This is a genomic window from Streptomyces sp. C36, from assembly GCF_040932295.1.
Lineage (GTDB): Bacteria > Actinomycetota > Actinomycetes > Streptomycetales > Streptomycetaceae > Streptomyces > Streptomyces triculaminicus.
Window position 1 is genome coordinate 56,805 of sequence record NZ_JBFQGI010000010.1, and the last position, 54,667, is coordinate 111,471.

The 54,667-nt window shown below is 66.9% G+C and carries 59 protein-coding genes, 4 pseudogenes and 1 CRISPR repeat array (1 of these 64 running past the window's edge); of the genes and pseudogenes, 27 read left to right on the forward strand and 36 right to left on the reverse strand.

Annotated elements, in window-relative coordinates:
- Nucleotides 1-71: 71 nt before the first annotated feature.
- Together AB4K12_RS27480 and AB4K12_RS27485 are read right to left on the reverse strand one after the other, a co-directional pair.
- A complete protein-coding gene (locus AB4K12_RS27480) occupies nucleotides 72-374 on the reverse strand; it encodes a hypothetical protein (protein ID WP_368437049.1) in 303 nt (100 codons plus the stop codon).
- A gap of 285 nt (nucleotides 375-659) precedes the next feature.
- Complete coding sequence (locus AB4K12_RS27485) at nucleotides 660-875, reverse strand: hypothetical protein (protein ID WP_368437051.1); 216 nt, start codon at nucleotides 873-875, stop codon at nucleotides 660-662.
- 326 nt (nucleotides 876-1,201) lie between these two features.
- Here AB4K12_RS27485 and AB4K12_RS27490 point away from each other — a divergent pair, with 326 nt between their 5' ends.
- Nucleotides 1,202-1,462: a GntR family transcriptional regulator gene (locus tag AB4K12_RS27490; RefSeq protein ID WP_368437053.1), complete on the forward strand. Its 261-nt coding sequence runs from the start codon at nucleotides 1,202-1,204 to the stop codon at nucleotides 1,460-1,462.
- Between the two features lie 324 nt (nucleotides 1,463-1,786).
- On the opposite strand, the gene AB4K12_RS27495 is transcribed toward AB4K12_RS27490, so the two are convergent.
- The 6 genes from AB4K12_RS27495 to AB4K12_RS27520 form a co-directional block, all read right to left on the reverse strand.
- Nucleotides 1,787-2,614 (reverse strand): hypothetical protein, encoded by an 828-nt coding sequence (locus tag AB4K12_RS27495; protein ID WP_368437055.1) that lies wholly within the window; start codon nucleotides 2,612-2,614, stop codon nucleotides 1,787-1,789.
- Between the two features lie 16 nt (nucleotides 2,615-2,630).
- Entirely contained in the window at nucleotides 2,631-3,530 is a 900-nt protein-coding gene (locus AB4K12_RS27500; RefSeq protein WP_368437057.1) for an aldo/keto reductase, read from the reverse strand.
- Nucleotides 3,527-4,708: a cupin domain-containing protein gene (locus tag AB4K12_RS27505; protein WP_368437058.1), complete on the reverse strand. Its 1,182-nt coding sequence runs from the start codon at nucleotides 4,706-4,708 to the stop codon at nucleotides 3,527-3,529. Before AB4K12_RS27505 ends, AB4K12_RS27500 begins: the two co-directional genes overlap by 4 nt.
- A 10-nt stretch (nucleotides 4,709-4,718) precedes the next feature.
- A complete protein-coding gene (locus tag AB4K12_RS27510; protein ID WP_368437060.1) occupies nucleotides 4,719-4,865 on the reverse strand; it encodes a hypothetical protein in 147 nt (48 codons plus the stop codon).
- A 113-nt stretch (nucleotides 4,866-4,978) separates the two neighbouring features.
- Nucleotides 4,979-5,188, reverse strand: coding sequence for a hypothetical protein (locus AB4K12_RS27515; RefSeq protein WP_368437062.1), 210 nt, complete (start codon nucleotides 5,186-5,188; stop codon nucleotides 4,979-4,981).
- Entirely contained in the window at nucleotides 5,185-5,436 is a 252-nt protein-coding gene (locus tag AB4K12_RS27520; protein ID WP_368437064.1) for a hypothetical protein, read from the reverse strand. Before AB4K12_RS27520 ends, AB4K12_RS27515 begins: the two co-directional genes overlap by 4 nt.
- A gap of 421 nt (nucleotides 5,437-5,857) precedes the next feature.
- Between AB4K12_RS27520 and AB4K12_RS27525 the strand changes: the two genes are divergently transcribed.
- From AB4K12_RS27525 to AB4K12_RS27535, 3 genes are all read left to right on the forward strand, one after another.
- A complete protein-coding gene (locus AB4K12_RS27525) occupies nucleotides 5,858-6,730 on the forward strand; it encodes a helix-turn-helix domain-containing protein (RefSeq protein WP_368437065.1) in 873 nt (290 codons plus the stop codon).
- A 22-nt stretch (nucleotides 6,731-6,752) separates the two neighbouring features.
- On the forward strand, nucleotides 6,753-6,938 hold the full coding sequence (locus AB4K12_RS27530; protein ID WP_368437067.1) for a DUF397 domain-containing protein: 186 nt from the start codon (nucleotides 6,753-6,755) through the stop codon (nucleotides 6,936-6,938).
- 116 nt (nucleotides 6,939-7,054) lie between these two features.
- Nucleotides 7,055-7,291 (forward strand): hypothetical protein, encoded by a 237-nt coding sequence (locus AB4K12_RS27535; RefSeq protein WP_368437069.1) that lies wholly within the window; start codon nucleotides 7,055-7,057, stop codon nucleotides 7,289-7,291.
- Nucleotides 7,292-7,579: 288 nt separating this feature from the next.
- On the opposite strand, the gene AB4K12_RS27540 is transcribed toward AB4K12_RS27535, so the two are convergent.
- Genes AB4K12_RS27540 through AB4K12_RS27550 form a run of 3 tightly spaced genes read right to left on the reverse strand, consistent with a single transcriptional unit; the run spans nucleotide 7,580 to nucleotide 9,725 of the window.
- Complete coding sequence (locus tag AB4K12_RS27540) at nucleotides 7,580-8,167, reverse strand: hypothetical protein (RefSeq protein ID WP_368437070.1); 588 nt, start codon at nucleotides 8,165-8,167, stop codon at nucleotides 7,580-7,582.
- A 13-nt stretch (nucleotides 8,168-8,180) separates the two neighbouring features.
- Complete coding sequence (locus AB4K12_RS27545; RefSeq protein WP_368437072.1) at nucleotides 8,181-9,254, reverse strand: NlpC/P60 family protein; 1,074 nt, start codon at nucleotides 9,252-9,254, stop codon at nucleotides 8,181-8,183.
- 42 nt (nucleotides 9,255-9,296) lie between these two features.
- Nucleotides 9,297-9,725 (reverse strand): helix-turn-helix domain-containing protein, encoded by a 429-nt coding sequence (locus tag AB4K12_RS27550; protein WP_368437074.1) that lies wholly within the window; start codon nucleotides 9,723-9,725, stop codon nucleotides 9,297-9,299.
- A gap of 320 nt (nucleotides 9,726-10,045) precedes the next feature.
- On the opposite strand from AB4K12_RS27550, the gene AB4K12_RS27555 reads away from it, so the two are divergent.
- The 12 genes from AB4K12_RS27555 (at nucleotide 10,046) to AB4K12_RS27610 (ending at nucleotide 22,897) form a co-directional block, all read left to right on the forward strand.
- Nucleotides 10,046-10,663: a hypothetical protein gene (locus AB4K12_RS27555; RefSeq protein WP_368437075.1), complete on the forward strand. Its 618-nt coding sequence runs from the start codon at nucleotides 10,046-10,048 to the stop codon at nucleotides 10,661-10,663.
- Nucleotides 10,623-10,940, forward strand: coding sequence for a hypothetical protein (locus AB4K12_RS27560; RefSeq protein WP_368437077.1), 318 nt, complete (start codon nucleotides 10,623-10,625; stop codon nucleotides 10,938-10,940). Before AB4K12_RS27555 ends, AB4K12_RS27560 begins: the two co-directional genes overlap by 41 nt.
- Nucleotides 10,941-10,943: 3 nt before the next feature.
- Nucleotides 10,944-11,675: a hypothetical protein gene (locus AB4K12_RS27565; protein ID WP_368437078.1), complete on the forward strand. Its 732-nt coding sequence runs from the start codon at nucleotides 10,944-10,946 to the stop codon at nucleotides 11,673-11,675.
- A 256-nt stretch (nucleotides 11,676-11,931) separates the two neighbouring features.
- Nucleotides 11,932-13,476 (forward strand): hypothetical protein, encoded by a 1,545-nt coding sequence (locus AB4K12_RS27570; protein ID WP_368437080.1) that lies wholly within the window; start codon nucleotides 11,932-11,934, stop codon nucleotides 13,474-13,476.
- Nucleotides 13,473-15,002: an SCO6880 family protein gene (locus tag AB4K12_RS27575; protein ID WP_368437082.1), complete on the forward strand. Its 1,530-nt coding sequence runs from the start codon at nucleotides 13,473-13,475 to the stop codon at nucleotides 15,000-15,002. Before AB4K12_RS27570 ends, AB4K12_RS27575 begins: the two co-directional genes overlap by 4 nt.
- Entirely contained in the window at nucleotides 15,002-16,525 is a 1,524-nt protein-coding gene (locus AB4K12_RS27580; protein ID WP_368437084.1) for a type VI secretion protein, read from the forward strand. The genes AB4K12_RS27575 and AB4K12_RS27580 overlap by 1 nt, the downstream gene beginning before the upstream one ends.
- Before the next feature lie 68 nt (nucleotides 16,526-16,593).
- Nucleotides 16,594-18,234: a type IV secretory system conjugative DNA transfer family protein gene (locus tag AB4K12_RS27585; RefSeq protein WP_368437318.1), complete on the forward strand. Its 1,641-nt coding sequence runs from the start codon at nucleotides 16,594-16,596 to the stop codon at nucleotides 18,232-18,234.
- A 97-nt stretch (nucleotides 18,235-18,331) separates the two neighbouring features.
- Nucleotides 18,332-18,751: a hypothetical protein gene (locus AB4K12_RS27590; protein ID WP_368437086.1), complete on the forward strand. Its 420-nt coding sequence runs from the start codon at nucleotides 18,332-18,334 to the stop codon at nucleotides 18,749-18,751.
- A 271-nt stretch (nucleotides 18,752-19,022) separates the two neighbouring features.
- Entirely contained in the window at nucleotides 19,023-20,486 is a 1,464-nt protein-coding gene (locus AB4K12_RS27595) for a hypothetical protein (RefSeq protein WP_368437088.1), read from the forward strand.
- Between the two features lie 285 nt (nucleotides 20,487-20,771).
- Complete coding sequence (locus AB4K12_RS27600; protein ID WP_368437089.1) at nucleotides 20,772-21,383, forward strand: hypothetical protein; 612 nt, start codon at nucleotides 20,772-20,774, stop codon at nucleotides 21,381-21,383.
- A gap of 218 nt (nucleotides 21,384-21,601) precedes the next feature.
- A complete protein-coding gene (locus tag AB4K12_RS27605; protein WP_368437091.1) occupies nucleotides 21,602-22,141 on the forward strand; it encodes a hypothetical protein in 540 nt (179 codons plus the stop codon).
- 195 nt (nucleotides 22,142-22,336) lie between these two features.
- On the forward strand, nucleotides 22,337-22,897 hold the full coding sequence (locus AB4K12_RS27610; RefSeq protein ID WP_368437093.1) for an XRE family transcriptional regulator: 561 nt from the start codon (nucleotides 22,337-22,339) through the stop codon (nucleotides 22,895-22,897).
- A 306-nt stretch (nucleotides 22,898-23,203) separates the two neighbouring features.
- Here the strand turns inward: AB4K12_RS27610 and AB4K12_RS27615 are convergent, their stop codons facing one another.
- From AB4K12_RS27615 to AB4K12_RS27650, 8 genes are all read right to left on the reverse strand, one after another.
- Entirely contained in the window at nucleotides 23,204-24,610 is a 1,407-nt protein-coding gene (locus tag AB4K12_RS27615; RefSeq protein WP_368437095.1) for a zeta toxin family protein, read from the reverse strand.
- The gene (locus AB4K12_RS27620; RefSeq protein WP_207248806.1) at nucleotides 24,603-24,827 is read right to left on the reverse strand and encodes a hypothetical protein; all 225 of its coding nucleotides are present in this window, start codon (nucleotides 24,825-24,827) and stop codon (nucleotides 24,603-24,605) included. Before AB4K12_RS27620 ends, AB4K12_RS27615 begins: the two co-directional genes overlap by 8 nt.
- A 338-nt stretch (nucleotides 24,828-25,165) precedes the next feature.
- Entirely contained in the window at nucleotides 25,166-25,450 is a 285-nt protein-coding gene (locus tag AB4K12_RS27625; RefSeq protein ID WP_368437098.1) for a hypothetical protein, read from the reverse strand.
- A 417-nt stretch (nucleotides 25,451-25,867) separates the two neighbouring features.
- The gene (locus tag AB4K12_RS27630) at nucleotides 25,868-26,083 is read right to left on the reverse strand and encodes a hypothetical protein (protein ID WP_368437100.1); all 216 of its coding nucleotides are present in this window, start codon (nucleotides 26,081-26,083) and stop codon (nucleotides 25,868-25,870) included.
- On the reverse strand, nucleotides 26,080-26,502 hold the full coding sequence (locus tag AB4K12_RS27635; protein ID WP_368437102.1) for a hypothetical protein: 423 nt from the start codon (nucleotides 26,500-26,502) through the stop codon (nucleotides 26,080-26,082). The genes AB4K12_RS27630 and AB4K12_RS27635 overlap by 4 nt, the downstream gene beginning before the upstream one ends.
- Nucleotides 26,503-26,781: 279 nt before the next feature.
- Complete coding sequence (locus AB4K12_RS27640) at nucleotides 26,782-27,024, reverse strand: peptide deformylase (RefSeq protein WP_368437104.1); 243 nt, start codon at nucleotides 27,022-27,024, stop codon at nucleotides 26,782-26,784.
- Nucleotides 27,025-27,967: 943 nt separating this feature from the next.
- On the reverse strand, nucleotides 27,968-28,129 hold the full coding sequence (locus AB4K12_RS27645; RefSeq protein ID WP_368437106.1) for a hypothetical protein: 162 nt from the start codon (nucleotides 28,127-28,129) through the stop codon (nucleotides 27,968-27,970).
- 312 nt (nucleotides 28,130-28,441) lie between these two features.
- A CRISPR array of direct repeats spans nucleotides 28,442-29,324; the repeat unit is 29 nt; unit sequence CGGCTCACCTCCGCTCGCGCGGAGCTCAC.
- Between the two features lie 361 nt (nucleotides 29,325-29,685).
- The gene (locus AB4K12_RS27650; protein ID WP_368437108.1) at nucleotides 29,686-32,943 is read right to left on the reverse strand and encodes a hypothetical protein; all 3,258 of its coding nucleotides are present in this window, start codon (nucleotides 32,941-32,943) and stop codon (nucleotides 29,686-29,688) included.
- A gap of 44 nt (nucleotides 32,944-32,987) precedes the next feature.
- On the opposite strand from AB4K12_RS27650, the gene AB4K12_RS27655 reads away from it, so the two are divergent.
- Nucleotides 32,988-33,542, forward strand: coding sequence for a hypothetical protein (locus AB4K12_RS27655; RefSeq protein ID WP_368437110.1), 555 nt, complete (start codon nucleotides 32,988-32,990; stop codon nucleotides 33,540-33,542).
- Nucleotides 33,543-33,593: 51 nt separating this feature from the next.
- Here AB4K12_RS27655 and AB4K12_RS27660 read toward each other — a convergent pair.
- Nucleotides 33,594-33,987: pseudogene (locus AB4K12_RS27660) on the reverse strand (NUDIX domain-containing protein); the annotation flags it as partial.
- Nucleotides 33,988-34,353: 366 nt separating this feature from the next.
- A complete protein-coding gene (locus AB4K12_RS27665; protein WP_368437112.1) occupies nucleotides 34,354-34,563 on the reverse strand; it encodes a hypothetical protein in 210 nt (69 codons plus the stop codon).
- 194 nt (nucleotides 34,564-34,757) lie between these two features.
- On the opposite strand from AB4K12_RS27665, the gene AB4K12_RS27670 reads away from it, so the two are divergent.
- The 5 genes from AB4K12_RS27670 to AB4K12_RS27690 all read left to right on the forward strand — a co-directional run bounded on the left by AB4K12_RS27670 (nucleotide 34,758) and on the right by AB4K12_RS27690 (nucleotide 38,375).
- On the forward strand, nucleotides 34,758-35,306 hold the full coding sequence (locus AB4K12_RS27670; RefSeq protein WP_368437114.1) for a hypothetical protein: 549 nt from the start codon (nucleotides 34,758-34,760) through the stop codon (nucleotides 35,304-35,306).
- A 145-nt stretch (nucleotides 35,307-35,451) separates the two neighbouring features.
- Nucleotides 35,452-35,772 (forward strand): hypothetical protein, encoded by a 321-nt coding sequence (locus AB4K12_RS27675; protein ID WP_368437116.1) that lies wholly within the window; start codon nucleotides 35,452-35,454, stop codon nucleotides 35,770-35,772.
- A gap of 100 nt (nucleotides 35,773-35,872) precedes the next feature.
- Nucleotides 35,873-36,502 carry a hypothetical protein gene (locus AB4K12_RS27680; protein WP_368437118.1) on the forward strand — a complete coding sequence of 210 codons (630 nt, stop codon included), beginning with the start codon at nucleotides 35,873-35,875 and terminating at the stop codon, nucleotides 36,500-36,502.
- A gap of 119 nt (nucleotides 36,503-36,621) precedes the next feature.
- Nucleotides 36,622-36,930, forward strand: a complete 309-nt coding sequence (locus AB4K12_RS27685; RefSeq protein ID WP_368437120.1) for a hypothetical protein — start codon at nucleotides 36,622-36,624, stop codon at nucleotides 36,928-36,930.
- Entirely contained in the window at nucleotides 36,927-38,375 is a 1,449-nt protein-coding gene (locus AB4K12_RS27690) for a zeta toxin family protein (RefSeq protein ID WP_368437122.1), read from the forward strand. Before AB4K12_RS27685 ends, AB4K12_RS27690 begins: the two co-directional genes overlap by 4 nt.
- On the opposite strand, the gene AB4K12_RS27695 is transcribed toward AB4K12_RS27690, so the two are convergent.
- Nucleotides 38,367-38,879, reverse strand: coding sequence for a hypothetical protein (locus AB4K12_RS27695; RefSeq protein ID WP_368437124.1), 513 nt, complete (start codon nucleotides 38,877-38,879; stop codon nucleotides 38,367-38,369). The genes AB4K12_RS27690 and AB4K12_RS27695 overlap by 9 nt on opposite strands.
- A 212-nt stretch (nucleotides 38,880-39,091) precedes the next feature.
- Between AB4K12_RS27695 and AB4K12_RS27700 the strand changes: the two genes are divergently transcribed.
- On the forward strand, nucleotides 39,092-39,646 hold the full coding sequence (locus AB4K12_RS27700) for a hypothetical protein (protein ID WP_368437126.1): 555 nt from the start codon (nucleotides 39,092-39,094) through the stop codon (nucleotides 39,644-39,646).
- A 44-nt stretch (nucleotides 39,647-39,690) separates the two neighbouring features.
- Here AB4K12_RS27700 and AB4K12_RS27705 read toward each other — a convergent pair whose 3' ends face one another.
- From AB4K12_RS27705 to AB4K12_RS27740, 8 genes and pseudogenes are all read right to left on the reverse strand, one after another.
- A complete protein-coding gene (locus AB4K12_RS27705) occupies nucleotides 39,691-40,221 on the reverse strand; it encodes an NUDIX hydrolase (RefSeq protein WP_368437128.1) in 531 nt (176 codons plus the stop codon).
- Nucleotides 40,222-40,604: 383 nt separating this feature from the next.
- Nucleotides 40,605-40,991: a fic family toxin-antitoxin system, toxin component gene (locus AB4K12_RS27710; RefSeq protein WP_368437130.1), complete on the reverse strand. Its 387-nt coding sequence runs from the start codon at nucleotides 40,989-40,991 to the stop codon at nucleotides 40,605-40,607.
- Complete coding sequence (locus tag AB4K12_RS27715) at nucleotides 40,988-41,284, reverse strand: DUF1778 domain-containing protein (protein WP_368437132.1); 297 nt, start codon at nucleotides 41,282-41,284, stop codon at nucleotides 40,988-40,990. The genes AB4K12_RS27710 and AB4K12_RS27715 overlap by 4 nt, the downstream gene beginning before the upstream one ends.
- Nucleotides 41,285-41,536: 252 nt before the next feature.
- Complete coding sequence (locus AB4K12_RS27720) at nucleotides 41,537-42,850, reverse strand: hypothetical protein (RefSeq protein WP_368437134.1); 1,314 nt, start codon at nucleotides 42,848-42,850, stop codon at nucleotides 41,537-41,539.
- Between the two features lie 248 nt (nucleotides 42,851-43,098).
- Complete coding sequence (locus AB4K12_RS27725) at nucleotides 43,099-43,557, reverse strand: FAD-dependent oxidoreductase (protein WP_368437136.1); 459 nt, start codon at nucleotides 43,555-43,557, stop codon at nucleotides 43,099-43,101.
- Nucleotides 43,558-43,937: 380 nt separating this feature from the next.
- On the reverse strand, nucleotides 43,938-44,705 hold the full coding sequence (locus AB4K12_RS27730) for a hypothetical protein (RefSeq protein ID WP_368437138.1): 768 nt from the start codon (nucleotides 44,703-44,705) through the stop codon (nucleotides 43,938-43,940).
- Nucleotides 44,702-45,193: a hypothetical protein gene (locus tag AB4K12_RS27735; RefSeq protein ID WP_368437140.1), complete on the reverse strand. Its 492-nt coding sequence runs from the start codon at nucleotides 45,191-45,193 to the stop codon at nucleotides 44,702-44,704. Before AB4K12_RS27735 ends, AB4K12_RS27730 begins: the two co-directional genes overlap by 4 nt.
- Nucleotides 45,194-45,202: 9 nt before the next feature.
- Nucleotides 45,203-47,274 (reverse strand): annotated as a pseudogene (locus tag AB4K12_RS27740) (glycoside hydrolase domain-containing protein); the annotation flags it as partial.
- Between the two features lie 698 nt (nucleotides 47,275-47,972).
- Here AB4K12_RS27740 and AB4K12_RS27745 point away from each other — a divergent pair.
- The 3 genes and pseudogenes from AB4K12_RS27745 to AB4K12_RS27755 form a co-directional block, all read left to right on the forward strand.
- Nucleotides 47,973-48,279 (forward strand): annotated as a pseudogene (locus AB4K12_RS27745) (transposase); the annotation flags it as partial.
- Nucleotides 48,280-48,667: 388 nt separating this feature from the next.
- Nucleotides 48,668-48,841 carry a hypothetical protein gene (locus AB4K12_RS27750; protein WP_368437142.1) on the forward strand — a complete coding sequence of 58 codons (174 nt, stop codon included), beginning with the start codon at nucleotides 48,668-48,670 and terminating at the stop codon, nucleotides 48,839-48,841.
- 516 nt (nucleotides 48,842-49,357) lie between these two features.
- A complete protein-coding gene (locus AB4K12_RS27755; protein ID WP_368437143.1) occupies nucleotides 49,358-49,525 on the forward strand; it encodes a hypothetical protein in 168 nt (55 codons plus the stop codon).
- Between the two features lie 114 nt (nucleotides 49,526-49,639).
- Here AB4K12_RS27755 and AB4K12_RS27760 read toward each other — a convergent pair whose 3' ends face one another.
- Both AB4K12_RS27760 and AB4K12_RS27765 read right to left on the reverse strand, forming a co-directional pair.
- On the reverse strand, nucleotides 49,640-50,158 hold the full coding sequence (locus AB4K12_RS27760) for a hypothetical protein (protein ID WP_368437320.1): 519 nt from the start codon (nucleotides 50,156-50,158) through the stop codon (nucleotides 49,640-49,642).
- A 99-nt stretch (nucleotides 50,159-50,257) separates the two neighbouring features.
- Nucleotides 50,258-50,412: pseudogene (locus AB4K12_RS27765) on the reverse strand (transposase); the annotation flags it as partial.
- A 281-nt stretch (nucleotides 50,413-50,693) separates the two neighbouring features.
- Here AB4K12_RS27765 and AB4K12_RS27770 point away from each other — a divergent pair.
- Nucleotides 50,694-51,383 (forward strand): SMI1/KNR4 family protein, encoded by a 690-nt coding sequence (locus AB4K12_RS27770; protein WP_368437145.1) that lies wholly within the window; start codon nucleotides 50,694-50,696, stop codon nucleotides 51,381-51,383.
- A gap of 126 nt (nucleotides 51,384-51,509) precedes the next feature.
- Here AB4K12_RS27770 and AB4K12_RS27775 read toward each other — a convergent pair whose 3' ends face one another.
- The 4 genes from AB4K12_RS27775 to AB4K12_RS27790 form a co-directional block, all read right to left on the reverse strand.
- A complete protein-coding gene (locus AB4K12_RS27775) occupies nucleotides 51,510-52,022 on the reverse strand; it encodes an SDR family NAD(P)-dependent oxidoreductase (RefSeq protein WP_368437147.1) in 513 nt (170 codons plus the stop codon).
- Between the two features lie 283 nt (nucleotides 52,023-52,305).
- Nucleotides 52,306-52,476 (reverse strand): hypothetical protein, encoded by a 171-nt coding sequence (locus AB4K12_RS27780; protein ID WP_368437149.1) that lies wholly within the window; start codon nucleotides 52,474-52,476, stop codon nucleotides 52,306-52,308.
- Nucleotides 52,477-52,491: 15 nt separating this feature from the next.
- A complete protein-coding gene (locus AB4K12_RS27785) occupies nucleotides 52,492-52,884 on the reverse strand; it encodes a hypothetical protein (RefSeq protein WP_368437151.1) in 393 nt (130 codons plus the stop codon).
- A gap of 964 nt (nucleotides 52,885-53,848) precedes the next feature.
- On the reverse strand, nucleotides 53,849-54,667 hold the 3' portion of the coding sequence (locus AB4K12_RS27790) for a hypothetical protein (protein ID WP_368437153.1). It continues 84 nt past the right edge of the window; only the last 819 of its 903 coding nucleotides appear in the window; the start codon falls outside the window, past its right edge; it ends in the stop codon at nucleotides 53,849-53,851.

The window sequence follows — 54,667 nt, forward strand, 5'->3', positions numbered from 1 at the left end:
GGTTGCCGTGGCTTGCGTCGCTGGCCCTAGGGACTGCCCGATGGGTCCGGCTACAACCCACCAGGAAGGCTTTAGCCGGGGGTGTCTTGGCCGATCGCTCGGATGACGTCGGCAAGCCACACCAAGTGGTAGCCCAGGGCCCGGTCCTGGTGAGCGAGCAGGTCCTCAATGCGCTGCCATGACTCTGAGAGCTGCCCGATCGTGAGTGTCTTCGGCTCGTTGAGGACGTCGTAGAGCTCATCGCCCGGGATGGACCAGAAGTACTCCTCATTGAGCGTCACGGTGAGGCCAGCTGACGCTTCCACCTGCCGAAGTACCACATCGAAGGCGTGGCGAAGTTGATCAAGTGGGATCTGCAGGGGTTCGCTGGTCATGAGCGAGATTGTCACAGCCGCCCTGAGGTCCGACTCACCGGACAGACCCTAGCCCTGTCACCCATGGCGGTGCAGGCACTGAGCAACCTGCGGTACGGGCAGCGGGAGGCATGAGAAGAGCCCCCGTCCAGGTGACGGGACGGGGGCTTCGAGGTATTGCTGCTCAGGCCTGTGGAGAACCCGTAATCGGGGGACGCGAGCAGTCATGGCGCACCTTGATCACGATGCCAGGGCCGCTGGAACGTTCGATGTACCTTTCTAGCGCCGCACCACAGCGGGGGCACTTCATACCCGCTCCGCTACTGTCCACGCCCGAGCGGGCGTGATCTTCGTGTCTGGGCTGAGATACAGCACGTCTGGATAGTCACGGCCTTCCTCGGCGGCGAGCAGCGCGGCATTCCGGTGAGCCCTCAGCAGCTTTTCCGCCTCACGCTCCTCCTCCTGGGCGACCACGAAGGCGCGCACCAGCGGCTCGTCGAGCCAGAAGACTTCGTCTTCCACGGGTGTGACGTCCGAGCAGTCCTGTTGTTGGGGCAGTCGCTGAGCCTCTGTGGCTCGGTACTGCTGGGCTTTGGTCGTGGACCGGGCGGCGTGGCGGCCTTGGGGCGCTAACAGGCAGCGGATCCAAGCGAAGACTTGCGCGATACAGTCACGCATGCGTCTCACAGCTCCTACATAGCTGGTGGCGTGTGACCCCGATGGCCGGTCCTACGCGGCTGTCGGGGTCTTTTGCGTCTGTGACGCTACGCCGCTTAGTCAGCCATGTCTATCCTTAGTCAGTCTTAGTCAGATGGGCACGGCGGCGGTCCGTTGTCTACGCTCTGCGCATGGCCGTGACCAAGATCGATCACAAGTCCCCGACTCCGCCTTACAGGCAGATTGCGGCGGACATCATCCGAGACATCGAGGCCGGGGAGATCGAAGTCGACCGCCCTATCCCGTCACAGCCTGCGCTGGTCGAGCGCTACGGCGTCGCTCTGGGTACGGTGCGCAACGCAATCGCCTACCTGGTGGAACAGGGGTACGTGTACACGGTTCCGAAGCGAGGGACGTACGTAAGTAAGCGCGGCCAAACTGCCGGCGAGTAGAAGGACCACTGCCCTTAAATGAGATCAGTAGGGTAGGTGATGGTGTTGGACGCCGGGGTGCAGGCGGCATGGCACACGGAAGCCTGACCATCGGCCAGGAGTAAGCGATTCAACTTGATCGTGCCTTGGTGCACGCCCACTTCACCTAGGTATCCGGGCAGAACCCGCCCGTGCCAGCCTCGGAAGAAGCAAGCCCGTACGGGCGGACCCTGCGTCCCTCACCGCCTTGGGTGGCACCCCGGAGGGGCGGACGGAAGGAGCCTCAGCAGGCCTACCTGCTGCGCTACACGCCGGGGGACTGCTCATCTGCCGCTCGGCATCACCTCAGGGAGCCGGAGGCAGATCTGGGGAGGGGCCCCCGGGCGGCCGTGTTCCAGTGAGCTCCTCGGCACGGTCGGCGAGCGCGTCGGCCAGGTGGAGGTAGAAGCCTCGGGCGACGGCTTGCAGCATCTCAGCCAGCGCGCAGAGCTCTCCGGCCTGTCCGGCGTCGGTGCCGAGGACGTCGGAGAAGACGTCACGAATCTTCGCAGCCACGGCGGGGACACCGAGACTGGCCGCGTGCAGAGTCCCAGCGTCGAAGCCGACAGGAACCCGCCCCCAGCGTTCCCAGTCGAGGATCGACAGCGGGTGACGGGTGAGGTTGGCCCATTGCAGGTCACCGTGGCCGGTCGTGCGCTCGAGCGTCTCCGGAGCAGGGACACCGAGGAAATGCGGGAAGGCCATTGCTGCCCAGCGGTCGCGGACTGTCGTCCGCTCTCCGGGGGCCTTGGTGAGCACGTCGAACGCGCGCCGGAGGTCCGCCCACCACTGTTCGGGAAGCTGGGGGTCCTCAGCGATGTCGCAGCGGTGTGGGGAGACCACAGGCGTGGTGATGCAGTCGGTCAGTTCGGCTTCGTACACGTGGCCGTCGGCTGCCCACCCCTGGACGCCGTGCAGGTGCGGACGCGGTACGTCGGCGGGCACCAGTTTCTCGGCACCCGCCGTTCCTTCGCCCTGCCTTCGCCGCGGTGGCCTGGTGCCCGTGCCCGATGCGATCCGCAGCCACTGGTTCCCGGCACGGCGGCCGAGGGTGCAGCCCTGCCACCCCCAGGCCATCGGCCCGTCAGAGGTGATCGCGAAGCGCCGGGCGGCCTCAGCCAGCGCGGCCTCCATACGGGCTCGTGTGGCCTCATCCGGCGGCGCATACATCGGTGACCTCCGTCAGTTGTCGGGCATCCAACGGTAGGGCGAGTGCAGCGGCGGCCTCAGCCCAATGTCCGGAACCGCTGGCCGAGAGGAGGACAACGTCCAGGCTTGGAGTTGACGCGGCCACCAGCAGGCACGCGGCAGCCGGCGAAAGGCCGGGACGGATGAAGTCCACCAGCTCGGGCGTCACCAGGTCGATCAGCTCGCCGCCGTACAGCGGTGACGAGGCGAACGTGGTCAGCCCGGCGGCGCGGGCTTGGACGAGCGGCCCTCGGCCGCCGAGGGACTGGCGGATCGGGCGGTCCATGACCAAGCTGACCGGCTGCTGCACCGCCACCATGTGATGGGCCTGGCCCCCGGCAGCCTGCCGGGCAAGCCCGACGAGCCCAGGCACGGTGAATATGTCGGACTCGAATCCGGTCCAGGTGGCGACGCCGTAGCCGCCGATCCGGCCCGCACAGGCGAACTCCTCCAGGACCTCGAATACCTTCCGCAGGTGGGCATGCACCTGCAGGCGGTGCCGGGCGGACCGCTCAGGGTTGTGTACGAACACCACATCAGCTCGCCCGAGCTCGTGCAGCGACTGCTCGGTCTGCCAACGGACGAAGGCAGGGGCCAGACTGTGTCCGGTCCTGGCCTGATTCTCTTCGAGGACGCCAGCTGCCACAGCGGCCAGCTTATGGGTCGGGGTGAGGAACCCGGTCTTCGTGGCCACCTTCACCTGCGGGTGCTCGGTAAGCACGGGTGCGAGGAGCTGGTGGGTTTCACCGTCGCCGTAGTTGGGGGCCGTGTCCACCCATGCTGCCCCGGCTTCGCAGGCGGTGCACGCCGCCTCAGCGGCGGCGTGCACCTTGTACGTGCCCAGGCCCAGGATCGCGCTCACCGGATGGTCCCGACGATTGCGGCGGCCTGGTCGTTGACGAGGACCGACAGCAGTTCGGCCACAGCCTCCACACTGAGCCTGGACCGCTCGGCCAGGACCCCCAGCGTGACCGGTTCACCAGTGACTAGGAGCTCAAGGACGGGGCAGGCAGGTGCGGCGAAGTCGTGCTCGGCGCCAGCCGCTGCCAGCGTCACCGTCCCTTCGCTCAGGCTGAGGCGGGCTCGGGGACAGGTCAGCCGGACTGTGATCCGCGGCTCCGGTGGTATGGCGCCGACGTACGGCAGCGACAGGCCAGCATACCCGGGGTGGATGGTATCCATCGACTGTGCCCATTGGGTGAGGATGTCGGGCCGGTCGAATTCGGTCAGCAGCACCTTCAGCAAGGCCTCGACATAGGCAGCCTGATCGGCGATGGGCGCGAAGCGAGGTGCGTCCTGACGGACGGCCAGGTGCCCGCGGAGCCGGTCGACAACCCAGCCGAGGAAGTCCGCCCCAGTGGAAGGCAGGAGACCGAAGGAAAGGTGGAGCGAGGGCTGGCCCTGGTCGGCGGTGACCGCATGCCACCAGCCACGGGGCACGTACAGGATGTCGCCCTCGTGCAGCACGATCTCGGCGACTGGCTCGTCCTGAGGCTCCTCCGGGAACTCCACATCCCGCCACGCCGGGGCCTGCCGGGTCGCCCCGTACAGCCGCCACCTCTTGGCCCCCCGGACCTGCACGACGACGACCGCGTGGTCGTCCCAGTGGGTACCGAAGCCTTCCTCAGCGGTCCAGGAAGCGTACGCATTGACCTGGACTGGGGTGCAGACAAAGCGTTCGAGGGCCTCGGCGGCTGCCGCGATGGGCGGGTGCATCTCCTCGATTGAGTCCAGGACCAGGGAGGCCCCGTCGGCGAGCTGGTTGTGGACGGCAGTCGGTTGAAGGCGGTGCCAGGTGCTGCCCCGCCGGTTCGTGATGGTGGTGGCGTACTTGCTGACGTCGATGTGTTCGCCGCCCCGGGCCAGCCGCAGACGGGGCGGGGACAGCCGTTGGGTGGCCAGGAGTGTGTTGAGGTCGTCCCAGGTCAGCAGGGCATCAACAGTGCCGGGGCCCGGGGAGTGGTGGTGGGAGCGGGTGAACGTCTGGGCGAGGAAGGTTTCCCCGCCCAGACGCGCCGCCCACGAAGCGGCATCGATCATCGGGTGATCCTTAGTTGCTGCCGGTGTCGTTCGAGTCGGACTTGCCGCCGGTGTTGTCCGACGGCTGGTCGGCACGAGTGCGGGCGGCGGCGATCCGGCGGGCGGCGAGCACGAGTCCCGATCCGGAACCGTTGGTGGGTGCGGCGTTCTCGGGCATGGGTTTTTCTCCTGTCAGGTGCGGGAGCGGGCCGGTTGCCCGCGCCCTGGGGGTGATGACCCGCACCGCTATGGGGCGGGAGTTGGTGAACCGGCGCCGCGAGCTCTCGTTCTTCACTGGTGCTCGGTGAGGGGGAAGTCGGCAGCAGTGGCCGGCGCTGGGTGCGGCGGCAACGGGGCGGTGGTCTGTACGGTCTCGTGGTGCACGATCTGTCCGAGTACCACGAGGGTTGCGACGATGCCGAGTCCGTACGTCCACTTGCAGACGTCACCTACGGGGTCGTACCAGACGATGCGGCGCCGGGGCCGGGCCTGCCCAGTCACTGAGCGGCGGCCTGGCGGCGCTGCTCGTCACCCGGCTCGGTCAGGGCAAGGCCGAGCAGGCCGTTGTAGACGCGAGCGACCTCCTGGGCGCAGACACAGCGCGCACTTAGGTGAGGGGGCTCGTGGGCGAGCTTGTCGCGAACCACCTCGATCATCAGGGTGACCATGCCGTTCTGTCGGTGCTGACCCCAGTCCTTGCCTTCGACAACGGGCAACAGGTCGTCGATGTGGCTCTTGAGAAGGTCCACAGCTTCTCCATGGTGTTGGGGCTTGGCAGGGCGGCCAGGGTGCGGCTGATGGTTCCGGTGATCTCCTCGGCGGGGAACGGCGGGGCGGTGGCGCGGGCATGGGTGGTCAACGCAAGCTCCGGGCGTGATGGGGAAGGAGCCGCCGCGGCCGGGGAACCGGCGGCCAGGCTTAATCGGCGCCTAGAAGCCGGGCGGCTCCTTCTGGCACCAACTACCGTGCCGCACCTCAGATTTAAGGTGCAAGGCAATCTGCACCCTAAGGAGGGCTCGGAGGTGAATTGGCATATGCCAGTTCAGGTGACAACGCTTGCGCGAGGGGGTACAGACGGTGGAACACTCCCCACAGGGACGCGACCACGGGCAACAGGGGCGTGTCGACCAGGCACAGGGGCACGTCAAAGACCTACAGAGAGGTGCAGGGGTGGCGGCGCGAAGGGGACCGACGTTTCGTCGGAGAGAGCTGGGCAAGCAACTGCGACTGCTACGCGAGAAGGCCGGCATCACGATCGAGGAGGCCGCTGCCGCGCTGTCCTTCTCCGAGACGAAGCTGACCCGCGTGGAGACCGCACATAACAGCCTGCCCAGGGTCGGAGACCTGGAGAAGCTGCTGGATCTGTACGGTGTCGAGAACCCCGACAGTCGCGAAGCGCTACTCGTCCTGCACCGAGACTCACTCAGTCGTGAGTGGTGGACGCCGTACCGGAACACCATGTGGAACGGGATGGACACATTTCTCGGGCTGGAGAGAGACGCACGTACTCTGCGCTCCTGGCAACCCGACGTCGTCCCTGGCCTGTTGCAGTGCGAAAGCTACGCCAGGGCGCTGTTCCTGTCTGAGAAGCAGGTAGAGGAGACGACCACTCCCTTCGTGGACGACAACGTTCGGCTCCGCATGGAGCGGAAGACCATCCTCACCCGCCCTGACGGCCCTGTTGAACTGAACGTCGTAGTGAACGAGGCCGCCTTGCGGCAGTGGATTGGCAGCAAGGACGTGATGTTGGAGCAGTACGAGGAGATAGAGCGCCTCGCCCAGCTCGACAACGTCACGGTGCAGATCCTTCCAATGATGCTCGCCAACTACCGAACGTGTCTCAACTTTATGATTCTCGACTTCGACGAGGGCCTTGAACCGGTCGTGCAGACCGATCTACAGGAGACGATCACTGTCACGGACAAGCCGCTTGTGGTGGGCAGATACGGACGCCGGTTCGATTCGCTGCAGCGTGGTGCCCTTGCCCCATCCGTAACGCCAGAGTTTTTGCATCGCCTAGCACGAGAGATTGATAGCCATTAACACCTACCTGACGGCCCTTGACGTGGCCGAAGAGACGTCCTGGTACAAGTCCTCCCACAGCAACGGCGGGGGCAACTGCGTTGAGGTTGCGAACCTCGCCGGTGGCATCGGGGTCCGCGACTCCAAGATCAAAGCTGGACCCGCGGTCCTGCTGACACCCTCAGCATGGTCGTCGTTCATTGCCGAGATCCATGCCGACCGATGCTGATCACCCGCTTGACTGGCTCGAGGTTTCACGCTGCCGAGATTCGTTCTCGTAGCCCTATCCAGGTAGACCACAGCACCGCGAGCACCGGCCTGCAGACCGAAGAGACAAGGACAACCATGGCAACGTCACTGCGCGCGTACTTCGAGGACTACGCGGCCGGCCGGATCGCGCATGAGGAGATGCTGACCACCGTGGCCGCATGGCCGCTCGAGGAACGCGAATGGGACCTCGCCCACACCCTGCCCGACCATCAGGACAACATCGCAGAGGTCATCTCCGGTGCCGTCCTGCTCAACCGGATCACCGAAGACGACTACCGCGAAATCTGGCGCCGCCGCGGCCAGATAGTTTGACTCGCTGGAAACGATCTTCAGTCGGAGGGTGGGGCAACAGGTGGACGTGCTGCGCGAGGAATACCCCTCCAACGGCTGGCGCTCTCCGCGCAGGCGGAGGTGAGCCGGCCGACATGAAACGGCGCGGGATCAGCGTGTGGGAGCTCCGCGCAGGCGGAGGTGAGCCAGGCCACCGTGCTGGAAACCACCGCCGTGCAGCGTGCTCTCCGTGCAGGCGGAGGTGAGCAGCGAGCGCCGCGGCAGCGAATCGTTGTAGAGGCCGCGACCGTTCCCACTGGGAGCCGGGGTCTAGCCATCAGCTCTAGGGGCGGCGATCTTCCGTACGGTTCGGTACACCTCGCTGTTGTCGCCGGTGATGGTGGCGAGCATGGGCAGCAGCTCGGTGGCAAGTGAACGCCGCTCAACCGAGTCGGTGACGCCCCTCCAGTGTTGCACCGCCCGATCCGCCGAGTCCCGGGTGAACGCGTGCGCGACGCCCCACACCTGCATCTGCAAGCCGGTGGTGTGCAGATACCAGCGGGCGGCTACTGCTGGCTGGTTCATCAGGTGAGCGATCCACCCGCGCAGCTCCCGCACCTGGATCGTGTAGGAGTGCGAGGCGCCGTACGAGGCAGTGAACTCCTCATCCAGCTTCTCCGCCTCGAGGTTCGCCGAGGCGAGGCGCTGCGCGTCGACGGGCGGCGCGAATGCGTCGGTGACCGCCGCGATGCGCGGCTGGTACTCCGCCGGCGGCGCCGGAATCTCCGCCTGCGCTTTTGCCCCTGGTGCCGGTGTTACGGCAGCCGGTGCTGCCAGCCCGGTCGTTGCGTCGGCCTCTCGCCAGAAGTGGGGCGTCACGACGCCCCACGGGGCGTACAGAGTGTGGTCAGTGCTCATGATGCTCCGGGCCTTACTGGGGAACGATGCGGCGGACGGCGACGACGCGGGTGATCTGGCTGCTGCTGTTGCGCCAGCTGCTGTACGGGATGATGCGGGTTTGCACGCCCGTGCGGGGTGCCTCGATGACCAGGCCGCTGCCGATGTACATGCCGACGTGACCGGGGGAAGAGGCGGAGCCGTCCGAGCCGGGCGTGAAGACGAGGTCGCCGGCCATCGGCGCATCCATGCTCACGGCCTGGCCTTCGTTGACCTGGGTGTAGGTGGTGCGGCTGATGGTCACCCCGGCGGCTCGGTAAGCCTGTTCCATGAGGCTGGAGCAGTCGCACCAGTGGGCGGGGTTCGAGCCGAGCGCGTTGGTGCAGTCGCCTCCGAGGTGGTACCAGCCGCCCTTTTGGTAGAGGGCCCAGGCGACGGCTTTGCGGACGGTGTCCGGGGCGTTGGCCGGGATGGAGAAGTCTTTCGGCAGGTCCACCGGCCCGCTGGGGGCGGTAGGTGCGGTGTACTTTTTTGCACTGGCCATGATCGCGCGGACGTAGTCGTAGGTCTGGCCCCCGGCGAAGGACGGCGGGGGGACGCCGCGGTATTTCATCACCGCTCCCCAGCCCGCGTTGTAGCCGGCCAGGGCCAGCTTGATCGGGTCGTCCTGGTAGCCGGACTTCTTGGCGTCCTTGAGCAGGTCACACATGTATGCGCCCTGCGCCATGATCGCGTCCGGCGGGTCGTAGGGGTCGGCGGTGCCGTTGCCGTTGGCGTCGACGGCGTAGCTCTGCCAGGTGCTCGGGATGAACTGGGCGATGCCATGGGCGTCGGAGTCCGAGCGCGCGTTGGGGTTGAAGTTGCTCTCGGCCTCGAGCTGGGCGGCGAGGACCGGAGCGGGCAGTCCCGGACAGGCACCGGCGGCCTTCTCTATCCACGGTGCGTACTGGGGCGGGACCGAGCCCGCCTTCAGACCACCCCCGATAGCCCCGGTGTTGGGACTCGCAGAGGCCTCGCCCGAGGTGGTGGTCTGGATGGTCACCCCGGCTATGAGCACGAAGAGCGAAGCGCAACCCGCGCCCGCGACGATCAGCAGCTTCTTGGCCACTCAGTCCCCCTGATGCTGTGCTTCCTCCTCCGCGTTGCCTGGCTACTGATGTGCGACGTCGACCCCCATGGCCTGCTCGAGCGCCCGCCGGTGATACCGCCACGTACGTCCTGCCTTGAGCGACGGCAGGAGGCCTGCGCGGGTCATCCGCATCACGAGCTGGTAGTCCAGCCGTAAATACTCCGCGGTCTCTTTGGCGGTGAGAACTTCCGGCCAAGCCTGCAATGAGCCTGCAGTGTCCGACCGCTCGGTCTCCTCTTGGAGGGTCCTGCCGTCGTCGGGGCCAGTAGGTGCCACCAGTGACCTCCCGTCCGTTCGTGTCGCTCCGTGACTGATCACGAACCGTAGCAAGTCATTGGTGAAACCACAGCAGTCGCCAGCGATCAGCAACGGACATGGACAGACCCCCAGGCCTCTTGCTAAACATGCCCTTTGATCAACGTGCAGTGAGTGCGCGACGACAAGGCGCACTGGGGGGCGGGTCTTAGATGGCCAAGGCGGTATCTCGGCTCGAGGAACTCATACCGCACTCCCGGTTTCTGATGCCCGTTATGGGGGCAATCGGTGGTAGTGGTCGCTCCGTAGTCGCCGGGCTGCTCGCAGACGCCTTCGCCGCCAGCGGCGAAACGGTCCTCCTCGACCTCGCCCCCCGCTTGACGTCCCCCTGGCCCAGGTGGACGCCGGGTACGACTGGAGGCCTCGCTGCCCTCCCGCCCGACCAGCCCGCCAGCCGAAGCCAGGCGCGCGCCGCCGCCGCGACAGCCGCCTCCTCCGGCCCAGCCGCATGGCAGGTGCTGACCGATCACCTGCCATGGCACGCACCGCCGCTGGCACTGCCCGATGAACCTGAAGCCTGGGAGCAGCTCGCCGCCATCGGCGGCTGGCAGGCCGTCGTCATCGACACCTCACACCCGTTCACCCATGACGTCATGACCGCCCACCACACCGGAAACGCCGGGCTCAGTGCCCGCTGGTGCTCCCTGCCCTGCGCGGTCCCTGTGTTGTGCGCCGCTGCCACCGGCGACGGGATCGCTGAGTTGCAGACCGCCGTGCTGGCGGCCGAGGCCGCGGGCCTGCCGCTGGCACGCATGGTCATCGCTCTCGTGGTCGTCGGTGATGGACGCCTGCCCGCTCCGGTCAAGGCCGGCGCCACCATGCTCCAGCCCAAGGTCGGCGCGATCATCCACGTGCCGTACGACGAGCGAATCCGCTCACACGGCCTCAGCAACGCAGCTCGCCTTAAGCCCCGAACTCTGGCGGCCGGGCGTGAGCTGGCGGAGGCCGCCCTGTCATCGGCGCATGCGTCCTGGGGCCAGACGCTCCCGCATGCCGCTGTCCCCGCCGCCTACACGGAAGGAACCACGCACCGTGGCCACACCCCTCAAGCCGCTGATCGCGCTCGCCGCTGACGACGGCCCGCTGAAGCCCAAGGAACCCAAGCCGCTACCGGGAAACTTGGGCACCAGCACCGACAACCTCATCGGCTGGTCGCTGACAGGCGCTCTCGTTGCTGCCGTGCTTGGCTTCGTCTTCGGCTGTGCGCTGCTGGCAGTGGGGTACAACTCCGAGCGTCCCGACATGGCCGCACGGGGTAAGAAGTCCATCCTCTGGTCGCTCATCGCCGCCGCGGGGGTTGGAACGGTCTTTGGCATGGTCAAGGCATTCTTCAACCTTGGGCAGGGCTGAGCATTGTCCTTCGTCGCCCTCGACGAAGGCCGTCGCTCGGCCCGCCGCCGTCTGGCACTTCTCATCGCCGGAGCCCTTGTAGTCGGCGGCGCCACGACGTTCCTCGTCCTCAGTCCCGATGATTCGCGCAAAACAGACAAGCCCACTGCTGGCCCGACCGCTTCGGCTTCTACCCAGGCACAGGCTGGGGGATCGAACGTCCCGACGGTGCTACCCAAGCCCAAGGACGTGAAAGACGGTGTACCGGTCGGCTACCCCCACACGCTGGAAGGGGCCATCTCGGCTGCCGCTCACTACGGCGATGTCCTGGACCTCTTCAATCCCAAGGCTGCAGAGCAACAAGCCAGAGTTATGGCAGCTCCCAATCACCGGATGATGCTGGAAACGTACATGGCCCAGTCAGCGCAGACAGCAAGGACTAATGAGGGGCTTCCAGCGGACGGGGAATCCGATAACGCCAACTTCATCACCACACAGTCACGGGCCTACCACGTCGCCAACTCCACCGCAGACAGCGTCACTGTATGGATTCTGATGGATTGCCAGACATCAGTGCGAGGAGTCAGAAGGGATGCCACGCAGGTGCGCGGCGTGGTCCTGGTATGGACGGATGGCGACTGGAAGATGAGCCTGCGCACTTTGGACGGCCTGCCAGACAACGCTCCCAAAAATGTCACCCCGAATAGCCAGAACGCGGCACAGGAAGGGTGGCGAAGCCTTGCCTACGAGAAATAGATTCCTTGCCCTAGTCGTCGCGTTCTTCTTGAGCCTGCCTCTGTCCCTCATTCCGGCTTCTTCGGCAGCAGCCGCCCCTAGCCCCCCGTCCCCCTCGGCATCAGCTAGCCCCAGCCCCCTGAAGACACTCAAAGACTGTGCCGTCGGGGACAGGTATAAGCAAAAAGTCTGCCAGGATTTCGTTGATGAACAGTGCCAGGCTGATCACCCGAAGGCTGGCGAGAAGGCTTGTAAGGACTACCTCGCATGGTTGAAGATGAAATGGGCCGAGAGCTGCGGCACTGGACCCTACGCCAAAGTCTGCAAGGAAGCAGACAAGGTCTCCGACGGGGTTAACAAGGCCGCGGAGGTCGCCAAAGACCCCGCTGGAACTTTGGCGACCGCCGCATTTGACGCTGTAGCAGGTAGGTTCGGGAAGGCCGCAACGGGCATTCTTCACGACCTCACTGATGCCTTCCTGGTGGTGTCAACGGTCGATCTCAGAAAGAGTGAATACCTGCTCGACGTCTACAGCATCACCTGGGCGATTTCCTCGCTGGTGGCCCTGTTCCTGCTGATCGGGCAGTTCGCAAAAGTCGGCCTGAGCGGGGAGGGGCGCGCAGCGGCCACGGCTATCACGGGCCTGGCCAAGTGGGCTGTTGTCACCCTGGCTTCTCTGGCGGTTACGCAGGCCGCGCTCGGGGCGACGAATGCGGCCAGTAAGTGGATGATCGACCAGTACCGGAACGGAGGCGGCGAGAAGGCGTTCAAGGAAACCATGGACAAGGCTTTCCTCTTCGATTCGTCGACGAACTCCGCGCTCGTGCTGCTGCTCGGAATCCTTGCAGCTTTGGTGACGCTAGTGCTGTGGGGCGAGATGCTGCTGCGAGCGGCGGCGATCCAGGTACTGGTGGCCTGCATGCCGATTGTCTCGGCGGGCGGCATCATGGAGGCGACCAAGGAGTGGTGGCCCAAGGCCCGGAACGCCTTGATCGCACTGATCGTGATGAAACCGGTGATCGTGCTGATCTTCCTGGTCGGGTTCAGCGCGACCGGCAGTTCCAAGAACTTGAACGACTTCCTGACCGGGTTGCTGACGCTTTTCCTGGCCGCCGTGGCGTGGCCGTCGATCGCCAAATTCATGACGTTCACCAGCGTGGGTTCCGGGGGAAGCCTGGCCTCCGGCCTGTTGAGCGCGGCGGGAGGCACCGCCGCATCCATGTTCGGTTCAGGGGGAGGCTCTCCGGCCGGAGCCGGTGCCATCGGCGGCGGCAGGGACTTTACGCGTGCGGTGGAGGCGGAGAACGACGGCGCTGTCGCGCAAAGCGGAGCCGCAGGCCGGGCCCAGGGCGGCAGAGCCGCATCGATGGGTGTGCTGGGGGCGGCTGGCATGGCGTTGCAGGTCGCCAAGGCCGGCAAGGAGCTCGCTGAGGGAGGCATGGAGGCCATGGCTGCTCACGCCGATCTCGGTCCCGGCAAGGACATGGGCGGACAGATCGCCCTTCCACCCGGCACGGGCGGATCAGGCGCGGGGTCTCCGCATGGCGACGACGGCGGTGCCGGGGCTTCCCCTCCGCCTCCGGCGCCGCCCGCCGCCACCGGCGGTGCTGCCGCTGGACTGCCGCCGTCGGGGGCTGCGCCGCAAGACGGTTCGGGATCGGCTCCGCCCATGACGGTTCCGCCGGAGCGTGGGGATGCGCCGACCACGGTGGCCTCAAGTGGCGAGCCGTCGGCCACGTCAAAGGTCACCGCGACCCGTGCGCCGCTGATGCTGCCGCCGGCCCCCGCGCAGGGTTCTGATCAGGTTGGGGGGACACAGTGAGCCAGGACCGACCGCTGGTGTATGCGGGGTGGCAGTCCGAGCGGCACGGTTTCATGGGCTCGATGTCGCTGACCGGCTGCCTTCTGGTTGCCGCAGCTGCTTTTTGCGTCCTGATCCCCATCTACGCCCAGGACCTGTCCGGCGAGCTGATTGCACTGCCGGTCGCGGCCGTGCTGTTCGCGCTGGCCACCGTTCGCATCTACGGGATGACCGCCGATGAGTGGGCCACCTTGGCGATCCGTCACCAGATCAATGTCGCAGGAGGCAAGGACGTGTTCCTCTCCGGGGTGTTCGCCCCGCGTCGCCGTTCGGACGACCAGCAGCCCATGGACCTACCCGGCGTCCTGGCCCGGCTGCGGATCCTGTCCGCCCCCACCGGCGGCCAGGAAGAACTTGCCGTGGTCTACGACCCGCTCGAGAACACCTACAGCGCGGTCATGGAGATCCGCTACCCCGGCCTGGCACTGGAAGACACCGACCAGATCAATCGCCGGGTTAGCGCATGGGGCACCTTCCTGCGCACCCAATGCGTGGAGGACGGCCCCATTGTGCGGGTCGCCGTGCACGAGCGATCGCTGCCCGACGACGGCACCGCCCTGCAATCCTGGACAGCCGCGCACACCGACCCGGCGGCGCCCCCGGCCGCAGTGGCCGTAGTCAGGGAACTGGCCGCTCAGGGTGGGACCGTGGCCAACACCCGCGCCACGTATCTGACCGTCACCCTGTCCGCCTCCCGCGCACGCCTGGCGATCAAGGGCGCGGGCGGCGGCCGACTGGGAGCCTGTGCGGTGCTCGTGCGCGAGATCACCGCGATGCACTCCGCACTGGCGGCCGCCGACCTCACCGTCATCCGACGACTGGCTCCCAGGGAGTTGGCCCAGGTCGTTCGCGAGGGCTTCGATCCCGACGCGGTGGGTGAAATGGCCATGCGCAATACCGCTGCCCAGCAGCGCGCCTGGGACGGACTCGAGCCGGGCGTCGACCCGGAACTGGCCGGACCCGCCGCCGCCCGGGCCGCGCGCGGCAGCTACCAGCACGACGGTGCCATCTCTGTGACCTACCAGGTTCGCAGCTGGCCGGCCTCCGCCGTCTACGCCACTTGCCTGCAGTCTCTCCTGCGCCCCAGGCCGACCGCGCGCCGGTCGCTGACACTGGCGTACGAGCCGCTCGGCCCGCGCCGGGCCCGTGCCGAGTTGTCCAAGGAACGTACGAAGCGTGATGTGGCGCGTCGTCTGAGGGCTCGGACGGGGCGGATCGAGTCGATGGACGAGCGAGCCGATATGGCCCGTGCGATCGAGCAGGACATGGCCCGCGCCTCCGGGCACGGCATCGTGCGCTTCACGGGCCTGGTTACCGTCACCGTCACCGACCCCGAAGAGCTGGAGACCGCCTGCGCCGAGCTGCAGCAGGACGGCGCCGCTGCCGGCCTGGAGCTGCGCCGCATGTGGTATGCGCAGGACGCCGGTTTCGCGGCGGCGGCGCTTCCGCTTGGGCAGGGCCTGCCCGCACGTAGGGCGGTGATCTGATGGCGCTGTTCTCCCGCACCCGCGATCGTGAAGACGAAACGTCTCTGCCGTCCCAGGGGTTCGAGCACCTGCTGGGAGAGGGGCGTCTGCGTCCGGCCCAGGCACCAGTGTCGAAGAAGAAGGTCCGTGAGGGTATCGGCTTCGTGCCACCGCGACGTGGTGTGAATGCGGCCTACGCCGGCCGGGCTGCCAATGAGGCGGCGCCCGAGGTACATCGGGCGGATACCTCGCAAGTCTCGGGCCTGTACCCGTTCCTCCATGCGAGCAGCCTGCCCCCGGTCGGCGCGTATATCGGCTGGAACGTGCTGAGCATGCGCGCGTTCTCCGCCCACCCCAGCGTGTGGGTGTCGGAGGGCCTGGTCACCAACCCGAACGTCATGATCACTGGCATTCCCGGCTCCGGTAAGTCCGCACACATCAAGGCGCTGTGCCTGCGCCTCATGGCGTTCGGCACTCACACCCTGATCGCCGGGGACGTGAAGGGCGAGTACGGCGAGCTGTGCCGCTACCTCGGCTACGAGCCCCTGCTCTTGGGCCCGGGTATGAGCGGCCGTCTGAACCCCCTGGACGCGGGCCCGCTGGGACAGGGCCTGGGCGAGGTCAAGGACCGGGCCGTGTTCCTGACACGGCTCACCGAAATTCACCGGCGCCGGCTGTCCTTGCTCAAGGCTCTGCTGGAACTGCAACTGCGCCGGACTCTGCTGGCAGAGGAGGAAGAGGCCGTTTCGGCGGCGATCCGGGAGGTCACCGGAGAGCTCGCCGGGAACACCAAGCTCACGCCGCCGACCTTGCCGGCCGTCCACGCCGCGCTGAAGGACCCGAGCAAGGCGATGGCCTACGAACTGAGAGTCCGCGACGAAGACATCCAGACGACCCGGGAACTCACGCGCTCCATCCGGGCCGCCCTGGGCGCGATGGTCAACGGCCACCTCGGTGGCCTCTTCGACGCCGAGACCTCCAGCGAACTCGACTTCTCGGCCCCGATCCAGTGCGTGGACATCTCCCGCATGAAGGACTACGGCGACGACATCGTCTCCATGATTCTCACCTGTGTCAGCTCCTGGGCGCAGGCGGCGATCGACACCCCCGGGCCGCCCCGGCTGGTGGTCCGTGACGAGTTGTGGCGGGCGATGCGTTCTGGTGGCTCCTCCATGGTTCGGAAGATTGACAGTGACTTGCGGCTTTCGCGTGCCGACGGCACGATCCAGGTCCTCGCCACGCACCGCCTCACCGACTTCGAGTCGGTCGGGTCCGCGGACTCGGAGGCGGTTGCCATTGCCAAGGACATGATCAGCAGCTGTGAGACGCGCATTCAGCTTGCCCAGGACTCCCGCCCTCTCCAGGCGATTCAGGAAGCTGTCGGGCTGACCGATGCCGAGTACGACCTGATCAGCTCCTGGGGCAAGGCTCATGCCGGCCGGGCGCTGTGGAAGGTGGGCAAGGCCGGCTCGCACCCGGTGCAGCTGCACCTGACGGCACTGGAGAAGAAGCTGTTCCACACGGACGAGCGGATGACGGTATGAGTGCGGGCGGGAAGTCGGCCAGTAGTGGGGGGCTGCTGGGCCCGAGCCTGCTGTTGGGCGGTATCGGGATGGCGGCCTGCACCCTGGTCACGGGGCCGGCGGCCGCGCTGCTGTCCGGCCGTGGCTGGGCGACGGCTGACGCAGACCTGGCCACCACCGTCATCACCGCCGTTGCCCACGGGCCCGGTCAGGCTTGGACTCCAGGTCCGCCGTCGTGGCTGTTTTGGATGCTGACGGTGCTGGTGTGGGCAGTGCTCGGCTGGGTCGCGTTGTGGCTGTGGAAGCGTTTGGGTCGCCCGAAGCAGGAGGGGGCGCAGTGGGGCGGTGCCCGCGTCGAGCGGAAGCTCATGGTGGACGAGGCGCCTCATAAGCGGCGTAACCAGATCACGGCCGGTCGCGGCATGACCACGAAGAAGATCGTGGCTTCCCGCCCGAACATCTCTGCCACGGTTTTCGGGGTGCCGGGCAGCAGCAAGACGACCGGATTGGTTCTGCCGAATGCGGCGGAGTGGCAGGGGCCGCTGGTGGTGACCACCACCAAGGCCGCTGACCTGGACATCATCTACGCCCGTCGCCGCGTGCTCGGCCCAGTGTGGGTGATCGCCCCCGCTGGCATCCCTGGTCGGTCCACCCAGAAGTGGTCGCCGGTGGACTACTGCACCGACGCCAAGGCCGCTGACCGGATGGCCGCCTGGATGGCCGAAGCCGCTTCCTCCAGCGAGGACAAGCGCGCCGCTCCCTGGATCGACCAGGCCAAGAACGTGCTCAAGGGCGTCCTGCTTGCCTCTTACCTGTCCGGCGGCGGCATCAACGGCATGCGTCGCTGGCTCGGCCTGGGCAAGGACGCCGTCGACCACGTGCGCGCCGTCCTCCTCCAGCACGGTTACACCGACGTCGCCGACGATTACGCCTCCCCGTGGCTGCGCTTGCACGAGGACGGCATCGGCTCGATCCAGTTCAGCCTCAACGTCCTGGCCCGCGTCTACGCTGACGAGGAGGTTCGCGAGACCTGTTCCGGCACCGACTTCACTGTCGAGGAGCTCCTGGATCAGAACGGCACTGTCTGTCTCATCGCGAGCGAGGCCGACGCCGAGCGGTTCGCACCGCTGCTGACTTCGATCATCGCCTCGATCATCCATGGCGCGGAAGTCCGTTACAACACCACCGGCCAACCCCTCGACCCCTCCCTCGGCGTCATGGTCGACGAGGCCGGCAACATGCTCCGTTACCCCCGCCTGCCCAACATCCTGACCACCGGCCGCGGCATGGGCATCGACATCCTCACCGTCTGGCACGACCTCTCCCAGCTACGCGAAAGCCTCGGCACCCAAAAGGCCAACACTGTGCTCTCCGCCTCCGGCCTGCGCATGCTGCTGCCCGGTTGCGGAGACCTCGAGACCCTGCGCTACTTCTCCGGCCTCTACGGGCGTACCGAAACTCTGCGCACCTCCGTCAGCCGCTCACGTGGCGAGTACTCCACGAGCACCTCGCTCACCGAGACCGACCTCGCCCCCATCCACTCTCTCCAGCAGCTGCCCGACTTCACCGCCATCGCGCAGTACTCGAATCTGCCGCCGATCAAGGTTCGTATGCGGCTCACCTTCCGTGACAAGGACCTCAGGAAGCTTCTCGCGGCCCCTGCTCCGGTCACTGGGGCGGTCAGCCTGGACAAGCCCGCCGCGGCGACCGAAGGAGCCGGCCGTGTATGACCCGCTCGATGACCCGGCGTCCTTGTGGCCTGACCCGCCTGGAGGGCAGCCGTCGGCTGGTCAGAAGCCGGGGGTGCGGCGCTGGGTGTGGTCGGCTATGAAGCCGCCTGAGCGGCGCGCCCGGCTGCGCGAACTCGCCGAATGGGTGGACTGGCTTCGTACCACCTTCGAGCTGCACAACCAGATCCCGCGTTGCTGGTACATGCACCAGCCGGTTGTCGAACACCTCACGGCGCTGTACGCGGGATGGCTCCGCGTCTATGCCGGCGCTCCGCTGGCCGGGATGGGCGAGGCCGACTGGATCAGCACACTTCATGCCTTCACGCCGCGCCTGCAGCTGGCAGCCTGCGCGATCGGCACTCATCAGGACCCGCCCCCGGTCGTCCCGCCGCCGCCCGGGACATTGGAGGATTTCGAGGTGCATCTGGCGACGTCCGGGGCGGCTACTGCGGCTGCCCGGCACCCTGCCCAGGCCGAACTCGACCGGCTTGCTGCTGAAGCCGACCCGCCCCTGTAGCCGACGGACGGGACGGCAGTGGCACTCGAACCGGGCGAAGGGTGGGCTCGAGCCGATTGAAAGAGGCTGCCCCGGCCCTACGGACCATCGGAGGCCCGCGCCGCGGCCGCGCAGGGCAGAGCGCCTGCCGGTGACCAGGAAGCCGAGGTGATGCAGGGAACCGTCGAGAACATCGGGACTCCTTTGCCGACGGCCCCCTCGGCAGGGGAGCCGGACACCCGGCCGAAGTAGCCGGAGACCCACTGGATCAGACCGTATGGAGGGAACCATCATGGCCACGCCCACCGCCGAACCGGAGCAGGCCCCGGCGGCTACGCCTGTCCCGGCTCCGTCGTCCCCCCGCCGTCCCGAGCTGCCGCTATGGACGGGAAATAGCCTGCCCGATGGCAAGTGGGAGCGGCACGGCGATACGTTGCACGACTACTTCGACGGTCGGCCCATATGGCGGCTCAAGCCCGGTCAAGCTGCCCAGCAGCTGCCCGTGCATTCTCAGCTGACCGCAGCTCCCGTCCCTGCTGAGGCGCCGTTGGACGCAGGCCTGTGGGCAGGGGCGGACGAGGTAATGGAGGCGTGGCAGGAACACGTTCCCTCTGACCTCAGCACTGCCGAGGGCGCCTGGGAAGCAATCCTGCGCGAGCTGCGGACACTCGATCAAGCGCTTCAGGCAGCCGGCGCCCGCCCCGCAGGGCCTGCCCGGCCTGCCGCGGCGCCAGAATCCGCGCACCCGACAGATCCTGAGAAGGCCGCCGGCGCGGTCAATACGGCTCTGGAGACGGTGGACCAGAACGCAGCTGCCGGCTTCCGGGACTCGCTTGAGTGGCAACAGCTGCAGACCATCCGCGGTGCTGCCCGGAACCTGTGGGACACCTTGAAGGGGAGAGCCGGGGAGTACTGGAACTCCTTCCGTGAAGACGTCCGCTTCGAGACGTTCTGGAAGACCGTCTCGATACGCGCATGCGAGAAGATCGCGGAGATCGCCATCAGTGCGGCTGACCGGATCCGCCTCTCGACCGCAGGCGACCTCCCCACCGCCGACGCCCTTCTCGCGCTGAGCAACACCAGCCTTGCCTACAGCACCGCGGCGCGTGAGAGCGTGGCACCAGCCCCGCGGCCGAAGGAACAGCCCGAGGCCCAGCAGACTGTCGGCACGCAGCAGGTGGCGGCCGGTCCCATCGTCCAGCAGGTCGATCAGCCTCATCAGGCGACGGCCGAACCTCAGCAGGTACACCAGGCCCAGCGACCGGAGGGGCCGCCCCCGTACGCCTCGCAGGCCGAAACGGTTCGGGCCACGCACGAGATCGTGCGCCACTTCCGCGCATGGTGCCAAACCCCCATGGGGCAGGAGCTCGTGCATGGTGACCACCCAAGGCTCGTGGCCTTTCGGGATGCGTGGAAGGAACTCCCGCCCGCAGACATGCCCAACGGACCGGGCCCTGCCGCCGCTCCGTACGGGAATGTAGCGGCCAGCGCCCGGTCGCTGTGGCGCGAGGCCGCCGCGTCGGGCCGCTTCGCCGACGCCGACCTCACGGTGCTGCGTGCCATCGCCGACACGGCAAGAACTCACTCCCAGCGCCTGGGAGCGACTGCACCTCCTGGCGGTGGTGCGGCGACCGCTGCCCCCTCCCGGCACGCTGCAGCCACGACTCCCACAGCCGCCCAGCAAGCACCGCCGCGCCCGCGCGCGGCGACCGCCCCACCGCCGGCCCCGGCGAGCTCGCCACGCATCTCGGCTTAGCAACGGCATGTGGTGAGCTCTGCGCTCCGCAGAGCTCACCGACCAGCACCACACAAGGTGTGATCACCAGCGAACCGAGAGGCTGTTACCGCTCACGGCTGAGGAGCGCCGCCGAGGCTGATCGTTCGCCGTTACAGCGCCGTGGATAGGGTGGCCCGGTTTGAGAGACAGGTGGGGGAGTTCACGGTGAATCCGTACCGAAAGATTGCACGAACGGTCTGTGCGGCTATGGCCCTGGGTGTGGCAGCGGTCGGATGCGGCACAACGCAAACGCGAGATGACCCCGTGGCCGCCTCGCCGTCCCCCGGTGCCCCGGGGAGCAGCCAGGAGAAGAAGAGCGCAGCGCCTGCCGCACCGCTGACCCGCTCAGCGCTACAGGCTCTCCTCCTGACGGCTTCCGACCTGGGCCCCGGCTACGTGGCTCAGCCGACCGATCCTGCTGCTCCCAGTGCCGACGAGGAGAGCAGCGAGGCCCACGGTTGTCCGGCGCTGCAGGCAATGGACCAGCAGAACATCACCTTCCCTGCTCAGGTCGAGCAGGCCTTCTCCGCTCAAGGCAACTCACGACAGCAGGTTGACGAGACGCTTGGCAGCGACACCCCCGCGAAGCTGGACGCGACCCTCAGCAAGATCTCGCAGGCTTACCGGAGCTGCCAGTCGTTCACGGTGAACGGCGTCACAGCCACCATCAACGTCATCGATCCACCTGCACTCGGTGACCAGCGGTTCGGCTATGTCATGACCATAGCCGCGCCCTCCGGTACCACCGCCATCAAGGGACTAGCGATTCGAGAAGGCAGCGTCATCCTCATGCTCAGCGGCGATCCCGCCGTAGTGGACAGAGCCCTGCTGGCAGCGTTCGACAAGGTCCGGTCGCGAGCATCGAAGACCGGGTAACTGCGCGTCCGGACAGGGGTGGGGCGATCGGATCCCGGTGTGGTGCCGGATGGTCCGCAGGATGCGTGTGTGGCGGGGCTCGATGAGGTCAAGGCGACGTTCTGGGGCGAAGACCTCCACCTATGGGAGGTGCGACACCATGGCCCAGGTCGACCAGCGTGCCCAAAACGGCAACTACCGTCGATCCTGACATACCCACCGCCGGGAGCGAAGCGCCAATGAGCAGCGACGCGGATCGTGAAGAACCGAGCCACGCTTTAAGTGCTTGGCCGATGGAACGCCTCTGGGCGTTCGCTCTGGAGGCTCAGGGCCAGGAGCTTGAGGCAGCGCGTGTCATCGCGCAGGCACACGCCGACAGGTGCGAGGAACTACAGGAAACCCGACGCCAGTGGGCAAAGCTCTCATTGCAGATCAACCAGCTGCTGCCCAGCGACACCCACTGGGGCCGAGCACGCCTCGCTCAGCAGAATTTCATGCTCAGAATGCGGGTGATCGACCAGCTCGGCCCCGATGACGAGGACCAGGACTGGAATCCCGAAAGACTGGCGGTCGATACTGCCGCGGTCCTTACTCTCGCCCCTTCTGATGCCCGTGCTCTCGCAGGTCACTGGCGTAGCCTCGGCATCGATCAGATCGGCGAGCTACGGCGGCACAAGAACCTGACCGCCCACCTGGACAGGCTCGTGAAGCACTTGCGCCCCAGCCCAACACGGGATCAGCTTCTTGTCTGGGCTGAGATACGTCGACACTTGCCCTGAACGGCTCGCGTGGTCAGCCCGCCGGGTAGACCGTCCCAGGCAGGGTCACCCGGCTCGCCAGCCGGGGCCTCTGTGGCGTGCGTCGGCCGCGTGCCAGATGAGGAGCTGATCCCGCACGCGCTAAACCGCGTGGACGCGTCAGGTGTGTTGGGAGTTGATGAAGCGGTGTTGTGGCCCAATGCAGTAGGGGCAGTCATGAAGACTGGCCCGGACCGAGAGATCATCTCGGCCTATCCATACCGTTCGGCGTGCCCGTCCTCTGTGTGGCGGCAGCTCATCGGCGACAGCACTCGGGACATCGTCCTCGCCGGTTACACGAACTACTTCTTCTGGATCGAGCAGCCCGAGTTCCACGCCACACTGCGGGCGAAAGCTGAGGCAGGATGCCGCGTACGGTTCCTGCTCGGTGATCCTGACGGCCGGGTGACTCAGCAGCGCGAAGGTATCGAGGATGTTGCCTTCAAGGTGTCCACACGCATCCGTATCAGCCTGGACGAGCTGGCCAAGCTGCCCGACCTTCCTGGTCTGGAGGTGCGCTTCTCGTCCGAGGAGGATGCCACGAACCATGTCGGCTTGTCGGTCTTCCGGTTCGACGACCAGGCCCTCGTCACGCCGCACCTCGCACGGTTGGTTGGGCACGATTCGCCGATGTTGCACCTGCGCAAGCTCCAGGAAGGCGGCCTCTTCGACCGTTTTGCCGAGCATGTCGAGGAGCTTTGGGAGCGCGGCTGCCCTGCCACGCTGACTGGCGAATGATCAAGGTCCACCGGTCGTCGTAGAGTCGCCTGCCGGTATGCCAAGGGTAGTTGCCATGGTCCTTTCAAAGCGTCTGGCCGCGACACAGCCCGTCGCCGCTGGGGGAGCGCCGACCGCAACCGCACCCGCTGCATCGCGGCACCTCACGTCGGCGCTGTTCAGCAACAGGGCCCGCCCTGCCCGCGCGCGGTGGGTGCTCCGCAGCCGACGGCTCGCTCCCCCCGAGCCCCGGCGTGGTGACGCAGCAGTGGCGCTGATCTGAGGTGTATGCAGGCCAGCGCCACTGTGATGTCGCTTGGTGGTGCTTTAGAGCGAGCGGCCCTGGCCACGGGGAGGGTGCTGCGGACCCCGAAGACGAGGAGCGCTTACCGCTTGAGGCGGAGGCGTGGTCTGCGAAGGCCGAGCCGGCCCCAGGGCGGCGTGAAGCTGCTGCCTCAGCCCATCCTCTGCCTGCCGCTGGACAGGTGACAGGCCTCTGCGCCTGGTGATTTCGGCGGCCGCCTGCTGCCGGTGACCACCCAGCTGCTCCGACCGCGCCTGTGCGGCCCGGGCCTGGCCCCGGGCGTACTGCTGGTCTTCCTGGGCGGCCTTGCGCGCCCGGTCTATGACCTCCTGGGGTGCTCCTTGTTTCGTGAGTAGTTGCACGGCATCAAGTGGTTCCTGACCGGTCGGCGGGCGGGCGACCCGAAGGGCGGCCTCTTCCGCGCGCGCCAGCCGGGAGTGCAACTGGGAGAGCTGTGCGTCCGGCACCAACGTGAGCGGTATATCGGACGTCGGCGGCTCGGATACCACCGCCTCCAGCATCGACTGGACAGCGGTGTGTGCGACGCGCAGCTCGCTGCGGGGATCAGGGTCGGCCATCACTGCGACGGCCTCGGCGTCGGCGGACACACGCTGCAGAACGGGCCGGGATGTGGCGTCTATCTGCCCACGAGCGGCCAAGTCGATGATGACTTCGCGCTGGCGCTCCATCCACCTGCCTGCGTCGTCCGCCGGTAACGGCCGGGCGCGTCCAGCCGTCAGAGCCTGCACCGCGGCGGGCTCACCCGTCCAGAGGCCGTCGGGTCCGCGTTCATTGACGTACAGATCGGCACCGGACCGGTCAGTGATGGTGATCCGGTGCACCGCGGGGCTGGCCTCGGCGGCCGCGATCGTCTCGGGCATCATCCGCAGCGCAAGGTCGTGCAGGTCCGGCGGCGTCCAGCGCCCGCCCTCCAGGTACCGATGCAGGCCGTCGAGCCGGCTCCGCTCCTCGCGCACCGCCAAGCCGACTACCTCGACGGTGTATCCGGCCTCAGCAAAACGCTCGGCGGTCGAGAGCGTCATGGCCGGATCCCGGAAGACCCCCTCGAGCATCAGGCTGTACCTGTTCTCCAGCGCGTGGTCGATGCTCATCCGCACCCATGCGCCGGACGCCTGTCCGGTGGCATCGGGGAAGAGCCAAGGCTCCTTCTCCAGTATCTCGTGGTGCTGAGGATGGAAGGGGCGGAGCTCATCGCCAGTGAGCGGAACCAGCTGGCGGTCGGCGTGCCGCTGCTGTGCGGATTTCATCGCCTGGCTCTTGCCTGCCGCTGGCTGTCCTCCCAGCAACACCAGCACCGGTTGGCTCTGCGGTGAGAACCTGGAGAAGAGGAAGTTCTTGACACCGCGGCGTTCGTGGAAGATTGCCGCTAACTCGGACTCGGCTAGGAAGTAGTCGCTTGCCTCAGCCACGTGCAGCCTTCAGCGCCTCAAGCTCCGCCCTCCAGATCCGGATATGCGCGATCAGCTGAGCTCGGTCGCGGGCTGGCACTGCGTGCTGGGTATCGCGCAGCGTCATCACCTTCTGCCACCACTCCTCGCTTTCCTCCTCCGTGGAGGCAGCACGCGATAGAGCGATGTACTGGCCGGTGAGCTGGGAAGCGGTCTCGGCGAAGGTGTCGTAGACCATGGCTGTTGGCACATTGGGGTATGGGTCATCGGGCTCTGGACGCTGGGCGTGTGTGTTCATTGGTGTTCTCCTTGGGGTAGTAGTGGTGCGTAGCACCGTGCGGGACGGCGGCTGCTCAGCCGCCAGTTGTCGATCTTGCCGAACGCAGTGCGGAAGGCAGACGGCGGCCCCTGGACAAGAGGGACAAGGCAGGCTCGGCATGTGGTTGATGTCGGACTGCTTCCCGTCGGTCCCGGCCCCATCACCGCCCGCTTCGACATCCAACGAGCCCGGCGAGGTACAGGGTCTATTGGTTGTACGCCCATGCGCGGCCGGTACGCCGGTGCTAGTCGCTTGCCTCAGCCACGCTCGCCCTTCAGTTCCGCCAGCTCAGCTGCCCACAGTCGGATGTGCGCGATCAGTTGGGCACGGTCGTAAGCCGGCACTGCGCGCTTGGTGTTGCGCAGTGTCATCACCTTCTTCCACCATTCCTCGCTCTCGTGCTCGGTGGCGGCGGCATCCATGCGGGCCACGTATGCGCCGGTGAGCCGGGAAGCGGTCTCGGCGAAGGTGTCGTAGACCATGGCTGTCGGCACATTGGGGTACGGGTCATCGGGCTCTGAGTGCTGGGTGCGTGTGCTCATTGGTGTTCTCCTTGGGCCGATAGTGGTGCGGAGGACAGTGCGGGGGTGGCGGCTCCTCAGCTGCCAGCTGTTGATCTTGACGAACGCGGCGCGGAAGGCAGAAGGCGGGCCCTGGACAAGGGACAAGGCAGGCTTGGCATGTGGTTGATGCCGGACTGCTTCCCGCCGGTCCCGGCCCATCGCCGCCCGCTTCGACGGGTTCTGTATCTGCGCTGCTGAGGCCCCGGCGCTCAGACGCTCGGCTTACCTCCGCTCGCGCGGAGCTCACTTCTCGACCAGCCTGGCCTTCGCCTTGTCGGGCTTCGGACTCCTAATCTGTCCCCAGGAGAAAAGTAGCCCTGTGTGACACCCGACCGTGTCGTGGTCACTGCGGGTCTCCCTGGTATTACTGCTGAGCGCGAAGGACTTCACCGCAGGTCAGAGGATGCGGCGCTGGCCGGGGACGAGTCGCCAGTGGCCCGGGTATTCGGCGCTGCAAGTCGCGCACTGTGCGCGGTAGAGGGCGGCTGCCGGCCCGAGGGTGTCGGCCGGGCGGGCGTGTAGGCGCTGTCCCTCGATGACGGCGACGAGTTCTGTCCACGGGGTCGGGCAGGTGCAGGCGGGTGGTAACGCCTCGTCAGTCGGCGCGGTCATTCGTCGCTCCCGTCGTTGGGCGGGTCGGCGGCTCGCCATTCGCGGGGCTTGAGGCCGGTGGCGTGCTGGACGGCGGCGACCTCGGCGTGGTCGTAGGCGGTGCGGACGCCGGAAATGGACATGCCGGCCGCTGCAGCGAGGTCAGCGAGCTTGTAGGGGCGGGGCCGGGTGAACTCTCGGCCGTAGGCTACGAGCCGGCGGATCTCGGCTTCGGCTTCTTCGCGGCGGCGCCGGGCACCGGCGAGGGCTGACAGCAGCGGCTCGGCGTCGTCGCCGTGCGCGTCCCAGGCGGCTTCGAGATTGAAGGCGGTGCGCTCGCGTGCCTCAAGGATGTCTGCCCAGACCTCGCTCCTGACCTCCTCGGGGAAATCCTCAAGGTCGGGCGTCGGGTGGAGGATCGCAGCAATCTCTTCGTACATACTCATAGGTTCAGTCTGCGCAACACTTTGCGATGAGCGCAACAGATTTCATCGTTCGAAATCGGCCAAGCTTGCGTAGGTTCGCTCTTGGTTCTCGCCAACGTCCAGTTGTTGGAGCAAGACCAACCTCCCGAGACCGAGACCCTGCTTGCCGGCGGCGGCACCGGGCTTGCCGGGGACGTGAATGCGTCGGCACGACTGCCGTAGCGGCAGGTACGACGCGCTGACTCACTCAACGCGGAGGAAGCGCTGGACGGTCGGGCGGTAGAGGTGAGAAGGCTATTGGTCGTAGGTCCATGCTCGGCCAGTCTGCCGGTACTCCTCCGCTGGGATCGGTTCGACGCCGGGTCGCACGCGGGCGGTGTAGAGCAGGCCGTCGAGGTGATCGATCTCGTGAGCGACTAGCCGGGCGAGGCCCCGCTCGTAGACCGTGGTGACCTCGGTGCCGTCCAGGCGGTGGTCACCACCGTGATCATCAGGGGGCGAGGGACCATGCCGCGGACGTCGAAGAACGACAAGCACCCCCCCGTATTGCTCGTCCGTCTGCTCCGAGCGGGCGGCGATGCGAGGGCTGAGCAGGACGATCGGCGCGGCGGCGGAGTCGGCCGGGCTGGACGAGGGCCGCCGCCCGGCCGATGCCGGTGTGTGGGGCGGCGATCCCCATGCCTTTGGCGAAGGGGTACACGCACGCGATGCGCTTCATCGAGGTGAACAACGTCTCGACAGTGTGCTCGGCGGTCTCTTTCTCAGCGGGCAGGGGTGAAGGGCCGGCTGGCCTCGGCGAGGAGGGGAGCGCCGTACTGCGCGACACCGAGGTCACGCATCTGATCGCTGGGCCGCACCGCCGTCACGCCGGCTCCCTGCCGCTCGTTTTGGTCTCGGGCCGGGCTCGGAACTGCCACTCGAGACGGTACCGGGCGCGAAGGGGGCCGGTGTGGAGGTCGTCCAGGAGAACAACCGCGTTCCGTTCTCGTCCCGCCGGACGGGGGCAGTCCGCAGCGGGCCCCCACCATCCGGCGCGCGGTTCGGCGCAGCGCAGGGCCAGGCACGGTTGCGGCAACAGCAGTTCGAGCCGCATGTCCATGTCGAGGCTGAAGGTGTCGCACGGTTGATGTTCGACCAGAACAGCGAGGTCAGCCCCCGCCGACTCTGGGGCCTTGTCGGCTGGTTCACCTCCGCTCGCGCGGAGCTCACGCGCGATCGGCTTAGCCCAAAACCGGTCGGCGCGGCTCACCTCCGCTTGTGGGTGGACAGCGAGATTCCCCGTTGGCGGACAGCGGAAGGGGTGTCGGCCGTGGCCACTCTGCGTGATCAGGTTCAGCGCTTGACGACTTGGGATCTCCGTACCGAGAGAACACGCTCTTTGGAACGGTCAGGGCACGCTTGACCGAAGGCTTCCGGGCGACAGCCTGAAACAGGAACCAGACGGGCCCAGTACAGGCCCGGCCGGTTCCGCTGTAACTACCTAGATGGCGATGCCGACGACGCCGCCGACGAGGCCGCCGGTGCCGCCGAGGACGTCGAGGGCCATGCCGATGATGCCGTTGGCTTGAGCTGGGGAGGCAAGGCCGATGGTGAGCAGGGCTAGCAGGGCAGTGGTGGTGAGCGGGCGGAGAATGCGCCGCATGGCGGGCCCTTTCTGTCCGTTCGCGGCCAACGACGGCATGCCCACGTGGCCGCGTGGTCTCTTGACCGGGGCACCCGGGGTATTCCAGATCCGCCCGAAGGTTTTCCTGCTAGCCATACGGGCTAACGTCATGTCACCCATACGTGTCGCACGGTCCGTGATGACCCCACGAGCGCATCACGCAGCTCCTCTCGTTGTATCGGCCCGAGGGCGCGGCGATCACCCCGTCGAATGTCACTCAGCGTCGCCCTGTCCGCGTGCGGGGACGCCAACTGACCACCACGGATGACCGCGAGCGGGGGATTTGTGGTGTCCGCCGTCACCGCTCGCGCGGAGCTCACGGCCCGCTGGACGCTCTTCGACCCCGAGCGCAAGGCTCACCTCCGCTCGCGCGGAGCTCACGTGCGCCCGAGGTCGCAGTGCAGCACTCGGACCGGCTCACCTCCGCTCGCGCGGAGCTCACGTCGCCCCCACTGGGGTCATGACTGCACGGCGCGGCTCACCTCCGCTCGCGCGGAGCTCACGACGCGCTCGACCTGCACCCCCACCTCGCCACCGGCTCACCTCCGCTCGCGCGGAGCTCACGACAAGGCCTTGTACACGGTCACCACACGCCACGGCTCACCTCCGCTCGCGCGGAGCTCACATGTCCCGGCCCACCGCAGACCGAGCAGACGCCGGCTCACCTCCGCTCGCGCGGAGCTCACGGTCGGGGAGTGCCGCGCGAACGGAACTTCGTCGGCTCACCTCCGCTCGCGCGGAGCTCACGTCGCCACATGGTCCGGATTCGAGTCCGGCGCCGGCTCACCTCCGCTCGCGCGGAGCTCACTGTCCTTGTCTTGAGTGGACACAAAGCGTCGGCGGCTCACCTCCGCTCGCGCGGAGCTCACGACTGGCCGGCGGCGCCTGCGGGCAACGCGAACGGCTCACCTCCGCTCGCGCGGAGCTCACCTGAGGGACCAGCGCCGGCGCTGAAACGGCAGCGGCTCACCTCCGCTCGCGCGGAGCTCACGAGACTCCCCCCGTTCAGGCCGGCCCTGCCCCCGGCTCACCTCCGCTCGCGCGGAGCTCACCCTCACGGGCAAGGCTCAGGGCAAGCTCCATGCGGCTCACCTCCGCTCGCGCGGAGCTCACTTGGCCTTCAGCTTGGCGAACAGCTCCCGGAGCGGCTCACCTCCGCTCGCGCGGAGCTCACCCTTCGCGACCTGCAGCGTTGTAAGGGCTTTGCTCTTTCTTGACGCTTAGCTGCATATGGCACAGCATCCATGAACATGATGGATACACGCTTACACACTCAAGGGCCTAGGGGCGGATGGTTATGAGAGTGGTCCTTTGAAGCTCAGCTCCTTCGGCATAGCCACCTGGAGCTTGTCCCGGTCACCGACCGGCCTTACTTGGCCGTCGCTCGCCCAACGTCGTACGGGCCACGTTGGCTCTTCCTGCGGCCGACGAAGGCGAGGCCGATGAGCAGGAGTGCCTGGTCAGGGGGCGGCGCTCTGGTGCCGAGTGGAGATGCGTTGCGGACGTCACTGCTGCGTTCCCTCGATCCAGTTGTTCTACCGGCTGATGCCTTTGAAGCCTGCCCTTCCAGAGCCGTAGTCCGGGGGGCGGCGATGAGGTCCTGGCACCTGGCGTGCCTGTTCGGCGGCGCGGCGTTGGGCCTGCTGTCGCAGCGCTTCGGAGTGCTGAGCGGCTTCCCGGGCACGTTGGGCGGGTGGGAGTTGCTCCTGCCGGGCGGCTTCCTTTCGCAGTTCAGCCGCGCGGCGGGTATGCCCCTCGGCGGTGCGGTTCTGGGCGGCGGCCTGCTTGAGCAGGTGGTCATAATCCTGACGGTCTACCTGCTCAGTGCGCTTGGCGATTTCTGGCAGCCGGGCGCGACCCTGCGCGATCCGTTCCGACACTGGCTGGTGTGAGGTGCCGCCTGCGACCAGGCTAACGTGCTCATGGGCCTGGCCCCGCAGGTGCTTAGCCTGGTCGCGTTGGTCGGTGGCCTGCTGACTCAGAGCTTTGACCTGCTCGGTGCGCTGGGAGATCTGCCCCGCGAGTGCGTCGGCTTCGGCCATCATCCTCTTGCGTTGCCCGAGCAGCGCTGACCGTGTGAGCGCGGCGCGCTCCCGTAGGTCCTCTTCGCGACGTGCCTGCTCACGGTTGGCGTCAAGTAGAGCCTGGACCTGGCCGTCAAGGATATCGGCGCGCTGGTCGGCGGCATCGGCGCGGACCAGGCAGTCCTCGGCGGAGGTCAGACGAGCGACGACGAGAGCGTACTGCCGACGGCCTGGGGCGGCGTCGGTACCCAGTACCGCGCCCAGCTGATCGGCCTGGGCTGTGAGCCGCCGGGCCGACTCGCGTGCGCGGGCGGCGGCCCTCTCTGCTTGTTCAGCAGGGGTTTGGGTGGTCGTCGACCTGGACCGCGCGGCGGCAGCGCTCAACGCTCGGAAGCCTGATGCAGAGGCTGGAACCGATGGGCGTTCCGCTGTCTGCTGGGGAGCCGGGCCAGGCTGCGTGGGCGGGCTGTCCAGACCGCCTTCCGTCGCGCGGTGCCTGGCCAGGTGAGAGCCTTGCAGGGCGGTGGCCATGAAGCCGGCTGCGACGTTGCCGCTCTCCGATGGGGTTGTCTTCGCGTCAAGGAGAGCAAGACGGGCCATGTCGTCTCGACTGAAGACGTTGCTGGGGAGCATTCGGGATGCGGCGCCGGTCACGTCGACTGAGTGACGCTCGCCGCTTGCTTCGAACTCCAGCCGGTAGCCGAGGTACTGGCGATCCTTGTCGAAAAGCAGCTCTCCTTGGACCTGGCCGCTCGACGACCGAGCCCAGGAGTCCATGGAGTCGAGGGTCTGGGGTATCCGGGAGATCCGGCCGAGGCACGCCACGTATGCGTCCCCCTCGATGCCGAGCGGGTTGCCCGCGCTGTCGAGGGCTGCGAGCCGGACCTGGCCATTGGGTCCTGTCACTGTGCCGACCGCACCGAGGTAGCGGTCGGAGTACGTCACCAGGCGCCCGTCTCCGCCGTACTGGGCATCGTGTTTGCGACGCAGCTCCGTGTATTGGGCGTCGTTGTGGAGGACGAATGGCGCGTCCTTGCCGACCATGGAGACCCTGGCTTCAGGATTGGCCTCCAGGATGATCTCGGCGTTGGCGATGGCGGCGCCGCCGACTCCGGCGATGACCCAGTCGTTGGCGACGAGCGGGTCGTAGGCGCCGTCACCGACCTCGTCGCCCATCAGGACACGCTCCGGTGCCGCGGCACGGGCGTGCTCCCACGCTGCGGTGGCACGGAGCGTCTCAGCGGCGCCCGCCACGCGCGGATCGCCCGAGGACTGCAGGACGTCGGCCACCAGCGGGTCGGTGAGCACGGCGAGTGATGAGGCTGCCCGGCCTTCGCCATGGGGCAGCTCGAGCAGCTGTTCGCGGGCGCGGAAGGCCTGGGGTGTGCCTGCGGACATGAGGTGCTCCGCGAGGACCTCGGTCGCTTCCGGCACGGTCGGCACCTGGCGGTTCGCGCCAGGGATGATCTCGGGCGGGATACCGGTGGCGACGAGCGGGGAGCCCTTCACCTCGATCCTGATGGGCTCCGAGCCGTCGGCCGGGGAGATTTCTGCGACCAGTCGGCCTGCCGCGTTGATGCTCAGGTTCGCCCGCCCGTCGACGAGTGGACCACGGGCTGCGGCGGTGTCCTCCCAGAGCTGAAGAGCCGGGAGCGGCACTCGCTGTTTGGGATCCGCGAACTGGTAAGGATCGCCCATACCGCTCTGCCGCAGATGTCGTACCTGGTCAGCGGACTGGACGATCGCCTTGATGGGATCCACATGCCAGCGCCCGCGCGCGTCGACGAGCAACACGTCCGGGTCACGCCCGGCTAACGCGGCCCCGCCGCCGATCATGACCTCGCGCTGCGGGTACCGGCCCTCAGGCAGTGTGGCTTGTTCCGCGCGCAGCTGGTCGAGCGTCCGGCCGCTGAGCGCGGTCCGCTGTTCGGCGGCCACGGCGGCGGCCTGCCCGAGCTCCTCCCGCGGCACAGGCGTTCCGTCCGGCCGCAGTCCGGGCATGGGGAACTCTCCCAGAGGCTGCGGAGCCTGTTGCTGAGCGGTCCGGGTCGCCCTCGCCTCGCCCAGCGCCCGCGCGTCCACCGTACTCAACCGCTCAAGGGGAATGGCGAGTTCTTCCAACGCATCACTCGCCTGGGCCTGCAGATGCGGAAGCGCGATATCCATACGCACCTTGGCCGCGTACGTCTCGGCAGTGTGCTTCTGTTCGTCGGAGACCGGCGCCACCGGCCGTAGCCCCGACTCATCTATGAGTGTCGAGATCCGGTCACGGGCCTCCCGACGCTCCGGGGCGGTGAGCGCCGCGTCGTTCATCCTGGTAGCAAGGTAGTTGAACTGGCCCACCCGGCCCAGGTCCTGATCGGACAGCTCCGGATGCGCGGGCAGCGCGGCGCCAGGGGCAAGCAGGTTGCGTAGTGGTGGCTTCCCGTTCACCGCGGTCCGTCCCCGCACGGCGAGAAGCTCGCCCACTTCGCGTGAGAGCACCTCGCCGACGCGTGTCGGCGCCAGGGTATCGGCGAGCTGGACGACGTACCTGTCGGTCGTTGTGTTGGTGAAGGTGCGCGCCAGGAGCGGCTGCGGCAAGGCGGCTGTATCCAGGCGCAGCTCGACCTGCTTTCCCTCGGAGTCGCTCAGTGCGTAGAAGCGTCGGCCGTTCTCTTCAGCCACAAAGCTGTCACGTAGTCGGTCGGCGTATAAGGCTCGTAGCACCGTGGGCAGGGCGGCCTCGGCTTCGGTAAGCAGCCGTTCTGCGTCGGCACCCTGGTCCACTGACGTCCCCCCGTTTGGCGTCTTCTTTCCCCTAGGATGATGGCATGTTGATCACTCGTTCGATGCAGGAAGCCCACCTGTACATGGATCTGCATCCCTGTGCGTGTGGCACGGAGGAGTTCGATCGGCAGCACCGCCTGGAGGACCGTGACGGGGTCCTGACCTCCGTGTACGAGGGTGCATGCCCACAGTGCGGTCGCACGCGCCTGTTCGAGTTCACGACCTCCGAGGCCCGTCCGCCGGCGCCTCCTGAGTTCGGTGGTCCGGAGCCCTCGCAGATCATCGATCCAGGTGAGTTCATGTGGATCGGCGACCGAGTGTCTACCGAGTCGGGGCTGCGGCTGCTGAACACTCCGCCTGCCGAGCACCGTGAGATCCGTCCGGCCACCGCGTATGCGATCGCTGCATTCGAGGAGGTGGCCAAGTTTCTGCCCGAAGGCGCCGACTGCATCCCGGAGGACCGATTCACCTCCGAACGAGGGCGTGAGATGTACGCCAAGGACCCGACACGGTTCACGCGTAAGCGCATCACCTCCCACCTCGAGCTGAAGCGGGAGATCCTCGCTGGCATCGACCGGTTCAGTCCGCCGCAAGACTGAGAGAGCTCTCAAGGCCCGCTCAGGCGGGCACTGAAAACGGGGATCAGGCCTTCAGGCCCAGCAGCAGGGGGCCATCAGGCCGACCAGGGTGGCGCTGCTGACGATCTCCCGTCGGGCGATCATGCCGGTGATGTCAGCCAGCGGGATCCATTCCAGTCGGTCCGACTCGTTGCGTTCCGTCGGTTCCCCGATGCAGCGGACCCCGTTTGCGCGGAACACGAAGTGCTGGGAGTCGGTGATCCTGGCCGCCGGCTGGGCGTAGATCAGTTCTTCGGGCGCCGCCCGGTTTCTTCCTCCAGTTCCCGGGCGGCGGCGAGGTGTCCGTGACGAAGCGGCGGCGCCACATCATCAGGACGCGCTGCTGGTCGTCGACGGCCGCTGCTACGGTGCGGTCCCGAAGCCGAACGACTTGATAGTCGCTGCGGAGACCGTCGGGTTGCGCGAGGCCGTGACGGTGACCAGATCGCTCGTCGACTGCCTCGGGAAGCCCGTTGATCAGCAGTCACCAGCCACTCCTGGCGCGCGGGCGCCAACACCGACCTCGCCGAACGCGGCGTCCCGCTCGCCGAACGCAACGCCGCCGGCCGCTGGGCACCGGCCTCGCACACCGCGGACACCGTCTACGACCGCCGCCACGGCGTCGGTACGCGCGACCCGCTCGAGCAGGTGCCGCTGTATGGCGGGAACCACAACGAAAGCACCACGCCCACCAGCTAGGCACGCACGCAGGAGCTGCCCCGATCTCCCGCACGCTGGGCTTGCATGAGAGGACTGAAACCCCCGCCGTCAGTGCCCACCTCGGCGGGATGAGTCATCGGCCGTGCCGGGCGTGGGTGTCGCGGCGCAGGCGCCGGTACACGAGCCGCTGGGGCATCAGCCCCTCGCGCAGGCTCGCGGCCCGGTCGGATCTGACGCGCACGGCGCCGGTGAACAGCCAGCCGCAGAGTGCGAGGAACACCAGGGCACTGACGATGTAGAACCATATGGGTTTGGTTTCCTTCAGGTCGGCAGGCTGGCGCACTGACCTGAGGTCAGGTCTTCTATGGGCTCGGGTATGGCACGTTATCCGAGGCGAGACGCAGCGTGCCCCCGGTTCGCCGAATCCGTGCAGAATTCCGGCCAGATTCTCCGGGGTCTGTACGGGGAGGGGTCCGATCGGGCAGACTCCCCATGGAGATCCCGGAGAACCGGGTAGGTTTCTTCCGGAAGGCCCCTGTGAAGATCACCATTGAAGGCGCATCCGAGGAGTTCGCCGAGAAGCTCGTCGCCCTCGCCGCCCAACACCGCGCCGAGCTCACCGTCATCGACACCGCATGGACCGTCGAGCGAGCCGAACGCTACATCCGCTCCCTCCCCGCCGGCGCCCGTCACTTTGCCCAAATCGTCGTCATGGACAACGACGGCTACGCCGACGCCGACACGCTCCGCCAGGCGCTGGGCAAGCTCAACGGGCCGACCGTCGCCCTGTCCCGGGCCATCCCGCGCGGGGTGCGCGAGGGATGGTGGCCGGAGGGCACCCGCGCGCCCATCAGCGCGGTGTACGACCCGGAGAATCCCAGCTGGCACAAGAACATCGCCTACAAGATGGACCGGGAGAACGTGCCCGTCTTCCGCGCGGCCTTCACCCGCCTGGACCGTGCCCCTGCCCGCCTGAACTGGGGCGACGAAGACGTACCGTCCGGGCTGGAGGTCGCCCCGGGCTGGGGAGCCGACGACGATGTACCGCGCGTCATGCTCACCTCCCCGGAGGAAGACGGCAGGTGACAGAGGGGGTTGCGGGGCTAACCCCCAGCTCCTGGACAGTCGGCGCGGCCCGTCACTGAGGCGGGCACCGACTCCTTGGAGGTCTCCTGTGTTTCCCGCCCCCGGCGTCGCCCCCTCCTCCTGCACCCCGGAGTGAGGGCCCGTCATGCCGCTTCTCCTCGGCCTTCTCGACATCCCCGGCCTGTGCACGTCCCTCGTGCTCGCCGCCCTGCTCACCGGCGGCTCCGCCACGCGACGCTGGCTGCGCTCCCGAGGCACCCAGCCCAGCACGGCCGAGCCACCGCGTACCCTGCGCCGCTACACCCTGCTGCGCACCAGCGGCCTGCACGGCACGGCCGACCAGTACGAGACGACCCGGCCACCCGGCACGGTCATCACCCACCGCATCGGCGACCGCCCCCAGCGCTTCGAGCTGACCGACGTGCCGCTCGGCGACGGAACCTACGCCGCCGAACCACTCGACTAGCCACGGGCACCGCAGCCCCCTGAACGGCAGCCCGCCGCAGAACCGTTGAGGGGCCGCCCGGCCCCTGCTCTCCCGCCAGCTCCGCCCGGAAGGAACCCGCATGACGCTATCGCCCGACCTCACCGAAGCGGTGACCGCCGCCGCCCGAGCGCTTCTCCTGACGCGTCGCCCCGCTGCGCAGCTCGACGCGACGGGCAGGGTCGCCACGGCCGAATTCCTGTGCTCCCCGGGCGCTCCCGGCTCCGCGCAGGCCCGAGTGAGCCACCGCACCCAATTCCCGGGCGTGCTCACGGGCCTTTCCTTCGCTGACGCCGCGGCGGAGGAGCACGTCCTCGTGTCCGCCTACGCCGATCTGCTGCGGGAGCACGGCTGGTCGGTCCGCGAGCCGCGGATCCAGCGGCCCGGCCTCCTGGTCTCCCCGCCTCCGTGCCCGGCCTGCGCAGCCGTGACGCAGCCGTGCGAGGTGGAAGGCGAGATGGTCTGGCGCTGCCCCGACCCGGAGTGCGGTCGCCGTACGTACGGCACCGGCAACGAGGTTGACGACGGGCTGCCGCCGTACGCCGAGACCGACACCAACGGTGCCGTGCTCGTCTACCACGGCACCGGGCACCTCGACCTGGAGGCGACCGCCGAACTGGCCTCGCAAGACGGGCCGGACCAGGACGATGAGGAGCCCGCGTTCCTGGTCGAGCCGCCACTCTCCGCCGTCCCGGGGGCCGCTGGTCAGTGACCGCTGCCATGGACAGCGGGCCGCGCACCCCGATTCATTGCCATGCAGAGTCGGCCTGGCGTTCAGCAAGGCCCGAACGGGAATGATCAACTCGGCCATCACACCAGAGGGGAAAGATGATGCCCGCGAGAAACGGGATTTCTGTAACCGACCAGCTGGAGCCCCACGCTTGGTCCAACGAGGAGACCGCCGCCTATGAAGCGGCGATCGAGGCCGTCAACGGTGCGGTAGGGGCCTACAGCGCGCTTATCGCGGCCGAAGAAGCGAAGCTGGCCCCGGATGCCGCCGTGCTCACAGCCGCCCGGGCGGAGCAGAGCCGCCTGGCCCGGGCGCGTGAGAGCCTGCGCTCCACCGACCACGCCCAGATTGCCCAGGCACGTCAGCGGTACGCGGCCCTGGCGCGCGAGGTCCTGGCGAGGATCGCGTGATCGACCCGAAGGAGGTGGAGCGGCACCGGCTCCCCGAGGCGGAGAACCGCAGGATCTTCGCCGAACGCATCGTCCCCGACCTCTTAGCGAACCGCGCTGCGCAGGACACGCCGACTGTGGTGTTCCTGATCGGGCAGCCTGGGGCGGGCAAGAGCAAGGTCACGGAGATGGTGGCCGGCGTGCTCAACCGGCACGGCGGGTTCGTGGATGTCGACAGTGACCTCTACAAGCCCTACCACCCCGCCTACGCTGCGCTGATGGCGCAGGACGACACGCTCATGGCCGCCTACACCCGCGCCGATGGCCGGACGTGGATGGCTCAGGCCGAGAGTTACGTCCGTGAGCACCGGCTGCACGCCATCATCCAGGAGACCTCGCAGAACGCGGAGGCGGTGGAGGCCAAGATGACGGCCTACCGGCAGGCCGGTGCGCGTGTCGAGGCGTTGTTCATGGGCGTGCCGCAGGCAATGAGCAATCAGGGCATCGTCAACCGGTACTTCGAGCAGCTGGCCGACCGCGGACAGGGCCGGCTGACCGTGCAGGCCAATGCGGACGAGTCCTTCGAGGGCATCCTGCAGCTGGCTGATCGCGTCGACCGGCGGGCGCTGGCCGATCTGGTGAGCGTCTACCGCCGCGGGGAGAGCACGCCCCGCTACAGCAATGCCCTGGACGAGAACGGCCAGTGGACCCGGCTGCCGGCGGCGCGCCAGGCGGTGGAGACCGAGCGGTCCCGTGCGTGGAGCGATGGAGAGAGCAGCGGCTTCACCGTCACTCAGCTGCGTCTGCAGGAGGTCAGCCGGGGCCTGGGACCGGACTGGCCGCCACGGCTGGCCCGGATCGAGCAAGAGGCGCAGCCGCTGATGACCGCTGTCGATGTCCAGATCATCACGGCGATGACCGGCGCCAGCGTCGTAGGCGAGGCACGTGTGGTCTACCAAACGGCCCGGGAGATGCTCGGGTCCGCCATGGCGGACCCGCCGGGGTCGAAGGTATCGCCCGCGCTGTTGCCGGACGATGAGCTCGCGAAGCTGCACACCCGGTTGACGGACGCCGAGGAGGCAGCGGAGAGGGCTGCCCGCCCGCCCAAGAACGAGACAGCGGAAGGTGTCCTCCAGCAGTTGACCGGTCAGAACGCCCCCCGGGAGAAGCTGGAGCGGGCGCAGAACTCGGCACGCGAGGATGCGCAGTACGCCCGGGAACAGGCTGCTGCTGCCGGGTCACAAGCAGCCCGGCTGGGGCTGCTGCGGCTGCGTACCGAGGGCGAGATCGAGCGCCGCCGCCAGCTGTCTCCCGCCCAGCGGAAGATCGAAGAGGGCGTCCGCCAGCAGTTGCGCGGAGCAATGGGTGGGAAGCGCCGGATCCAGGTGAGTGCTCCGAACCCACCGACGATCCAGCCGCTTCGGGGCCAGGAGCAGCAGCGGAGAGGCAAGGGCCGCTCACTGTAGAGCTTCAGCTCCCTCTTGATGGGCCCGGGCCGGCGGGTACGGGCATTCCGGCAGTGCAGGGGTCAGTCCTGGTTGAGAAACCGGGGCTGCCCCCCGGTTCATGCCGAGATGCGGGGCGAGCGCGGACTGGAGGCCGCCCGGCCGGGCATGGCTGCCCGCGGACGCGGGGGTACGGCCTGCGGGGCGGCGGCTTGCTCGGGGCTGATGTTGCGGGCCGGTGCGGTCAGCCGCCCGGGTGCCGCCGGCGCGGGTGGAGGTGGCCGCCAGGCGCTCCGCGTGGTGTGCGGAGGCGTCGACGACCGCCCGCAGGGCGGCGATGTCTTCTGCCTTGAACTTGCCGGTTTCGGCCTTCGCGGCGAGGCTCCGGGCAAGTTCGGCAACTTCGGTGAAGGGCTGGACGGCTGCGGCGGGGCCCTCGGGCAGGCTGGCGTGCGGGAGGTTCTGCCAAGCGGTGCGGAAGGCGGCCAGCTGCGGGTGGTCGGAGTCCGCGAGTTGCTGGCCCATGTCCGAGGCTGCCCAGGCCTGGAAGACCAGGGAGACCTCGCGCAGGCCGGCGAGGGCTTCGCTGCGGGAGCCGTAGGGTGCCGGTCCTCCATTGGCGGTGGTCTGCCGCAGGTGCAGGATCTCGGCGATCGTGTGGTCGTAGGCGGCTGTCTGCGGGTCGTTCGCTGCTTCCGTACGGGCGGCCTTGCTCTTCTTTCCCCTAGGGTGATGGCATGTTGATCACTCGTTCGATGCAGGAAGCCCACCTGTACATGGATCTGTATCCCTGTGCGTGCGGCACGGAGGAGTTCGATCGGCAGCACCGCCTGGAGGACCGTGACGGGGTCCTGACCTCCGTGTACGAGGGTGCATGCCCGCAGTGCAGCCGTACGCGCCTGTTCGAGTTCACGACATCCGAGGCCCGTCCGCCGGCGCCTCCTGAGTTCGGTGGTCCGGAGCCCTCGCAGATCATCGATCCAGGTGAGTTCATGTGGATCGGCGACCGGGTGTCCACTGCGTCTGGGGTGCGACTGCTGAACACCCCGCTTGCTGAGCATCGCGAGATCAGTCCGGCTTTTGCGTACGCGCTCGCCGCGTTCGAGGAGGTCGCCAAGTTTCTGCCCGAGGGTGCCGATTCCATTCCCGAGGATCGGTTCACGTCGGAACGGGGACGTGAGATGTACGCCAAGGACCCGACACGGTTCACGCGCAAGGAGATCAACACTGATCTGGAGCTCAAGCGGGAGATCCTCGCTGGCATCGACCGGTTCAGTCCGCCGCAAGACTGAGAGAGCTCTCAAGGCCCGCTCGGGACGGGCACTGAAAACGGGGATCAGGCCTTCAGGTCCAGTAGCAGGGCCATCAGGCCGACCAGGGTGGCGCTGCTGACGATCTCCCGTCGGGCGATCATGGCGGGGATGTCGGCCAGTGGGATCCATTCCAGTCGGTCCGACTCGTTGCGTTCCGTCGGTTCCCCGATGCGCCGGACCCCGTTTGCGCGGAACACGAAGTGCTGGGAGTCGGTGATCCCGGCCGCCGGCTGTGCGTAGATCAGTTCCTGCATGGCTTCCGGGCGCCAGCCGGTTTCTTCCTCCAGTTCCCGGGCGGCGGCGACCACGGGGGTTTCGCCGTCCTCGACCAGTCCCATAGGCAGTTCCCAGGCCCAGGTGTCCGTGACGAAGCGGTGGCGCCACATCATCAGGACGCGCTGTTGGTCGTCGACGGCCGCCGCTATGGCGAGGTCCCGGAGCCGTACGACGTGGTAGTCGGTGCGGATGCCGTCGGGTTGTTCCACGTCCAGCGAGCGCAGCCGCACCCAGGGGGTGTCGTGGAGAGAGTGTTCGCCGTGAACGGTCCATCGCATGCTCTGCTCGCTCTCAGCCTAGGTGACGGGGATGCGTTAGCGACGCGTTGGCCGGACTCCGGGCTCGCCGCTGCCACCGCGCTGGCCCGGTCGGTGACGCCGCGATCCAGTTTGTTCTTCTCTGCGGCGCTGAGCGTGCCGCGGGTGCCGTCGGTGGCGCCGACGGCCTCACGCCGGCGCCACTATGACGGGGGCCGGTCTGGGGGTGGCCGCCATGAGTTCGCTGGACGCGGCCAGGATGTCCGAGGTTGTGACGGTGACCAGATCGCTCGTCGACTGCCTCGGGAAGCCCGTTGATCAGCTTCGTCGTCGACACCTACTTGACGCGGAAGCCGTGCGATCGTTGGCGTCCATGGCGCCGACTTCGATGGGCGGCACTGGCCTTAGGTGGTCCAGGCGTGTAGTTGGCGGGCGATCTGGGCCACGCCGGCGGTGCCTGCGGCGGCTTCGCGGACGAGTGCGACTGCGTCCTTGGGCCGGTACTCGAGGTGGTGCCGGTTCAGTGCGAGGAAGGCCTCGGTGGCGTGCCAGGCGAATGCGTCGTTGGAGTGTTCCAGGCACGGTATCCGTACGAGGCTGTGCAGCAGTGCCCCGGCTTTGAGGTGCTCGGAGCTGTAGATGTCCCGGTCCATCGCTCTGGCGTACATGCGGGCTACAGCGCCGAACAGCGGTCCGTAGTCGTCGACCTGAGGGTCGCCGGGTAGGAGTTCCGCGGCGTGGAGGAGGAAGGGGACGTCGATCCGGAGTGGTGGTTGCTGCTTGTCACTCACGCGGCGCGACCCTGTCCCTCAGTCTCAAGGGTGCTGCGGGCCTGTTGCTCGGCGGCACGCTGCTCAGGAGTTGGATCGGACACCCCCGGCTCGGCGGCGAAGGCCTCGCTGCTGCGGCTGACCGAGGCCTTGAAGGCTTTCAGGAACCTCGCCTCGACCGCCGTAGCGCGCTCGTATGCAGCCGAGAGGATGTATTCCTGCATGCTCACTCCGGCTTCCTTCGCGGCAGCCGCGATAGCTGCACGCTGCTCCGGGTCAGGAAAACGCAAGCTCATAGCCTTCGGGTCTGCCATGATATCGACGGTACCAGTGATACCGGTGGCCTGCCAGCCCGTCTTACTTCATCTGCTCCGTTCCGGCGGTTCTTCCCCACAAGCGACGCTGCTCTGGTCCCCAGCTCGCGTCGACCGCGCGGCCGGTGTCACCGAACCTGGCCCATGCTCGCGAGCCGGTGCAGATTCCCTGACACCGGAGTTCGCTGAGACGGGACATAAATGAGCTGTCGATGGGGGAGAAGGCGGCCATCGCGAGGACTCCGGATAAGCTCACGTTTCCGGGATAAAACGGGGCGTTTTGGTCTGGCTGCCGTACAGCGGTACCTGCTGGAGCGGGTCTCGCTTGCCGACTCCGTGGCGGCGGTCGTAGACGGTGTCGGCGGTGTGGGAGCCGTCGGCCCAGCGGCCGGCGATGTTGCGCTCGGCGAGAGGGACGCCTGCTTCGGCGAGGTCGGTGTTGGCGCCGGCGCGCCAGGAGTGGCTGGTGACCTTCTTGTCGTCGATGTACGGCACGCCTGCCTGTTCGGCAAGGTGCTGCAGACGCTCGTTGAGCGAGCCGGGCCGCATCCGGTTGCCGCGCTTGCGGTCGGCCGGGTACGTCACGAGGTTGCCGCCGCGGGTCAGCGCCCTGAAGAGCGGATCGTCCGGGCCGGCGGCGCCGAGGTCCTTGAGCACGGCGCGCCAGGCGCGGGCGCGGCGGACCAGCTGGAGGTCTTCGCGGTCCTCGATGAAGCGGCTGGATCCCCGGCCGGCCTGGTCGGTCTTGGAGACGGCGGTGGTGACGAGCAGCCCGGTGTCGTAGATCTTGATTCGCTTGTTGAGCTGGTCGGCGAGCTCCATCTCGCGGTGGAGGTTGGAGTAGGCGAGGGCGGCGAGGAAGGCGTCGCGTTTGCCGATGTTGGTGGATTCGTCGATGGCGGCGATGATGCGGAGGTTGTACTCGAGGGTGACTGCGGCGGAGCGGTCGACGGTGCCACCGGCCTGCACCCACGTCTTCTTCCAGGCCCGGATCCGGCCCTTGATGCGGGACGGGTCGGGGCGCAGGTCGACGGGCTGCCAGTTGTAGATCCGGGACATGTACTGCCCGACCGAATCCGGCTTGAACTCCCCGGCCTTTCCGCGCCGGATGAGGTGGAGACCGTAGGCGGTGTACGTGGCGGTGGTGCACGGATACGCCAGCCGCGGCGGGTCCTGCGCCGCGCACCACGCTTCGAACGCCCGGACCGTGGAGTCGCGGTTGATGCGGGTGTTCTCCGCGAGGTCCTCTTCCTCGAGGTCCGCCACGTCCTCCTCGGACAGCCGGAAGTCGGCGTCCGTCCACGGCGGGCGGGCGTCGGCGAGCGGGGGCAGCTGGCCGGGGCCGAGCATGGTGTGCTGGGTGACGAGGTATCGCGGTCCGGCACCCGCGATGTCGGCCGGCGTCGCGGCGGGCAGTGACGGGTCGGCCGGGACGAGTTCCGCGTCGATGATGTCGCCGTCGGTAGCCCCGGTCACCTCGAGGCGTTGGAGGGGGACGGCCGGTTCACTGGCGCTGGCGGGACGGCCCGTCTCGTTCGTCTGCTCGTCTTCGTTCTGCCGGCTCACGCGACCCCCCGAAAGTGGCATGTCCACGCCGCGATTTCGCCGTTCGGCGAGTTGGCGGTTATTCCAGGCAGAATACCCGGCTACCCATCGGTAACCGGCATGCAGTGGCCCGTTGGCGGGGGTGGATCGCTCAGACAGCCCGCTGACGACCTCTCGCGACCACCAAGGTCCGATCACACCGGCCTCTCCGCGTTTGGACGCCAGAGACCCCATTCCACGAGTCGCTTTTCTAGTGGTTGGGGTGAAAGTTACTTGTTAGTGCCGTTTGCTCCGCCGGGCGAACCTGCCTTGGCTTCGTCTGCCACCTTGTGGTCCTGGTACACCTTCCTCGTCTTGTCAATGAGGACCTTGGACCAGTGATCCTTCAGATAGTCCTCCATGGCGGCGACCGCCGCCACCCCCTGGCCGACCGCCTGCCCGACCTGCTGCTGGGACTTGACCCGCACATCACCCACCGCGAACACACCCGGCAGATCGGTCTCGAAAATCAGTTTCTGTCTATCCCCGAGGTAAATGTCGGTCAGAAGGAAACCCTTGTCGTCTGTCGCAGCTCGAGCAGTTCCATTTTCCAGCCACTTGGTTCGGGGGAGACCACCGGTCAATACATAGATCACATCGGCCTCGATCCATTCGGGTGCGGATCCGGGCGCGGCCTTTTTACGACGGTAGTGAATCTTGACCGGGTTGGCGTGCTCGAACTTCACCACGTTGGACCGGGACGATGACCTCAGCACACTCTTCGACCTTGCGGAACAGGTTTAGGCGCATTTCGTTCTTGTCACCGATCAGGGTGACGGCGCATTCGGCGGCGCTGAGTTTCTTGGCGGCGTCGCCCGCACTGCCACCGGCCCCGATGATCACCACCCTCGTGCCGGCTGACGGCTCGTCCTCCACGTAAGCCGGACCCCAGTGGAGGAGCCCCTTCTCCTTCAGCTCCAGCTCACTTGCCTTCTCATCCGCCCCCGGTGCGATGGCGTGGGAGGCGACTGCCCCTGCCCGAACACGCCAGCAAGATCGCGCGGCAGGCGACAACAGTGATCGACCTGCTCGACGGCATCACCGACCACACGGCACGTAACCACAGGCGTTACGCCGCCGATTTCTGGCGGCGTTCCAGCGCCTTCGCAGCGTTGCGCCGTGCGGGCGCTGCCAGATCAACGGGAGCGCCGGCGCCCTGGCCCGCCATTTCCTGCCAGCCTCGGATCTTGTTCGCGACCTCCCTCAGCCGGACATCACCGGGCTTGACATCAACGTAGAACAGAGCTTCGTCCACCTTGCGGTCGTCTCCGCCCCAGCGGACGGCTCCGTCAAGTTCGGCGAGGATGTCCCGGATCGCCATCAGCTGCAGGGGAAAGAAGCCGCCGTGGTTTCCGACTGGAAAATGGCCGGGCCGGATCCGCACCGCTGTCCCGGACGCCAGGTTCGACTCAGGAAGCTCATGACGCACGGCTGATGGGGAGTGCCAGCCGACGACGTCGCCTTTGCGGAGCTCGTCGATCCCATAGTGGAAACGGCGGACGAGGTGGACAAGAACCGCCTCGACATCCCCCATGCGCACCGCGATGCCAGCAAGGGGTGTTCCCGGTACGGGGCGGGTGAATATGGAGCCGCCGCCGTCCGCGACCCGCTCCATCTCCCACCCGTTGTGAGAGGGCTTGCCTGTCAGCACACGTCTTTGCCGCTCCTGCGCCTGGCGTACTGCCTCCTTTACAGCCGGCGGAATCGGATCCTTCCCGGCTGCATATGCCGCCGGGGACAGAAAGCGTGAGGCAGGGAGGCCGGCGGCGATGGCAGCACCAGTGATGACGGCAGTGCGGGCGAGAACTGTGCGTCGCGATACATGCGAGGAATTCATGAGCTGTCTGTCCCTTTCCTGACGACGTGCCTGATGCGACGCTCTGACTCAAATGCCGCAAAAATGGCTAGTGTTGCGGCGATGAACGCCAGACCTAGCACTGTCGGATTGATGTACTCAGGGACGCCGGCCGCATACGTGCCGTCATTTGTGACATGGCATCCCAGGCGCAGGGGGATGTAGGTGGGGCGGTATCCGTCGACGTGCATCGCACGGGCGGCACCCACTGCTTCCTTGCAAGCCTGGTCCCGTCCCGTCTCGTCTAGCAGCATGAGATGGAGCGCGCCCCAGGTGTACACGGTGGCCGCGGCAGCACCAGCCAAGGCTGCGAGGCAACGCAGGGTGACCGGTGCGGCCGATTGCCTGATGCTGTGCCGGGCCATGGTGGCGAACCCGTACACGGCAAGCGAGGCAGAGATCACCAAACCGAAGAGGATGACCGCCAGCAGGGCGGTGGGATTGTGTCCTTCAAAGGAATCGACTGCCATAGGCATGAATTACATGCTCCGAACGATGCCGTTGTACTTTTCAAAGACCTGGTAGAGCGCCATACGCTTGGTTGCATGCTCCTCTGCTTCTTTCCCCCAGCCCTGATAACGGCGCAGCACCTGGAAGATTTCTCCCTCTGAATAGTCCAGGCGCATGGAACGGAGCGCGGGCTCGCCGCCCGGGGGATTGTTTCCTCCGGCCTTACCTTCCGCATCCCACAGGTGAATCAGCGAAACCGTCTGCAGGCTAAACGCGTTATCCTTGTTCACTTTCTGCCACATCGTCCAGATGTCCGCGTCCTTGGTGGGATCGAGAGTCGTCCCGGATACGTACCCCTTGTTGATACAGTGGTTCCAGGCACGATGCCTACTTCTCCGCTGATCTGGGCGATACCCGTGGAAGAATCCCGCTTCGGGGTCATGTTTCCGCCGACACCAGTGTGGTAGTAGACGACGGCAGCATCCACAGCCTGGTCGATGATGTCGTAATGGCGCATCTCCCAGTACGCGGACGTCTGGATCAGGGCCTTGCGCATGTTGAACTTGTTCGAAAGCGACGTGACGAGGGCGTCCTCGGCGAGGACCGTCTCAAAGCACTGAGTGTGACTGAAGATCCTGTTGCCGCCGTCGTTCGGGAATCCAATCGCTTGCATGTACTTTCCAATGTCGTCATGCAGGGCGTTCAAGAATCTGCCATCGAATCTGACATCAGGAAGGATTCCGCGCGGCTTGTTGAACGAGTTTTCCCCGACGTCACGGCCAGAGGCGATGTTATTGTCGATCTCAATTCGCCCGTCACCGGAACCGACGGCGCGGGTAACAACTTGGTCGTATGCCCAATCGGAGGGCAGCGGGTAGCCGAAGTTTCCGGAGAATCCGGAGGACATGTCGGATACGAAACTTGCTGATGAATGTCCGGCTTCACCCATGCGGGTGCAGACGTTCCGAGGACCGTACACGCCGATCCTGTAGGGATTCCCGGAAAGCGCCATGGCATCTTCAATGCCCTTGAAGTGCGGAAGAACATTGTTTGTGACGTCCTGGTCCAGGGCATCGAAATCAACAGCGAAAAAGATTCGCGTCCCATTTTTGAACCCGTGATCCATGGCTGCGTTAATTGCAGCCAACCCGGCTGCGTTCCCGGCTGGATAACTGAAGTCAGAAGCATCGCGGCCGAACGTCTGGTAGATAGGGAAGCAACGCAAGCCGTTGTCTGCGATCGTCTGCAGCTCTCCAGGCTGTATGGCCTTCTCCAGTAGCTTCGTTGCACTGGGGTTAGTGAGGTAGCGCCCCACATATTTGATGCCTTCCGCCTTCAGCGCCTCCGCTCGCGCCGAGGTTATCTTCGTCACCCCGTCACATGCCTCACCCTTCCTCGTCTGATCACCGTAGGAGACAAGGAGAGAAGCCCAGGTCGGAAAGTCGCCGTTGCCGGTCACTGGGAGCTTGGCGAAGGACTGGAAGGTCCGGACGGCATCGGCAAGATCACCGTTGAAGGTGCCGCCGAATGCCACGGGCCGCCGGTTGAGGATCATGGCAGCGGAGAATAACAGGACCCATGTGCCCTGGGATTGCAAGTACAGGGTATGTTCCCGCAGACCTGACTGTGTTCCCGATCCAAAAACACCGTTCGCTACTCCGTCAGCCATGTCGAGTTCGTACTGGATTGCGAGGAGCATGGACTTGGAGACGTCGCGGGAATTATGGCCGTCGCATGGGATGGCGTAGAAGTCCTGGCGGTTAACATAGCGGCCATTCAGCCACTGCTGCACATTCCGGATGGCGTCAGATCCTGAGTTGACGGTGACGTAAGCATCCATATTCAGCAGGCCTTTGAAGACCTTGGGTATGAGATCACTCCCGGGAGATATATTCTCCAGCCCCATATCCTTCTTGAGTTTGGCCATGGCTGACTGGACGCGAGAGTTGTACTTCCCGTCGATTTCACCCCCGTCATATCCTTTGCAATAGAGGCCGGACTGGATCATTCGGCAGAAGTCTGCCGACGGCATGGTGGACTCGTTGAGCCTCGGGTGCTTTGCTGCCAAAACAGAGAGGGTGGTGGGTCCGAAGCTATTGTTCCCTTTCCCTTACTTGTAATCGTCGGGATGACGGTTCATGAGTACCTGAAGCCGGGATACAGTGGACTCAATAAGAGGCCTGTCCTTTTCTGGCTGAGGCGCGGACCCCTGTGGAATCTCCTTTCGGAGATCTTTGATCAGCGCCATGGGTTCCTTGAAATGGCCTGCCCCCTTGGGGCTGGCCTTCATGGCCAGAAAGAAGTCGTCAACGGCCCCTAGAGTGTCTGTTAGGTACTGGGTGCAGTGACTGGGAGCGCAGCCGCCCACGATTTGCGACTGGACGCGGGCCCATGCGTCGCGGACCTTCATGGTGCTGGCCGTGGGCGCAGCGTCCTTGTCTTCCGGCTGCGAGTGGCACGCAGCCAGGGCTGCAGCCAGGATCACACCCAGCGCGGCACAGCGAAGCCGCGCGTTACCTGAGCCCGACATGGCCCCCCGATGTCCATGCGCACCTGAATCAACTTGCTTAAGACGTGGGCGAGTTGATGCTTGATGACATGGACGGTAGCCGTGGGGTAGCAGGGCTGCAAGTGCTTTCATTGGCCACGAGTGCACAAGATCCGGTCAGAGGGATAGAGGGCTCCAAAAGGAGCCTTCTCATGACCGAGGGGAATCCCCAGGTCAGCACGCTGAACATGAGATCGTTTATTCGGAGTCGAGCCCTCCGTGAAGATCAAGTCTGACCGGGAATTTGTTCTGGCCGGCGCCGGCACGGCGACCGGGAAGTGCTGGCTGCGATCGTGTTCGTGACCACGTCAGGCTGTACGTGGCAGGAGTTACCCTCGGCATCATTCGGGCTATCCGGAGCCACTGCCCATCGGCGCTTTTCTGAGTGGACGCAGGCGAAGATCTGGCCCAGGCTCCATCGCCTGCTCCTCGACGAGCTTGGCTCCAGCGGCGAGCTGGACTGGTCCCGCTGTGCGATCGAGTCGGTGACCATACGGGCCCTGCAAAGGGAGGCCTGACGGTCCTAACCCTGTGGACCAGGGCAAGTGCAGCTCCAAGACCTGTGCGGCAAACGAGCCGGCTGATCCGTCTCTGACCTCGGAACCTCAGGGGCACGAGAGCCAGGCCCTGCCCTTTGGCCAACGACATACCACCAACTCCTCGCGGACCCAAGCAGCGCAGGCCGGGGTAAAGCATCAGGCGGATCCCCCCGAACGACACGCGAGTCGACTGCCTCAAGATCGGGGTCAAGAGCCCGCAGCCTTGGCAGACTGGGCCGTCAGCTTCACCGCGTCCGGTCCGTGCGAGCCGCCAAGGCCCTGCGTCACACGGCCACGGCCGACCGCGAGAACGACGATGGCAAGGCGGGACTGGGCCCTCCCGCTTGGCTGCTGGGGGTCAAGCGGCGACCGGCGCCGGGCATACGGGCAGTGAGGCCAGGCAGCGCATGGGACCGCTGGTCTGCCAGATCCACTTGTCCTGGCGTGTGATGTGGCTGGCCGGCGCCACGGGTATGGTCGCCGTCCTCCTGCCCCGGCAGGTCGCTGCGCTCCGCTTCGGCCTGGCCTGCCTGCACATCACGCTGCTGATCGCCCCCTTCTTCATCCTCGGAGGGGTATGACCGACCCCGCGGCGCGTCTGCGGGCCACCCGGCCGTTCCACGGCCCTCTGCCGTACCGGCCGGAGAACACGGGCAACAGCAGCCCTGCGCCGTCGTCGAGTCACACCAACTGCCGTCCGTCCCATCGCGAGACCGCCGGAGATGAAATTCCGCCTTCTTGGTGCCGTCCCCAGGATCGCGAGCTGCTTCATGGCCACCGTGCCCCCGGGGCCGCTCCACCATCGCCAGCCAGCTCTACAACGCGAAGGAGCCCATGGCGCTGTTCGAGCTCCAAGAATGGCTCGGCCGCCGCACTCCAGAAGCCACGGCTCACTTAGGTGAAGATCACCCCGAACACCCTGGCCAGGGCTTACAACGATGCCAGCTACTTCGCCCGCAACGTCCGCACCATCGAAGTCCTCGTCGACCGTGACGCCGTCGCTTCAGGAGCCGCCGCGAACGGCGAGCCCTGGCAGTACGGCGACCTCGGCCACGACTGGTGCACCTACAACCTTCTTCGAGCAGTGCCAGCACCGCATGGCCTGCGCACGCTGCGGTTTCTACACCCCCAAGGCGTCCGGCAAGGGCCAACTTCTGGAGGCCAAGGAGAACCTGCAGAAGATCCTCGCGGCCATCTCGCTGACGGACGACGAACGCGCCGCCGTCGACGACGAACAAGCTGCCCTCGACCACTTACTGAAGTGACTCACCGACATCCCCACTCCGGCCGGGCCAACTCCCCAGCAGATCGGCAGCCCGGCGCAGGCCATCCTGCTGCCTGTCGTTGAGATCAACCGGAAACCGAGCGAGCAGTAGTGCTCAACGGCCCAGCCGGTGCCGAACGTAATCCGGATGGGCCACACCGACCTCGATGCGGTTCTCATCGAGGCCGTTGACGATCCGCAAACAGCCCTCAGCGAAGACGAACTCCACCGCCACCGTTCCAGCTGCCAGGTCATGGTCTGCCGGCCGCCACTCAAGGAGCGCGACCTCATACAGCTCCTGGCCGACGAACGGCTCCAGACGTTCATCACTGTGAGACCACTGAGGCGTGAGTTCGAACCACTCCCACCCGGTGATGGTCGTCGCAGTGTCGATCGTGTCCCAGCCGATCGAGAGTTCATCGAATTTCGAGTGACAGACCTCCACCTGAACGGCTTCGAAGTCCAGCACCACCGGGCACTCGGCGAACCAGTACCCGTCCTCGACGAAACGTACCAACTCGAGCCCCGTCAGCCGCCGGCCGGCGAGCCTCGCCAGACGTGATCCGTGCGCCTGCCGAACCGCATCGATCCCGACCAGGAAGGATGGCTTGAAACCAGAGATCCCGATGTCCACAGCACCTGAGTCTCCCGGCCTCCAGCCCAACCGGCCAGCACATATTCGAAGCAGAAGGATCCTCGACGCCACTTGACAGCTCGGATTCCACAGAAGGGTCGGGAAGTCGTGAGGCAGGTTGTGCCACTGCACCCCGGTGCGGTTCACGTGCAAGATCGCGTTCATGATCTCGCGCAGGTCGTGTTCGGGCGTCCGATGTCCAGGGCATGACGTCGGCGCTCGGCCCGCCAGGTGGCCAGCACCGGCTCGATCAACGCTCAGTGGACATCGGGCAAATCGCCTGAATAGGGGCGATGCTCGGTTATGACCCGGGCGTACCGCCAGCAGACGTTTGCATCCAGGCCCGCGGGAGCGCGTTCCCGAAGCATGCCGGGCATCTCTTGGGATGCGACAGGCACAAACAGCATCCCGCCCCGACTCCGGCAGTCCCACCGGCACCACACCCTCACGCGGCAAAAATCGGTTTTTGAAGGCTGGCCTGCCGCTCTTCGTAGCCCACCCCGCTCGGCCCCCTCGCCACGCATAGGCTCGGCCCATGGACGACTCGATATGGATGGGGGTGCGGGAGCGGGTGCAGTCCCTCATCGCCGCGCCAGCCGGTGACCGTGTTTTTGGCGCGATCGGGCACAAGTTCTTCCTCGAGGACCCTCTGACGCCGGCAGAGCTGGCCGACCTCGAAGATCAGACAGGTGTGTTGCTGCCCGGGGAGTACCGCGACTTCCTCCTACAGGTCGGCGCCGGAGGTGCCGGGCCCTCGTATGGGGTGTACCCGGTACGACTCATTCAGGGGCGCTGGCGGTGGGAGGGAGAGGGAGCCGAGCTGGCTGACCTGTCCCGACTGGCCGAGCCGTTTCCGCGTGAAGGCGCCGATCCTGAAGCTGTCCAGTTGCTGCTGTCCGAGCACCCCGAAGAGGACGACTTCGAGGACATCGAGGACTTCGATGACGCCATCGAGGCATGGGAAGAGCGCTGGGAACCCGTGATGTGGTCGGCGGACCGCACTGTCGGCGCGGTGGTGATCTCAACGCTGGGGTGTGCCGCCCGCGAGTGGCTGATTATCAGCGGCCCGGAGCGTGGGCGAATCTGGTCCGACAACAGGGCAGACGACGAGGACCTGAAGCCGCTCCTCGATGACAACGGCGCGTCGATGACCTTCGCACGCTGGTATCTGACGTGGCTTGAGAAGGCCGAACGTCAGCTGGCGTCGGTCCCGGCGGCAGACTGAGTTGCGGTCCCTGCGGAGGTCGTCCCGGGTTTCCTTCCGGCCGGGCTTCGTTGTCCAGCCGTCGGTGCGGGGCCCTCGCAGGCCACGTCGCCGGCTGGTGCTACCCGATCCCCTAGCTCATCAGTTCTAGGCGATCCACGCGTCAGTCAGCTCCTGCACTGCCGAGCCGTCGCCGTCCGCGACCTTCACGGCGGTGAACGCGCGCGTGGCATCCGAGGTCTGCACCCGGAAGGCGGGCCGCTCGGTCTCCAGCACCTCGACGATCTTTGCGGCCGCGCCCTGCGGCGTCTGCGCGGTGGCGAAGGCGTCACGGACGCGGGCCTGGTAAGCGGCCAGCGCCGGCCCGTACGGGCCGGCCTGCGCCACCAGGGCGTCGCGGCCACCCACGTTGCTGATGAAGTCGCTGGCCACCGCGCCCGGCTCGACCACGCTGACGGCCACGCCGACCGTCGCGGCGACCGGGGCGAGCGACTCCATGAAGCCCTCGAGGGCGAACTTGGCCGCGCAGTACACCTCGTTGAACGGCTGCCCGACCACGCCGCTGATGCTGGTCACGGTCAGCACGCGGCCCTTGCCCGCACGCAGCATGGGCAGGGCCGCCTTGGTGACGTGCAGGACGCCGAAGAAGTAGACGTCCATGACGGCCGCACGCCCTCGAGGCTCTCCTGCTCCAGCGTGCCAATGTGGCAGGCGCCGGCATTGTCGACCAATGCGTCCAGGCGGTCGAGGCCGGCCAGGACGCTGCTGACGCGTGTCAGGGGAGATGTGATTGAAAAGACTGATCGGCGAGCAGCTGCCGAGGGGAAGCGAGATGAGCCCCGGGTGCCGATGGCGATCCGGGGCTCCTTGTCGGCCAGGGTCCGGCTCGCCTCATGGAGAGCCGGACGGCGCTGTGCCGGGCAGCAACTTTGACGGCCGTGATCTAGTGTCTGTCCCGGGCGCTTGGTGCGCGCATCTTATTCATCAGCAAGACATAGACGCCGCCCAGGATGAACGTAACGGCGTACTGGGCCCAGTCGGTTCCGCTCAGCAGCTTATTCGCGCCGACGAGCACTGCTGCCCAGACGAGTGTTGCAATGATCTTGGCCATCATTTGTGGTGCCCCAGGTTAGGAGAGGGAGGCCAGGCAAGCCGTCGCGCCAGCGGCCACGACCTTCGCGGCGATGTCCTTGGCCACGTCCTTGCTGACGTACCGGCCGACGACAAATGCGCCCGCGCCACCGATGCCGGCCTTGATAAGGCAGTTCTGGACGATGCCGCTCATCTTGTGGTTCGACAGCAGAGAGGCGCAAGCGTTCTTCTGCTTGTAGTAGGTGCACATCGTCCGCTGCTCGCCGATCGGGTCGACCAGGACGACAGGCGGCGCAACTTCAACTACGGGCGGGGCGGTCTCCGCTACAGGCAGCGGGTCTGTGGCGGCGGATGCGGTGCCCGCAGCGCCGGTGATGAGGGCACCGCTGAGCAGGGCAGCGGAAACAACGCTCGATAAAATGCGCTTCATATCTGGAGTTCCCCTATTCCTTTTCAAGGGAGCGGGTCTGGTCAGGGACTCCGCTCCTGTGTAACAGCGAAGACTCTAGGTTCAAGATCGACAAGAAAGGAAGGGGAACCGGAGGGTAATCGGATCTTGGCTGGATTGCCGTCTCAAAGGTCTGCGCCATTCCAGATCGGGCGGTCATGCTGGATGCCCAGCGTGACCGCCATTTCGGATATGCCCCATTCGGTTGGAGGGTGGGCGCCTCGCAATCCCATTGGAACGGCAAGGTAGAGGTGTCGTCTCAGCCATCGACGGCTCGACTGTGTGGCCAAAGCCGCTGTGAGCTGCAGCACTCGACGACGAGCCGGGACGGCGGCCGCCGTCCCGCAGTCCACCGCTGCGCTGCGCGCCACGACCTGATCGAATAGGGCCGTGGGCGCCAACACACACTGATCAACCATCACGCGCGGCCCGTGCAGTGCGGCGCGACGGGCGCGAGCCGATGGACCTGGGCGCCGCGATCGGCACACTGGTCACCGAACGTGCCCGGCAAGCTCCCGGCCGCCAGCGCCATCCTGCGCAAGCGGTGGGCGGCCATCGCCCCCGATCTCGCCGGGCACGTCGCAGCGGTCAGCTACGACGTGGACTCCGGCCAGCTCACCTGTGCCCGGAATCGACGGCGTGGGCGACGAAGCTACGCCTGGAACAGGTCCGCGTCATCGAGTCCGCGAACACGGCAGCAGGCCGGACGGTCGTACAAGCGGTGCGGATCCTCACGCCCGGGTCCGTGCCTATGCCCGAGCCAGCCGACGTCGCGCCGCCGCCCGCGGCCGCGCCGACCGCTGTCAGTTGGCCTGGCTCCTCGCACGCACGCGCGAAGGGCCGTCAAGGAGGACACCCTTTCCTGTCTCCTCAGCCCGTCTGCCCTTCAGCCCGGCCGGCTGAGGGGCCACTCCGGCCCTGGCCGGAACTGGTCAAGGGCGCCCCTTCAGGAAGCAATGACCCGGATCGTAGAGACGGAAGGGCTGGCCGGCAGGTCGGTGCGGTGCTGTTCGAGGTCGGTGACGTTTTTGAGGCCTGCCTGGACCGTGTACTGGGTGTGGACCCCGTCGGGACCTGTCTCCGGGGTCAGCATCATGTTGTCCGCGAAGCCCCAGCTGCCGTTTGTGTAGACGCCCTTGATCCTGCCGTCCACCGTTCCGACGGCGTCGAAGGAGCCGCCCTTCCAGCGGAAGGTCCAGTGGGTCCGGTACCAGGCGTCCAGCTGCTCCGGGGCGGCCAGGAAGTGCTCGCCGCTCGGGTCCCGGGGATCGGCGATGAGATCCTCGGGCCGGTCATCCCCGGTGGTCAGAGCGATGAGGCCTGACGCGTTGGCCTCGGCAGCGGCCGGATACGTCCGGCCGCGGTGGACCGCGTAGGTCTTGGGGCGGAAATGGTCAACCTCGGCCAGGCGCCGCACCAGAATGTGCCGGGGCTGGAGGCGATCCTTGCGGTGCTGTTCCAGTTCGGTGGCCTCGTCGCGTGGGAAGATGCCCCGGTAGCCGATGACCCGGCGCTTGAGGTGTTCCTTGGCGAAGTGTTCGTCGGAGCTGAGGTAGTTGCCCGAGAGCGTGGTGGGTGTGGCGGCGGTGCACTCGAAGGGCTCGCCGTGCCAGCGGAACGTCCACGTCACGGCGTACCAGGCTTCCAGGCGCTCCAGCGGAACCGGGTATCCCACAGACCCGTCGGCGGCCTCGCGCGACGCGACCCCTTCGGGTGCGGGGCGCCCGGGCTCGGGCAGCAGCTCGACGTACGGCCATAGCCCCAC

Coding starts and splice junctions, on each gene's coding strand:
- AB4K12_RS27480 (WP_368437049.1), bottom strand. CDS start 374: ATGACCAGCGAACCCCTGCAGATCCCACTTGATCAACTTCGCCACGCC.
- AB4K12_RS27490 (WP_368437053.1), top strand. CDS start 1,202: ATGGCCGTGACCAAGATCGATCACAAGTCCCCGACTCCGCCTTACAGG.
- AB4K12_RS27495 (WP_368437055.1), bottom strand. CDS start 2,614: ATGGAGGCCGCGCTGGCTGAGGCCGCCCGGCGCTTCGCGATCACCTCT.
- AB4K12_RS27505 (WP_368437058.1), bottom strand. CDS start 4,708: ATGATCGATGCCGCTTCGTGGGCGGCGCGTCTGGGCGGGGAAACCTTC.
- AB4K12_RS27510 (WP_368437060.1), bottom strand. CDS start 4,865: ATGCCCGAGAACGCCGCACCCACCAACGGTTCCGGATCGGGACTCGTG.
- AB4K12_RS27535 (WP_368437069.1), top strand. CDS start 7,055: ATGGCAACGTCACTGCGCGCGTACTTCGAGGACTACGCGGCCGGCCGG.
- AB4K12_RS27540 (WP_368437070.1), bottom strand. CDS start 8,167: ATGAGCACTGACCACACTCTGTACGCCCCGTGGGGCGTCGTGACGCCC.
- AB4K12_RS27570 (WP_368437080.1), top strand. CDS start 11,932: ATGAAATGGGCCGAGAGCTGCGGCACTGGACCCTACGCCAAAGTCTGC.
- AB4K12_RS27580 (WP_368437084.1), top strand. CDS start 15,002: ATGGCGCTGTTCTCCCGCACCCGCGATCGTGAAGACGAAACGTCTCTG.
- AB4K12_RS27585 (WP_368437318.1), top strand. CDS start 16,594: ATGGCGGCCTGCACCCTGGTCACGGGGCCGGCGGCCGCGCTGCTGTCC.
- AB4K12_RS27590 (WP_368437086.1), top strand. CDS start 18,332: ATGAAGCCGCCTGAGCGGCGCGCCCGGCTGCGCGAACTCGCCGAATGG.
- AB4K12_RS27595 (WP_368437088.1), top strand. CDS start 19,023: ATGGCCACGCCCACCGCCGAACCGGAGCAGGCCCCGGCGGCTACGCCT.
- AB4K12_RS27605 (WP_368437091.1), top strand. CDS start 21,602: ATGAGCAGCGACGCGGATCGTGAAGAACCGAGCCACGCTTTAAGTGCT.
- AB4K12_RS27610 (WP_368437093.1), top strand. CDS start 22,337: ATGAAGACTGGCCCGGACCGAGAGATCATCTCGGCCTATCCATACCGT.
- AB4K12_RS27620 (WP_207248806.1), bottom strand. CDS start 24,827: ATGGTCTACGACACCTTCGCCGAGACCGCTTCCCAGCTCACCGGCCAG.
- AB4K12_RS27625 (WP_368437098.1), bottom strand. CDS start 25,450: ATGAGCACACGCACCCAGCACTCAGAGCCCGATGACCCGTACCCCAAT.
- AB4K12_RS27630 (WP_368437100.1), bottom strand. CDS start 26,083: ATGACCGCGCCGACTGACGAGGCGTTACCACCCGCCTGCACCTGCCCG.
- AB4K12_RS27635 (WP_368437102.1), bottom strand. CDS start 26,502: ATGTACGAAGAGATTGCTGCGATCCTCCACCCGACGCCCGACCTTGAG.
- AB4K12_RS27645 (WP_368437106.1), bottom strand. CDS start 28,129: ATGCGGCGCATTCTCCGCCCGCTCACCACCACTGCCCTGCTAGCCCTG.
- AB4K12_RS27655 (WP_368437110.1), top strand. CDS start 32,988: ATGTTGATCACTCGTTCGATGCAGGAAGCCCACCTGTACATGGATCTG.
- AB4K12_RS27675 (WP_368437116.1), top strand. CDS start 35,452: ATGCCGCTTCTCCTCGGCCTTCTCGACATCCCCGGCCTGTGCACGTCC.
- AB4K12_RS27680 (WP_368437118.1), top strand. CDS start 35,873: ATGACGCTATCGCCCGACCTCACCGAAGCGGTGACCGCCGCCGCCCGA.
- AB4K12_RS27685 (WP_368437120.1), top strand. CDS start 36,622: ATGCCCGCGAGAAACGGGATTTCTGTAACCGACCAGCTGGAGCCCCAC.
- AB4K12_RS27695 (WP_368437124.1), bottom strand. CDS start 38,879: ATGGGCCAGCAACTCGCGGACTCCGACCACCCGCAGCTGGCCGCCTTC.
- AB4K12_RS27700 (WP_368437126.1), top strand. CDS start 39,092: ATGTTGATCACTCGTTCGATGCAGGAAGCCCACCTGTACATGGATCTG.
- AB4K12_RS27705 (WP_368437128.1), bottom strand. CDS start 40,221: ATGCGATGGACCGTTCACGGCGAACACTCTCTCCACGACACCCCCTGG.
- AB4K12_RS27715 (WP_368437132.1), bottom strand. CDS start 41,284: ATGGCAGACCCGAAGGCTATGAGCTTGCGTTTTCCTGACCCGGAGCAG.
- AB4K12_RS27730 (WP_368437138.1), bottom strand. CDS start 44,705: ATGAATTCCTCGCATGTATCGCGACGCACAGTTCTCGCCCGCACTGCC.
- AB4K12_RS27735 (WP_368437140.1), bottom strand. CDS start 45,193: ATGGCAGTCGATTCCTTTGAAGGACACAATCCCACCGCCCTGCTGGCG.
- AB4K12_RS27750 (WP_368437142.1), top strand. CDS start 48,668: ATGGGACCGCTGGTCTGCCAGATCCACTTGTCCTGGCGTGTGATGTGG.
- AB4K12_RS27755 (WP_368437143.1), top strand. CDS start 49,358: ATGGCCTGCGCACGCTGCGGTTTCTACACCCCCAAGGCGTCCGGCAAG.
- AB4K12_RS27770 (WP_368437145.1), top strand. CDS start 50,694: ATGGACGACTCGATATGGATGGGGGTGCGGGAGCGGGTGCAGTCCCTC.
- AB4K12_RS27775 (WP_368437147.1), bottom strand. CDS start 52,022: ATGGACGTCTACTTCTTCGGCGTCCTGCACGTCACCAAGGCGGCCCTG.
- AB4K12_RS27780 (WP_368437149.1), bottom strand. CDS start 52,476: ATGATGGCCAAGATCATTGCAACACTCGTCTGGGCAGCAGTGCTCGTC.
- AB4K12_RS27785 (WP_368437151.1), bottom strand. CDS start 52,884: ATGAAGCGCATTTTATCGAGCGTTGTTTCCGCTGCCCTGCTCAGCGGT.